Source organism: Flavobacterium sp. (genome assembly GCF_965657075.1).
Classification (GTDB): Bacteria; Bacteroidota; Bacteroidia; order Flavobacteriales; family Flavobacteriaceae; genus Flavobacterium.
In genome coordinates this window covers 1-57,671 of sequence record NZ_CBFHMV010000010.1, presented here as the reverse complement: position 1 = coordinate 57,671, position 57,671 = coordinate 1, and the positions used below count along the sequence as shown (strand labels likewise).

Sequence of the window (57,671 nt, the reverse complement as noted above, 5' to 3'; positions counted from 1 at the left end):
GGTTCTCCGATAAAAGGAAAAATATTTAAAGAGATAATATTGATAAATAACTGTTCGGCTTCGATTGGTTTAATAATTCCATGATTTATAGCATCACTTACTTGAAGTTTAAATTTTTCAATGGAAGGAAAATTTTTTTCAGAGCGAAGCTTTTGAACAAATTCTGGGTTTTTATTTAATTCTTGTACTACAAAATTTGGTAAATAGGGATGTTTGATTACAAACGAGACATAATTTTCAGTAAATTTTCTTATTTTTTCAAATAAATCGCTATCATCATTTAGCACTTTATTTAATTGTGGTGCTAAAAGCGAAAAAGCACTTTTGAAAACAGCTTCAAATAATAATTGTTTGCTCCTATAATAATAATGCAATAATGCTTTATTAATTTTTGCTTTATCTGCTATTTCTTGCATTCTTGCACCTGCCATTCCTTTTTGCTGAAAGATTTCTTTTGCTGCTATTAATATTTCAGTTTCAGTATTTTCAGTTTTAATTTTATCCATATTGTTTAATTATATAGTTTAACTATTTGGTTAACAAATTTACTAAAATAAAATTACTAAAATAGTATTTATGCTTTTTTTAACAAATAATAAAGTCTTAATAGCTTTAAATAGCCTTGATTACTAGAAATTTTTAGTTTGTGACTGAAGATTTTTTCAATATATTATTGTCTAAAATTGAAAATTTATCTTTTAAAATCTTCATATCATCACTAACTTTCCTATCCAATACTTTTGCATAATGTTGTGTAGTTCTTAAATTTTTATGCCCAAGCATTTTGCTCACGCTTTCAATTGGAACGCCATTGGTAAGCGTTACCGTAGTAGCAAAAGTATGTCGAGCAATATGAAAGGTTAATTCTTTTTCAATTTCACAAACTCCAGCTATTTCTTTTAAATACGCATTCATCTTTTGGTTCGATAGGATAGGTAGTAGTTTATACTCGTTATTACATTGTGGATGATTTTCGTATTTATCTATTATCATTTGTGTAACTGGTAGGATTGGAATTTTGGAAGCACTTTCGGTTTTCTGTCTGTGAGTGAATATCCATTTCTCGCCATCGATTCCGTAGCTTATATGTGATTTTGTTAAGTTTTTGACATCTATGTAAGCCAAACCAGTAAAGCAGCTAAAAAGGAATATATCGCGAACTAGTGATAGTCTTTCTGTTTTGAAGTCTTTTCCTATCATAGATTGAATTTCTTCTTCAGTAAGATAAACTCTTTCAACTTCCTTGACTTTTGATTTATAGTTAGCAAATGGGTTTTTATCTAACCAGTCATTGGCCAAACATAGCTTGATAATTTTATTGAAGTTCTTGATGTATTTTACAGCTGTGTTATTCGCACAATTTCTTACGCTTCTTAGCCAAAACTCATAATCGGTTATAAAAGCATGATCAATTTTTGTAATATCGATATCGGAAACATTGTATTTCCACTGCATGAATTCAATAGTATGCTTGAGTGAAGTAGTGTAGCGTTCTAATGTTCCTGGAGCGTATTCTTTTCCAACAAGCTCTTTTATTTTGTTGTTGTGGTCTTTGAAGATAGGGACTAACATTCTTTGTCTTTCTTCAGTACCAAGTAGTTTGCTTTTGAAGTTTTCAATAGATAGAGTCTGGTTCCGATGAATTAGTTCCATTTGTGCATCTAATACTTTTGATTTCATCAAATCAAGGTAGCTATTGATTGAACGTGCTTCTTCTGTAGTACCTTTCATTTTGGATAACTCATTAGACCATTTTGATTTTTCTACAAATTTTTTGGTACTAAATTCTAAACGTTTTCCATCAACTGTTAATCTTACATAAATGGGAAGTAGTCCGTTTGCATTGGCTTTTGTGCTTTTGGCATAAAAGTGAAGAGTGATTTTTGTTTTCATTGTGGTGACCAATTAATTATTACTCAAGTTAAATTTAAATTTTACAACAAACAAGATGTTTGATAAATGAACAAGCTATTGAACAAGTCATTAAACTGCCTATTTGCAATGCTTTCGAGAATTTAGCGAGACCCTAATTTTTGAATTTTATAGGGTCTCGATTTTATCTCGATTAGTATAAGATTGAATGAATAATTTGGTATGTCTGCAAAAGAAAAAACCCTGTAAATCATAAGATTTACAGGGTTTTGATACCATTTAGGATTTTTTCAGCGGAGAAAGAGGAACAAACACCCACTTTATTTATACATAACTCACTTTATTAAAACCTTTGTAAAACCCTATAAAATAAGGGTTTTTGTTGTTTTTGCAGTTAAATAAAATTAAGTAAATTATATAAAAAAATAGTCAATGTGGGGATATTGTGGGGATAATTTTGTATCTTTAAACCATTGAAAAACATAATACTTCCGTACCAATGGCAACAATTAACTACTTAATTAAAGGCGAAAAAAATACAACAAATATTTTATTGCGTTTCAAAAATGGCAGAAAATGTGATTTAACAGCAACAACAGATTTAAAAGTAGAACCTAAAAGATGGAGTGCAGCTAAACAAAAAGTAAAGCTAACTGCTGATGATACTTCTAAAGATGATATTAATAACAAACTTTCAGAGCTTGAAAAATTTATATTTGATGAGTTTAATTCTGATAATAGTAAAGGCGAGTTTATAGATAAGCACTGGTTAAGAAAAAAGATTGCAAAGTTTTTTAATAGACCTGTTGACGAAACCGCTATTGATGAAGTATTTTTTATTCCGTTTATGGAAACTTTTATTAAAAATGCTCCAACAAGGATAATAAAGGGCAAAAATAAGGCGATAGCAAAAGGAACTATCACAAAGTATAATACAACTCAAAGAAAGCTAGAAGAGTACGAGAAACGCTTTAAAACGAAGCTAAAATTTACTGATTTAGATTTGACCTTTTACGATAGGTTTGTAAACTTCTTATCACAAGAACAAAAGATAAATTTAGGTACTATTGGAAATTATATTGGTACATTAAAAACCATTGCCAGAGATGCAAAATTAAAAGGCTTACCGGTACATGCACACATCGAGCATCCTAACTTTTTTGTTCCTAAAATTACAGCTGATAGTATTTATTTGAATGATGATGAAATTAATAAAATATTCAATCACGACTTTAAAGGAGTTGAAAGATTAGAAAACACAAGAGATTTATTTATTATTGGATTACGCACAGGGTTGAGAATATCTGATTTTTTAAGATTGAAAGATACTAATATCAAAAACGGATATATTGAAATTGAAACACAAAAAACAGGGCAAACAGTTACTATTCCACTTCACAAGCAAGTAAAAGCAATTTTGGAAAAAAGAAACGGATTTCCGAGAACTATTTCAGACCAGAAGTTTAACGAGCATGTAAAAGATTTATGCGAGGTTGCAGGTTTTACAGAAAAAGTACAAGGCTCTAAAATCAATAAAGATACAAAGCGTAAAGAAGACGGTGTATATTATAAATGGGAATTAGTTACATCACACATTTGTAGAAGAAGTTTTGCTACAAACTTATATGGCAAACTAGATAATTTAACTATTATGGGAATTACAGGACATCAAACAGAAACCCAATTTTTAAAATACATTAAAATTACTAATACTGAGAAAGCCGAAAAACTAAAAGACTACTGGAACAAGCAAAATGAAGAGCAAGAAATTGAAGAGAAAAAGTTGAAAGTAGTTAAGTAAGATAAATTTTAATATATTTAGACCTTACTTTTTGTACTATGGTTAGAGAATATTTAGATAAATACTGCGAGCTTCTTAATAGACAAATTTGGGAGGGTTTCTCGGCTTATTCAATTTTGGTTGATTTAAAACATTATTTACCACAATTAAAATCAGAAATCCTTTTGAACTGTTTAAATTATGAAACTGATAAGAAAGTAGAGTTTTTGAATTATGTAGCAAATGAAATAAAAACATATACTCAAAAAATCAATTTTGATGAAAAAGACTTAAATAAATGGCTTACAGCTTATAATATAACTTTAGATAAAGTTGTAAATGGCAATATAGGTAAAGAGCCTATTTACATTGCATTAGAGGGTAATAGTAAAAAAAGTGAGGCATTAGATAATGGTTTTGATAATCATGATTTATTTATGATTCAAAATGATTTTATGCAGTATTTCGGAAAATTATTCGCTACAGAAGTAATAAAATTTTGCAATGAAAACAAGCCAATACCAACTCCAATAGTGAAAGAAAGCACCAATATTAATAAGCCATTTAAAGATGAATATCTAAAGGTTTTTTGCAAGGAAATTAGCAATGAAAGAGCAATAAAAGAAACTTGCTTTAGTTTGATTTATGAAACTATTACTCATTACGTGCCATATTTTGAAAATGAAATATTAGAAAATTTATTATTACTAAGTACAGATAAAAAAGATGATTATTTAAATTTTGCTATTGATACTATTAAGAAAACAGAATTTTCGCATTACGATGAAAAAATAATTGAAAAATGGTTGAAAAAATATAATTCTACAGTAGAAGAATTTCCAAATTTCAAAAATGAAGATTTAATACATTGGCTTAAAAGATATTATAATGGATATGCTGATAGTCCAAATGATTATGAATACATTTTTGATATACAATCAGATTTCTATTATTATGCTGCTGGATTAGAAGCTCAAAAAATGATTTCATTTTTAGAAAGTAAAAAAAGTACAGCTTCAAAAAATATTGAAAATCAAACAGAAACAACCGATAAAATAAAATGGATTGGCAAACCTTCCCAACTTGGTTTTATAATCGGAAAACTAACTGAACTTGGATATATTGACGCTCCAAAAAGAATTAATAGAGATATTAATTACACTCAATTTGCTAAACAAGTAAAAAATACTTTTGATGTTGATACAACAGAAAGTACATTATCTAAATACTTAAATTTAGAAAGCGAAAAAGGACAAGAAACCGATAGAAAATTCAACGAAAACGGTTTTAATATACCTAGTATTATTGAAGTAAGCTAACACCGTTCGAGTACCTTTCGGTACGTTTGCTCTACCATACCTGATTTTACTTTGTGCCAACAATAACGATAAAAAAGTTAAAAAAATGGAACAAAGTAAAATGACACAGGTATTTGGAATTACTCCAGAAGAGTTCAAAGAAAGCATCCTTGTAGATGTAAGAGCAGAAATTAAATCTTTAGCTCAAAACTTCCAACCAATCAACCCACCAGAGTACCTAACTCGACTTGAAGTCGCAGAGATACTAAAAGTATCTTTAGTGACACTTTCAGATTGGAATAAAAAGAAAATATTAAATCCTTACAGACTTGGAAATCTTATAAGATATAAGCGTTCCGAGATTGAACAGGCGTTAATCAGTATTAACTCTAAAAAAGTTTAATGATGAACGAACCTTTCAAAAATACTCTAAACAACATCGAAAAACGTTTAGAGGAATTAACGACAATTGTATCAAAAAGACAAGAGAACCTTTTTAATAAGGTAATTATTGATAACGATGAATTTCAAAGACTTTTCAGAATTAGTCCTAATACTGCTGATAATTGGAGAAAACAAGGGTTAATTGCTTACAGTCAAATAAATAATAAGATAGTTTATAAAATTGAAGATATCAATTTGATGCTTGATAAACATTATAGACCTTTCAAAAAATAACTATTTCTAACAAATAATACTTTTCAAAATGAACATCACAAAAGAAAACATTTTGGCAAAGGTTAATAGTTATGATATTTTAAATCACTACTTATTGCCGTACCACAAAGAGAATAGATTAATTGCAGCCAAAAACATCAGTAATCCGTTCTTAGCTGACAAACAAGAAACACCATCATTTAATATATTTCCTGCAATGGGTTCAGGAGAATGGAGATACAAAGACTTTGCAACTGGCGATGATGGTAGTTGTTTTGATTTAGTTATGAAACTTAAAAACCTTTCTTTTCCAGAAGCATTAAGTACAATTAATGCGGATATGAATTTGTTTTTAGATAGTAATACTAATACTTCTACTACAACACAACCAAAACCAATTACACTAGAAAAGGTAATTGATGATTTTGATAAAATGAAACCTGCCAAACGTTTCTCTATAACAAAACGCAACTATAATACTCATGATTGGGCATTTTGGGAAAAATTCAAAATCAATAAAGAAACATTAGATAAATTTAATGTAGTAGCATTAGAGTGTTATTCATCATTCAACAAAGAAGGCAAACCTTATGAGATAAAAGCTTTCGGAGGCAAATTAATGTATGCATATGATAATGGCGATTGGTCTAAAATTTACAAACCATTTGATGAAAAAAAATATAAATTTCAATTTTTAGGAATTAAAGAAGCTAATTATATTTTTGGCTGGAAGCACTTGCCAGTAAAAGACGATTTAGTATTTATAACAGGTGGCGAAAAAGATGTTTTATGTTTGGTTTCGAACGGATTTAATGCAATAACTTTAAATAGTGAAACATCAAACTTACTAGACGAAACGGCACAAGAATTAAAAAAACGCTTTAAAAATGTAGTAGTATTATATGATAATGATGCAACAGGTATAAAACAATCTCAGTTACTTGCATCAAAATATCAAATTCACAGAATGGAACTTCCAAAAATTCCAAATAATGGAAAAGATGTATCAGACTATTTTGCACAAAATGGAACAATAGAAACGTTTAGAATGAAGCTTCAAGAAGCTTTGAATAAACCAATTGCAGAAGCAACTGAAGATGAAAAAGTAATGTATAATGCAGTTGAGTTAATGGAAATGGGTGATGTAGAAACTCGTTACCTTATTGAACCTATATTTCCACAAAAAGGTTCAGCAGTGATTGCAGGAAAACCAGACACAGGAAAAAGCCAATTTGCAAGACAACTTTGTATTCAAGTAGCATTAGGAATTAAGGAATTTATTGGCTTTGAAATAAACCCAATTCACAATAAATCAATTTATATAGCTACTGAAGATAATTTAGAAGCAACACGATTTTTATTAAGTAAGCAAGTTAATGGTTTAGGAGAAAAAGCAAAAGAAAATTTGCGTTTTATGTTTGCCGATACAATGGAACAAGAAGAAATTTTAACTCAACTTGAAAACGCTTTAACCGAAGAACCAGCCGATTTAGTTGTAGTTGATAGTTTTGGCGATATTTTTAAAGGTGGTGATACCAATAATAATATGGCAATGCGAAACACTGTAAAATCTTTTGACAAAATTGCAAAGCAGCACAATTGCTTAATTCTGTTTGTTCATCATATCAATAAGGGAGCATATAGAGTTGCACCAGGACAAGAACACATACAAGGCGGTGCGGGTTTAGTTCAAAAAGTTCGTTTAGCAATTCAATTATCAGAGGGAGAAAACAATATTAGATATTTTACTGTTGTCAAAGGAAATTATTGTCCGAAAGAGTATAAACAAAATTCGTTAGAGCTTAATTTTTCCGAAGAAACATTTTTATTTTCTAATACAGGAAGATTAATACCAACAGCCGATTTAGGAACACAGCCAGACTTCAAACAGAAAGAGGAAAAGTATAATGAATTAGAAGAAATCGCAAATACTATTTTTGGCAACGGTGTGGTATCAACAGGTAATTTTGTGAAACAATATTGTCAAATCACAGGCAAAAGTATTCCTACTGCAAAAAGAGCACATGCAAATCTTATTAAGTTTGATATAATTGAAAAATGTAATGGTGTTTACAGGTTGAAAAATAATAACTCCATAAACAATGAAGATGAAAGCGATAACGATGAGGAATAATTTAATTTTTAGTATCAAGTATCACTGGTATCAAGAGCCTATACATTTTGATATAATGATACTTTGATACCACAATAAATATTCAAAAAACTACACAATAAAACATTTAGTATCAGGTATCAAAGTATCATTTATACTAGTGTTTTGATACCTTGATACTTGATACCACTAACTAAATTGGAATAAATTCTTATTTTATTCCTACATTTAACCCTTTAAATTTAATTTCACAAAATGAGCATCAATATACTACAATACGAAAAAGACGTTTGGAAAACAGCCGATTTACTTATAGCATCTGGAATAAAACAAAGTGACTTCCCAAAATACATGATGCCTTTCTTTGCTCTTTTAATGGTTGAGAGTAGATTAGTAAGAGAAGCCAAAAGATTAAAAGAGGAAATCGGAGATATTGAAATTGAAGATTTTATTGACATGTTCCAATTAGAAGGATTAGGATATAATGATTTTGTGATTAGAAAAAACAAAACACTCAAAGACATTTGTAAAAATGACAAAACTTTTGATGTTGATTTTCACGCTTATTTAAAAGCATTTGACCCAGAAACAAAGTATTTACTAGGAGTTGACAAAGGAACAGAAGAAGAAAAGTTTTTGGATATTTCGGGTATTAGTGGATTGTTAAAAAAGAAAAGAATTTTATTTGAAACAGTACAAGCTTGGAGTGAAATTGATTTAACACCATACAACAATTCCGAGATTACTACTTTAGAAGAACACATTAAAAGAAAATGGGCTGACATTTCAGCAGAAACAGCAGGAGAGCAATATACACCTGATGATATTATTTCTTTAATTACAGATATTATTGCATCTAAAATTGAAGATAATGAGAAGTTTTTAACAATATACGATCCAACGTGTGGCGGAGGAAACTTATTATTTGGGGTTGAAGATAAAATCAAAGAAAACTTTAAGAGACCAACAGCTACATACGGTGAAGACTGGAACGATAGTTTATATGCTTTAGCAAAAATCGAAAGTAGATTTAGAGTTGGTTCTCAAATTGAACACGGAAATACATTAACAGAAATCAAGTTTATAGAAAAGAAATTTGATGTAATTGTAGCAAATCCACCTTATGGTGTTGATTGGAAAGGGTATCAAAAAGATATTGTAAATGATACTACCGAAAGGTTTGTTGCCTTACCTTCAATTTCTGATGGTCAATTTTTATTTACTCAACACATTTTATACCAATTGGCTGATGATGGTTTAGCAGTTGTAGTTCACAATGGTTCAACATTATTTAGCGGTGATGCTGGTAGTGGCGAAAGCGCCATTAGAAAACATTTTCTTGATAATGATTGGGTTGAAGCAATAATTCAAATGCCTACTGATGAATTTTTTAATACAGGTATTTATACTTATTTATGGATATTTAATAAAAATAAACCATCAAATAGAAAAGACAAAGTGATGCTTATTAATGCTGCCAATTTATTTGTGCCTTTAAAGAAAAGTAAAGGTAAAAAGAGAAAGCAAATGAGTGAAGATAATAGAATTGAAATTGTTAAAGCATTTACTGAATTTAAGAACAACGAATATTGCAAAATATTTGATAAATGGCACTTTTATTTCAATAAGCAATCAATAATACTTACTAATGTAGATGTTGATGGTAAATCTGTAGAAATGCCTAATAAAGTTGATAGAAACGGTGATGTTAAAGAAGAAAAAAGCATAAAGCTAGAACCTAAATCAATAGCTATTTTAGACAGCTTTAAAGAAAATGGTATGAAAGCCATTAATGAAATGGTAATCACAAAGTTTGAGAATAAAAACTATTCCAGTTTAGCCAATTATTATGAGGGTTATTTTAAGTCGTTTGTAAACGATTTTGAGTATAAAGATGATGCATTTGTTTTAATTGACAAACAAGGTAATTCATTTCATTATGATAACAATAAAGAAACCATTGTAGTAAAAGATAAAGACCAAAAAGAAAGCTATTTAGGTAATGGTAAAATAGTTATTAAATCTACTTACAAGAAAAAAACAACAACTAAAGAAGAGCATATTTTAGTTACAGCCGAAATAACAAAAGACCTTCAAAAAGACTATGAAATAATTCCTTTCAATCCTATTGAAGAAGAAAACCAAAAGCAAATTGCAGCTTTTATGGCTAAATACATCACCAAACCTTTTGAGTATTTAGATAATACAATTGGCGTAGAAATTAATTTTAACAAAGTATTTTACATTCCAGAAAAATTAAGAGATACAATTAAAATAACTGCCGATTTAAAACAATTAGAATTAGATTTAGCTAACCTTGAAAAAGAATTAGCAATATGATAAAGTATGAAAAATACAAACCTTCAGACATTGATTGGTTAGGGGAAATTCCACAAAATTGGGAACTTAAAAGAGTTAAAGATATTATTAATAAAATTGGAAGTGGTGTCACTCCAAAAGGTGGAAGTGAAGTATATGTTGATGTTGGTGTTCCATTAATAAGAAGCCAAAACGTTTACGACGATGGTTTGAGATTAGATGATGTTTCTTTTATAGATGAAGAAACTAATAATAAAATGAAGAGTTCTCAATTAAAACAGAATGACATTTTAATTAATATTACTGGTGCATCTATTGGAAGAAGTTGCGTAGTTCCTAAAAACATTGAAATAGCAAATATTAATCAACATATTATTTATTTACGTGTTAAAGAAAAATATGTTCCTTTTATTGCATATTATATTAAATCAAATGTAGTAAAAGAATATATAAATTTAATACAAGCTGGTACATCAAAGGAAGCTCTAAATATGGGACAAGCAATAAATATTCCTGTTGTAATCCCTGATTTTAATACACAAAATACCATAGTAAGTTTTATAGAAAATAAAACTCAAGCAATTGATAAAAAAATAAACCTATTAATTCAAAAAGCTAATTGTTATAAAGAGTACCGTAAAAGTATAATCAACAAAGCAGTTTGCAAAGGGTTAAATAAAAATGTAATATTTAAGAACAGTGACATCAATTACATTAATGATATTCCAGAACATTGGAAAATAGAAAGAATAAAAGATTTATTTAATATTGGTAGAGGTCGTGTTATTGGTCAAGAGTTATTAGTAGAGGAAGGTAAATATCCTGTGTATTCCTCTCAAACTGAAAATAATGGTTGTTTAGGTTATATTGAAACATATGACTTTAATAATGATTTATTAACTTGGACAACTGATGGTGCAAATGCAGGAACAGTATTCAGACGTAGTGGTAAATTTAATTGTACAAATGTCTGCGGTACTCTGATACCAAAGAGAAAGAACTTAGATTTAGATTATGTTGTTTATGCTTTGCAAGAAAGCGCTACTCACAATAAAAGGATTGACACTAACGGTGCAAAAATTATGAATAACGAAATGGCAGTTATTAATATTGCTTTTCCACCACTAAAAGAACAAACAGAAATTGCAAAGTATTTAGACATAAAAACGCAAACCACTGATAAAATTGTAGAAAATATTAATACTCAGATTATAACATTAAAAGAGCTTCGTAAAACATTAATTAATGATGTTGTTACAGGTAAAATTAAAGTAACACAAGACTAATATGAATGAGTTAGATTTACAAGATAAATATTTAGTAAACTTTTTTTGTGAGCGTCCAGACGGTTTACAATACAAAGAAGCTAAAGCAAATACTGTTTCAAGTCATTTTTTTATAAATGAAGATTTGAAACAGTTTCTTTCAGAAACTTCATTAAACAAGGACAACTATAAAAAACTTTCTAAAAAGTTTAATAGTGATAAAGAGTTAATGGCAGCTTTTACATTATTTTTAGATGAAAAAGTAAAATCATCTATGAATATGGCTCTGTTTATAAACACTAACAAATCAGTTACGTTTGAAGGGTTAAAGTTTCATTTATTCTATCCTAGTGGTAGCGAAACTCACGAAGATAAATTGTTTGAAGAAAACATATTCTCTATTGTTCAGGAGCTACCTTATACTTTCAAATATCAAGGCAAACAATACTTTTCTTTTCGCCCAGATTTATCATTTTTTCTTAATGGTATATTTTTAGGATATAGTGAGTTAAAAAGTAATTGGAATAATCAAAATGCTAAAAAGAATGGCAGAAAGAAAGTTGCTATGGATTATCAAACAGCAGTACAAGAATATCTAAAAATTGCTGATGGTAATGATCTATCTCAAACCATTAGAAAAGACTTTTTAAAAATATTCGAAAAAGCAATTCATATAACTTCTACAGATATTAATGAAACCTATATTATCAGAAGTATTTCCAATCATTTTGATGAAATAAAAAATACAGTAGTTTCGGGTGAATACGATTTTGACGAATATGAGAAAAAGGTATTTAAAGATTTTAAGCCATATCCTCTAATTAACAAGGATGCTGATAAAAACTTAAAATTTGAAGAGGTTTTCAAAGCGTTGTATGATAAAAAAATGATAGAAAAAGAAATACTCTATTATAACTTTATTGAACGTGAATTAATTAAAAAAGAAGGTAGTAAGACAAAAGAGTACAAGCATAATGATGGTAGATTAATCAGCCCAAGACCTAAACAAAAATTTGGTGCAGATAAGGTTATTGCAAAAATAAATGAGTTTCTAGAACACGAGAACGAACCTGATTACTTCATCAATAAATTAGAAAAAGAATTAAAAGCAAAAGGTATTGGAGAAACCCAAATAAAAGAACTAATTGCAAAAAGGTTAAAATATCAAAACAATAAAAATGTATATTCTTTATTACTTCAATATGCAGCAGGTTTTGGTAAAAGTAATATCATTGGTTGGACAGCATTACAATTAAAAGATTTACGCAAAGATGGAAATTACATCTACGATAAAGTAATGTTAGTTGTTGATAGGTTACAATTGCGAGACCAATTAGACAGTATGTTACACAATATGAACATTCAAAAAGGAATGTTTTTGGAAGCTTCAGACAAGAAAAGTTTTATGACTGCATTAAGTAGTGATAAGAGAGTAATTGTTGTTAATATTCAAAAGTTTGGAGCAATAAAAGAAATACTTGATAATGAAGTAACTTCTAAGTTGTCTAAATTGAGAGTTGCGTTCTTAATTGATGAAATTCACAGAAGTAATAGTGGTTCACAAAACGAAGAAATGATAAGTGTTTTCGATGAATTGCAAAGTGGTTTTGATAATAGCAAAGTTTACACAAATACGGTTCATAAGAAGAATTTAATCATTGGTTTTACCGCTACACCAAGCGATATTACTTTAGCTCGTTTTGGAGAGTTTAACAAATATGCAGAAGCAGAAAAAATTTGGATACCTTTCGATAGTTATACAATGAAAGAAGCCATTGAAGATGGTTTTATTTTAAATCCAATTAGAGGTATAGTTCCTGTTTCTTCTAAAATGCAATTTGAAATACCTGATAATGATTTAGAAGGATTTGAAGATGATTACGGTTATGAAGAAATTCCAGACGATACAGATACCGGCATTGATGAAGAAGGTAAAAAATACGCTATTCGTAAAAAGAAAATATATGCTAATAAGGAAAGAATTGAAGCTATATCAAAATTCATTTCAGAAAGATTAGTAACTACGGTTTATCATAATATTAGAGGAACTGCAAAAGCTATGTTGGCAGTTTCATCAATACCAAATGCAATCAAATACAAAAGATTAATTGATAAGCATTTTAAAGATTTAGTAGAGCAAAAAAAATACGAAAGATTTAAAGAAGCTCCAATTTATATTGTTTATTCAGATAGTCAAGACCAGCCAAGTAGTAATAGTGTTAACGATGGTATAAACGAAAAGCAAGTTTTACAAAATTTTAAATTAGCTAAGAACGGTTTAATAATAGTTGTAGATAAACTTCAAACAGGATTTGATGAACCTAAACTACATACATTATTTTTAGACAAAGAAATTAGAGGTATTAATGCTATTCAAACAATATCAAGAGTTAATAGAACAACAAAATATAAGAACGATTGTAAGATAATTGATTTTTCATATAAAAATGTAAATGTTAAGAATATAAAACAAGCTTTTGAGCATTTCAGTAATGTTGTAGTTTCGGACTTTGACCCATTAGGAGACGAGGAAAGATTAGATATTTATTTGAAAGAACTTAAAGACCACGATTTATTTAAAACGCATTTTAAAGCCTTTCAAGAATACAATACATCTAATGAGGATATAAATATTATTCTAGCTATAGATAATGACTTTACAAGGTTTATAATGTCATCAAAGAAAGAAGCAAAGAAATTAAAGCAAATTATAAATGACTATTTTAAAATATTAAATCTTATAGAATTTGTTATTGAAATAGATAAAAAATATAGCGAAGAATTATTTTTACAGTTTTGGCGAAAGTTCAGCATCATTTATGGACAAATTAACAAAGGCCAAGATGATATTGATGATGTAGAAATATACTTTGATAATAAAATTGGCATTGTTGCACCACAAGATTATAAGATTAAAGAGAAAAGCAAAGTTAAAGGAGTTCCAAACGGTTCAGATGATAATAAATATAAATACAATATTCTAAAAGTTATCGAGAAACGCAATCAAGAGGAAGAAGCAATTGCAGAATTAATTGAAGATTTTGAAAATAAGATTGATGCTTTTTTTACTTTCATCAAAGGTGATGAAATGGGTAAAAGATTAATTGCAAAAATCAAAGACGACGGTTCAGCATTCTCACAAGATGAAATATACACCGACTTCAACAAATTGTATAGAAAATATACTATAATGAATAAGGATTTAGGAGAGTTTTTCAAAAGAGAAACAAAAGATATTTTAAACCAATTATGCGATGATTTCGAAAGAAATTTAAATTAATAATAAATATGATTTTATACAATAACAACTCAAATAAGCTTTTACAAGTAAAAGAGAAACCTTTTAAATTGGAGAGAGAAATTCAAAATATTTTTGAAAATAATCTTCATAGTATAATGGGTTTACAATTAGTAAAATCAGAATTTACAATTAAAAACAAACGTATTGATAGTTTGGCTTTTGACAAACAATCTAACGCTTTCATTATTATAGAATATAAAAGAGATAAGAATTATAGTGTTGTAGATCAAGGTTTGACATATTTAAACCTTATGTTACAAAATAAAGCTGAATTTATTTTAACTTATAATGAAACATTACAGGATACTTTACACAGTAAAGATGTAGATTGGACACAATCAAGAGTAGCTTTTGTTTCTCCTAGTTTCACAGAAAACCAAATATCTGCTAGTGATTTCAAAGATTTCGGCATAGAATTATGGGAAGTAAAACAATTTGAAAATAATATTATTAGTATCAATAGTATTAAGAAAAGTAAGGGAGCTGAAAGTATAAAGCCACTATTAGAAAATAGCGAAAAATTAAAAGAAGTAAAAGAAAATATAAAAGTATATACGGAAGAAGACCATTACAATAATGGTTCAGATGCTACAATAGAATTATATGAAAAGTTCAAAACTGCAATACTTAATTTAGCAGACAGTATTGAAATACTACCTCAAAAATTCTATATTGCTTTTAAAAAAGGTGGTAATATATCTGATATAGAAATACAAAAGAAATCCTTAAAAATATTCATAAATGCCAAAATAGGTACACTTGACGACCCAAAAGGGTTAGCTAAAGACGTTTCTAATATAGGTCATAGAGGAAATGGCGATTTTCAAATACAAATAGAAAACGATAATGATTTAGAATATATTATGAGTTTGATAAAACAAGTAATTAAGTAATATTATGATTGGATATTCTTTATCAGGTAAAATTGAAACCAATAAATCAGGATATCAAAAATTATTAGACTTTTACAACTACGCTAAAAATAATAATAATTGTTGGTTTAATTTAGATATTACAAATCTAGAATGGATTGATGCGAATTTATCTGCAAATCTTTTCTTGTTTTGTCATTTATTGAAAAAGAAAAATAACTTAAAATTTTTTATTGATTATTCTACATTAAAAGGACATTTAGAAGTATTAAATAGAAATGGTTTCGCTTATCACATAGTAGAAAGTAAAGAACATTTTAAACCTTACGACCATAAAGATAGTACAATACCTTTAAAAGCCTTTAAAATTGATGATGTAGATGGTTTTTCTTCATATATAGAAAATACATTATTAAAACATCGTGGTTTAGACCGTGTTAAATATGATGATAAAAGTAGATTAAAAAGTAATTATTTTGAAGTTTTTGATAATGTAGGCATTCATTCAAATACAGAAACTCCAATATTTGCCTGTGGTCAACTTTTCCCAACAAATAATGAATTAAAGTTTACTTTAATTGATTACGGCGATGGTTTTTTAAAGAAAATAGCTGAATATACAAAAGATACAGAAAAAATTAAAATTGCAAGAAGAGCTATTGATTGGGCTGTTAAAGGTAATAGTACAAAGGTAGATGCTAAAGGTGGTAATGGATTAAAAGGTATTATTCTTTATTGTTTAAAAAATGGTGGTTCTTTACATATTATTTCTGATGATTGTTATTGGGAATTTCAAAACAAATCAATTAATTATCATAAATTAGAAAATAATATTAAAGGTGTAACTGTTAATTTAATATTTAAATATCTATAAATAATTGTACATTTGCACACTTTTTGATAAATTTACATTATGAAAAATATTTCTATTATAAATATAATTGGAACTTCCAATGCAATTATACAAGCTTTTGGTATAAATGTATATAATGAAATATTACCTTATGCAACAAGAAATGAAGATGTTATCTTAGACTTTACAGGTATATCTAATGTTACATCTGGTTTCTGTAATGCTTCTATTGGTAAGTTATATGCTGACTTTCCTAGTTATTCTCCTTCTAAAATAAAATTAATGGGCTTATCAGGTAATGAAATTGCAATTGAAAAAGTTCAATCAGCAATAGATTTAGCAACAAAACCTGAATTATCGAAATTAAATAATGAGATAATCTCTGATTTATTTAATTAATAATGTCGTTAATTATAAAGAAAATAAAAGGTTTAGATCCTCAAACCTATAATTTTTATTTTTTAGACGCTAATGTATGGATAGCTTCCTTGAAGAACAATAAATACAATAATGCAGACTTAAAAGAAAAATATTATATTGATTTTTTTGATGCAATTATACAGTTAAATGTTTTAAGTCAAACTCTTCCAAAGAAAAAAATTAATGCTCCAAAAATAGTAATGACTAGCATGTTGTTATCCGAGATAATTAACACTTATTTGAGGAAAATTGCTATGAAACTTTTTTTCAACGATAACAAATATCATGAATTTAAGAAAGAATATCGTGATGAGATATACTCTGATTACGATAAACAGTTAAAACATATAACCACTGATATTTTAGCTTTTAAAGATTATTTACATTTTGTTGATGATGATTTTTCAAATATAGGTTTTGATAACATTTTATGTTCTTTGGATAAAAAAAATGACTTCAATGATTTATATTATTATAAATTATTTAAAGATAAGAATATTGCTATTGTAACTGAAGATAAAGATTTTTGCTACGAGGATATTCCAATAATAACTGATAGTGAACATTTAAAAAGATTAATTATTTAATTTTTTTGAGCGAATGGCTTGGGAGTTATCAGTAATCCATTTTCCTGCTTTACGTTCCAATCTCGCTTTTACAAGCGAGGATTTCCTCTCCAATCAGGGCTATTAGATAATCTTTTTTCTATATTTGTCCTATATGAAAAAACACACAATACTTTTATTTTTTATCTTTTCAGTTTCAACATTATTTAGTCAAACAACTTTAACAGCTAAAGTTGTCGGGATTAAAGACGGTGATACTGTAGTAGTTTTAGACAGTTTAAACAATCAAACTACATTGAGGTTGGCAGAGGTAGATTGTCCAGAAAAAAGCCAACCATTTGGAATAAAAGCAAAACAATTCACATCAGACCAAGTTTATCTTAAAACGATAAAATATGTCGTTACAGATACAGATAGGTACGGCAGAAGTATAGCAATGATATTTTATGACTCAGATAACAAATACTTATCAGCAGAAATAATAAAAGCAGGGATGGGTTGGCATTATAAAAAATATTCTACTTCAAAAGAATTGGCAAATTTTGAAATAAAAGCAAAAAAAGAGAAATTAGGTTTGTGGATAGATAATAATCCTATCGAGCCATATGAATGGAGGAAAAAATAAAGTCTATTATTTTTTTTAAAAGTATTTTTTTTTTATTTTATTAAAACTATTATAAAAACTCCAAATATCGTCTTAATCTTAAAATCTTATTTTTCACCTTTTTTTAGTATGGTCATAAAAAAAATAAAAAGGGATGAAACCCTTTTTATTTTAGAAATATGTCATTATGTTTATCAAAATCATTTTGATTAAATTCTGATGTATTAGCAAATCTTTTATGTCTTTCTAGAGTCTTATAAAAACCCATAAAATTGTTATAATGGCTTTTATAAGATTCGTACAAATCTTCTTCATTTCTTATAATAAAAAAGCCGTCTTTATTTGAACCAATTTTAGTAAACTTTTTTAAAGGCTGTACAATCCAACTTTTAATATTATTATTTGTTAATTCATTCTCTGATATATTTAAATCTCTAAATTTTTGATAAATTTCATTTATTTTTAAAGGGCTTTTTCTATCGTGATTATTTTCATCTAATAAATTAACAAATAGATTTCTTAGTGCGTAAATATCTTTAATATAAGATTGCACATAATCTTTTCTATGACCTTTTCCAATAACACCAATTGTTAAATTCTTTGATATTTCACTTTCTTTTTTGTTTTTTTTCAACAAGTGTTTGTACTCATCTTTATTATCGGTAAATGAATATAATAAATTATTATTAACTAATATATTATTTGTAAAAAGCCACGGATTGTTAGTACCTAATATCTCATGGTAGTTTAAATTATCCATGTAATTACTAATGGTAAAATCAATAGTTTCAATTAGTATTTCATCTTTATAATCAAAAAAAACTCCTAATTTATCAATAATGTCTTTGTATAACTTTTGCTTTAGAATTCGATTCTCTTCTTTTTTTGAGTCATTCAAATTTATTGGATTATTTTGGTATATTGCATCTATACATTCCCAATACAAATTTTTACTAAATTTCAAATCATTATCTTTAAGAACTGTAGAATCAGAACTTTCAGCAGCAAAATCTAAAACAGATGTTATGTGATCATTAATATGATTCTTGTACGATAATTTCTGATAATTATCGGTTAAAATTATATCTTGATATGTATTAAAATTATTCATTTTCTAGTTTCTTTATAACTATTTTTTGATTTGGTATAGTTATGTCTTTTAACTCTGTTTTATAAAATCTATAACTTGTATTAATTCTATTTTCTCTACTTAATTCTTCATGACTATGTAAAATAAAATTATAATCTGTTTTATATAAATCTATTTCATTATAAAAAAATTCATCAAAAGAATCTTTTGAACACCACGGATTTAATGAGCTTCCAACAATATGTATCTCTCCGTTGTCGTTTAATAATTTTCCTGCTCTATCAAAGAATTTTTTTGCGTTACCTAAACCATTAAACCCATAATTGAATGGATTGCACATAATTATTTTATCAAATGTTCTTTCAAAATTATAATCGAAAAAATTACATACATCATCTAAAAAATGATTATCAACTTCATTATAGTCCGCACTTTGTGTAAAATGTATTAAATCGGGTGTAATTAAATCAGTTAAATAGCATTTTGGATATTCTTTTTTTCCAAAATAATTTCTTCCTGCACCAAATTCTATATTCACTATATTTCCATTATTTGGAAAATCATTGTGATGTGATATTTCGTTATCAAATATGTCATATATTGGCATATAGTATATATATTTTTTACAAACTTAATAAAAAATGGTTACATTTATACTTATATAATAATAAATATTAAATAGATGGATGTCAATGGTTTAATAAATAACACATTCTTAAAAAATAATGTAATAGCAAATCATATTGATATTTTAAGAAGTTTAAAAACAGAGGTTCACTGGGATAATTCTATAAAATCCAGAAAGACAGCTAGTTTTGGCTTGCCTTATAACTATTCTAATACTTATTATGATTATATTGAAATGCCTGCTTTTTTAAATGATGCAATAAATCTTGTTTTTAAAATTAATGGTTTTATTCCTAACAATTGTTTGATTAATTATTATTTTGATAATTCTTCTAAAATGGGATATCACTCAGACCAAATAGATCTATTAGAAAATAATACAGGGGTTGTAATAATTTCATTAGGTTCTTCAAGAATTTTAAGATTTAAAAATAAACATGATAAAAGTATAATCTTTGATTTTAATCTAAGTAATAACAGTTATTTCTATATGTCGCAAGAAGTACAAAAAAATTGGTTACATTCTATTTTACAAGATGACAATTCTATTCCTTCAGAAAGATTTAGTTTAACTTTTAGAAAAATTTTAAAATAATTACCTCATTCAACTGCACAAAAATTGCTCCTAGTCCAAGTGTTCCTAGCATCAATTCTTTGCTTGCCTCATTTCGTTAATTTCTTTATCATCATCGACAATATTTTTTTTAATTCAGTAGAAGAAAGGCGTTTTTTCATTTCTGTTGACACACCTTACCATTGCTCCAAAAAGTTTTTGTATGCTCTAGAACGTAAGTATTAACTAGAAAAATATAATGATGAGCAACAAAAACTTTTCCCCAAGCTGTGTTACATAATTGAGTATTATAGTTCATCACAAAGCGAGTTTATTGTTTTTTTGGTTTTTGCAATGAAGCTATAATATCATTTATGTAAAACAGCCGCCACACCCAACGCGCTTGCCAGTGGCTCTAGGACAACATTTTTTGCAGCTCCCATCGCATCACCCAGCTACAAAAAACACCGTCCTTCGCCACTGTCTTTAACAACGTTCGCCATTTCATCGGAAACTTTACGGTTATACTTGCTTTGAAGAATATTCACGGTAACTGTTTTTAGCAACTTTACGGTTAAATCGGTAGTATTTGCATTGTTTTTGTAAGTGTTGTAAAATGCTTATCAACTCTCTTTCTAATATTCACGTTATAGGAATAAGCATTTTTCAACACCCACAAAATCAAGAGAACCCAGCAAGAGTATCATTTTTTTATTTGCCAGAAAATTCCAAATAATTGCTTCAGCGGAAAAGCCGATGCCATACCGTTACTATTAATAAGTGGTATAAGCTTGAAGCATTATCTTTCTTTCAAATCTATGGCATCAACTTTTCCACAAAAGCAATCAGAAACATCCCAATCAGCAAATAAAAAAATGATACACTTGCACGCGCTATTGCACCGGCGCACTAGGTATTATAATGCATTGTTTTTTGAAGATGCTTTCCATTTTCAGTACAACTTTCCTTTTAAATTGAAACTCCTTTTTTCAAAAGACGATTAGGCATCCTCAAAAATCAAATCCAAGAAAGAGTATCAAATTCTCTGGCCGGATGAAAAGCATTTTTATTTTTTGATTTGGTTTTTTCATCCATCCAAAGAATTTGATACCCTTTCCGAAGACGACCATCTTTCAAATCAACTCCCATTACTTCAGATTAAATCCGATTAAACAAGAACATTCCGATTGGATATTCAAAACAAAAAATAAAAAAAAAGAGAGCAAAGATAAGTTCCAGGTATTCAGAAAAAAAAGTTCAAGCCCTACGGGTTTTAAAAAAAATCTCCACCCATAACGGTTCGCATAAACATTCAATTCCAATTTCACGCCCACACTTCCGCTGATGTATCGGGTAGTATTTTTTTTAAAAAACTTTTTTATCTGAAACCTTCCACTTGAACAGACGGCTTTCTTTTTTTCTTTTTTTTCTTTTGAAAAATTTTATAGGTCGAGCGTAGCGAGACACACCTGCATTTCAAGAGAAAATCCGCGAAAAATTGAAAATCTAATCAATTTTTAAAGCCGAATGTTATGCCGAATTTTATCATCAAAACCCACCGAGTTGGAACGATTTACTCAAAACCTCATTTATTCCTACTTAACAAAGGGATGAACAGCGGAAAGCCACAAAAAGAGCCATTTACTAACAGTTTTGTTATCATTTTTCAAAACGAGGAGGACTGCGAAAGCCTTTTTTTCATTGCTTATAGTTTATGGCAAACTAAATTTTGGCATCAACATTTAGTTGGTTCAGTAATTTCTTTTTTACGCCTTAATGACTTTAAAAAACAATTCAATCTTCAAGCTAATTTAATGATAGAAGAACATGAGCAGCATAAAAAAAATGTTGCAGCTCTCAAACTTCTTGAACTAAAGGAAAAGCAATTTCATGAAAATCTTAACTTAATAAGTGATTTACGAAAAGCAATAATTTATAGATATGTAAAATAATAGCATACTAAAGCCAAGCCTTACGACTTGGCTTTTTTAATTAATACCATACTTTAACTAAAAAAGCATTTTTTACTACAATTCTCAACAATCCAACACAATTGAAACTATAAAACAATATAAAAATTAGATGTGCATTATTTTTGTATAGTAAAATTAAATCAATACCAAAGCCGTACCAAGCTCGCAAAATTTAATATTAACCCCTAAATTGTATATAAATGGGAAAAATTGGAAGAGGTATTCTTGGTGGAGTATCAGGTAAGGTAGCCAATGTTGTTGGCTCAAGATGGAAAGGAATTGATTATATTAGAGCTAAACCTCTAAGTGTAGCCAATCCTAGAACTTTGTTACAAGTTAATCAGAGAACAAAGTTTGCTTTGGTATTAAGATTTTTACAGCCTAACTTAAATTTCGTTAAGATTGGTTATAAAAATTATGCAGTAAAGAAATCGCAGTTTAATAGTGCAATGTCGTACATATTAAATAATGCGATTACAGGGGTATCTCCTGATTTTGTTATTGATTATTCATTAGCATTATTATCAAGAGGTAATTTGTCTCCAGCATTAAACCCTGTATTTGATCTAACTACTCCTGGACAGGTTCAGTTTTCATGGGATGATAACTCGACAGATGGTAACGCAAACGCAACTGATAAAGTTATGGTTGTAGCTTACAATCCAATAAAAGGAGAAAGTATCTATTTAACTGAAGGAGCTACAAGAGCAGATTTATCTCAAACTGTAGTTTTACCTAACAGCTACACGGGCGATGAATTACAAATGTTCATTTCGTTTATGAGTGCTGATGAAACTCAATTATCGAATAGTGCTTACATTGGCTCTGGTACGGCTTCATAAAATTAGTAAGCACTTTTTTAAGAACCACCTATAAAAGGGTGGTTTTTTTATGCTTCAAATAAAGTCAATTGTGGGGATAATGTGGGGATATTGAAGAAATAAAAAACCCTAACTCGCTGTAAATCAGCTGTTAGGGTTTCTTTTTCAGCGGAGAAAGAGGGATTCGAACCCCCGGACCTGTTACAGTCAACAGTTTTCAAGACTGCCGCATTCGACCACTCTGCCATTTCTCCAATAAGTCGTGCTCTACTTCCGTAATGCGAGTGCAAATATAATATCATTTTTTATTTTTACAAACCTTTTTTATATTTAAAATGAAAAAAAAAAAAAAATATTTTATATCTATTTAAAAATCATTAAATTATGAATAATAAACTAATAAAAAAAATCATTTTTTAAATAGTCAATTAATCAATACCTTTGAATTAAGCAATTATTACTGTTAATGCAGATAAGTGCATTGAATTAATACAACTCACTTTAACAAATACTCCCAAAATCAAAACGGCTTAAAATAGTACTTACATGAAAAAAATTGTTTTTATTGGAACCATATGGCCTGAACCCAAATCTACTGCTGCTGGAATTCGAATTTTGCAACTGTTAGACCTGTTTCTGAAAAATAATTTTGAAATAACTTTTGCCTCTTTTGCCTCAAAATCTGATTTCTCATTTGATTTAGAATCTTTAGGTATCAAAACGCAACTAATTGAACTCAACAACGCCTCGTTTAATGTTTTCATTAAAGAAGAAAATCCTGAAATTGTGGTTTTCGACCGCTTTATGACGGAAGAACAATTGGGTTGGAGAGTTACTGAAATACTACCAAATTGTATCAAAATTTTAGATACTGAGGACTTACATTTTATAAGAGATGCCAGAAAATCTGCCTTTAAAAAGAATATTCCTTTAAATAAAGAATTGCTTGTCAATGAAATATTTAAAAGAGAAATCGCTGCAATTTATAGATGTGATCTAACGTTAATCATTTCTAAATTTGAATTTGATTTTCTTATGGATGAATTTCATATTCCTAAAGAAATACTGCATTATATTCCAATGTTTTATAAAACTATTAATCAAGAACAATTAAAAAAATATCCAACATTTGAAAACAGAACCCATTTCATATCGATTGGAAATTTCCTTCATCAACCCAATTGGGAAGCCGTTTTGTTGCTAAAAGCTTCTATTTGGTCTAAAATTAAAAAACAACTTCCAGAAAGTGAATTGCATATTTATGGTGCTTATCTTCCTGAAAAAGCCAAACAACTAAATAATATAAAAGAAGGTTTTATTGTTAAAGGGAGAGCCGAAAGCAGTCAAGAAGTATTTACTAAAGCTAGAGTCTTACTTGCTCCGCTTCCATTTGGTGCTGGTATTAAAGGAAAGTTGATTGAATCTATGCAATATGGAACGCCTAACGTAACCACCAATATAGGTGCAGAAGGCATGCAAAATGGTTTACCTTGGAATGGTTTTATTGAAGATGATTTTGAAGACTTTGCAACTAAGGCAATTCAATTATACAGAGATAAATCTATTTGGGAACAGGCACAAATTAATGGAATAACCTTACTAAATTCCAATTTTAATAGTAACGATTATGAAAAGCCTTTAATAACTAAAATAAATGATTTAAAACAAAACTTAACACTTCACAGAAATCATAATTTCATGGGACAAATTTTGAATCATCATACCGTAAAAAGTACTATGTATATGAGTAAATGGATTGAAGAAAAAAATAAAACTAATTAAATAACTAAGTATAACTATCCGTGAATAGCCTCTGAATTGCCATAACTCTTAACTACATCTGCTTCGTAGGATAACCATTCTTCCCAACGTTTTTTAACATCCATTCCTGTTCCTAATTGATGTGCAAAATTTAAGAAAACGGTATAATGATTGGCTTCACTTATCATCAATTCTTTATAAAATTTAGCTAAGAATTCATCTTCAATAGTTTCATGCAATACTTTAAAACGTTCACAACTTCTCGCTTCAATCATGGCAGCAAATAACATTCTGTCTACTATAAAAAACTGCCTGTTTTCACCTTTTTTAATAAATTTCGACAATTGATTGACATAATTATCTTTTCGCTCTCTTCCTAAAACCCAACCTTTAGATTTAATAATTTCATGAACTTGTTCAAAATGATCCATTTCCTCTTGAGCAATCTTTACTAATTCTGAAATAATAGCAGTATGTTCTGGTAAAAGAGTTATTAGGGTAATCGCATTTGAAACCGCTTTTTGTTCGCACCAAGCATGATCAGAAAGTACTTCTTCTAAATTAGATTTTGCAATAGTAGCCCAATGGGGATCAGTGGGAAGTTTTAACTTGAACATGATTTTATTTTTTTACAAAATTAAAGTTTTTGTTTGTAAAAGCATTTATTAACTCACATTAAATTAAAAATAGTTATTTTTGAAGAATCAATTAATATAAAGATGAAAAAAATAGTAGTACTAAGTTTATGCAGCGCATTATTGTTCGGTTGTGCTCCTGGTTCTGGTCTAACAAAGCCAAAAAAAGCAAAAGAAATTAGTGAATACATCAATACCATTAACAAAGAAGATTTAAGTAAACACCTATATATTGTTGCTGGTGACGAAATGGCTGGAAGAGACACAGGTTCTGAAGGACAAAAAAAAGCAGGAGAATATCTTATCAATCACTATAAAAGTTTAGGTATTTCTTATCCTACAGGAGCAAGTAGTTATTATCAACCTATTCCAGGGGAATTTATGACTAAAAAATTTGGAAATAAAGTTGACGATTCTGAAAACATTTGGGCTTTTATTAAAGGAAACGAATTTCCTGACGAAATTGTAGTTATTTCTGCCCATTATGACCATGTGGGTAATAAAAATGACGAAATTTATAATGGTGCCGATGACGACGGATCTGGTACTGTAACACTTTTAGAAATTGCAGAGGCCTTTGCTAAAGCGAGAAAAGAAGGAAATGGTCCAAAACGTTCTGTTTTATTTTTACATGTTACAGCAGAAGAAAAAGGGCTTCATGGTTCAAGATATTATTCTGAAAACCCTATTTTTCCTATGAAAAATACTGTAGTAGATATTAATATTGATATGATTGGAAGGGTTGATCCAGAACATGAAGAGAACCCAAACTATATTTATGTTATTGGTTCTGATAGATTAAGCACCGAATTACATGAAATTAATGAAGCCATGAACACTAAATATGTAGGATTAAATCTAGATTATAAATTTAATGACCGAAATGATCCTCAAAGAATATATTTCCGTTCTGATCATTATAATTTTGCAAAAAATGGAGTGCCATCTATTTTCTTTTTTAATGGAGTTCATGCCGATTATCACCAACCTAGTGATACTCCTGACAAAATTAATTATGAATTAATGACTAAAAGAGCGCAATTGGCTTTTGCAGATGCTTGGGAGATTGCCAACAGAGAAAAAAGAATCATTGCGGATAAAAACGGTGAATAGAAACATACAAAAAAAGCTCCTAATTTCTTAGGAGCTTTTTGCTTTTGGGTGAATGATGGGGCTCGAACCCACGACCCTCGGTACCACAAACCGATGCTCTAACCAACTGAGCTACAATCACCATTTGTTTAACGAGTGCAAATATACTACTGTTTTTCTATTCTACAAACAAAAAAAACATAAATTTATTTCAAATCACTTAAACTATTGATTGCCAAATATCTTTCAACTGTAAATCCTTCAGCAAAATCAACTCCTACTATCCTTCCCATATCTTGGGCTCTATATTTTATAGAATCTAAGAAGTTTTTTGAGGTAATTGGAGTGACTGGTTCTTTAGAATTGGGATCATAAAATTGTGAACTGTATGCCAAAACCGATTCCATTTTCGTTTCCATAAAACCAGAAATATCAACCACAAAATCAGGTTCAATATTTTTCCATTGAATGTAATGATACACTTGTTTAGGTCTCCAGTGCTCTTGTTGAACTCCATCTATAGTAGTTTCAATCTTAATTAATCCAGATAAAAAACAAGCATCACTCACTAATTTACTTCCTTTTGCATGATCTATATGTCTGTCATCAAAAGCATTACACAAAACAATTTCAGGTTTGTATTTCCGTATTATTTTAATGATTTCCATTTGATGTGCTTCATCATTTATAAAAAAACCATCTCTAAAACCTAAATTCTCTCTAACGGAAACCCCTAATACGGCTGCTCCTTTAATGGCTTCTTCATCTCGTATAACAGCCGATCCTCTTGATCCTAGCTCACCACGAGTCAAATCTATAATACCAACTTTTTTACCTAATGAAACTTCTTTAGCTATAGTCCCAGCAGCACCTAGTTCAACATCATCAGGATGTGCTCCAAATGCTAAAATATCTAATTTCATATTATTCATAAAGGGTGTTTTTAATCGTTTTTGATTTATTTACAGTTTCTATAAATTCATTTTCTGGATTACTTTCATAAGTAATACCACAACCTACAAATATTGAAACTGTAGTGTTTTTATATTGCATACAACGCAAATTTACAAACAAATCGTTAGCATCAGCATTTTTTCCTTCAAAGAGGTTCATTTCTCCTAAAAATCCGGTATAAAAACTTCGTTCATAACCTTCATGATTAAAAATAAATTTTTTAGCTATTTCTTTAGGAAAACCGCAAACTGCTGGAGTTGGATGCAATTGTTCTAATACATTTTTAATAGAAAATTCTTTATTTAAAACCGCTTCAATATCTGTTTTCAGATGAACTAAATTTCCAGCTTTTACGGTGTAAGGTTCGGAAATTGTTATTGTATCAGAGACTTCTTCTAAAGTTTCTTTAATAAATTCGGATACAATTTTTTGTTCATCTTTCTCTTTCTCGTGCCAAACCACTTTTTCGGAATCTAATTGCGTTCCTGCCAAAGCCACTGTTTTTAGTACATTGTTTTTTGTTTTAACAAATTGTTCAGGAGAAGCACCAAACCAAAGTCCTAATTTAGGATGATACAAAACATATTTAAAAGCTGATGGATAAAGGTTCAAACTGTTTTTAAAAGTTTTAACAAAATCAAAAGTAGCCAAGGCAAATTCTTCATTTCTGGAAAGTACTACTTTTTTAAATTCATTATTTTTAATGGCTTCTACTCCACTTGCAACCAAATGTTCAAAGTGATTTTGAGCATCATTAACTTCTGAAAATAGATGTTTTTTTCCTGCAATAACTTCATTCGAGTATGTTTCATGAATTATTTCAGCATTTGCAGTTGGAAAATAATATTTTTTTTGGCCGTCAAAAGAAACAAATGCAAATCCTGACTCTTTAAAATCATCAATTTCATGCAACAAATCATCGTTCTGAAAAAGTGCAAAAAGTTCATGAGAATCTGGTTTGCAATACATTACAAAAGGCAATTTATTGGTGTAATGTTGTTGACTTTTATGAAAAATATTCATTATTGTTTACGAGGTAAAATCATGTTGGTTAATTTTGATAAGCATACCAAACGGTCTTGTTCGTCAGTTATTCTAATTTCCCATAAATGAATACTTCTTCCTTTATGAATAATTTTAGCTGTTGCATAAACAATTCCTTCTCTTTTAGCTCTCAAATGATTTGCAGATATTTCAATACCTCTTACTTCCGACTTTTCAGGATTTACAAATAATAATGAAGCGGCACTTCCTACACTTTCTGCCAAAGCAACACTAGCACCACCATGCAACAAGCCCATAGGTTGATGAATTCTCGAATTTACAGGCATTTTAGCAGTTAAAAAATCTTCTCCAGCATCAATGTATTCAATTTCTAAGGTTTCCATTAAAGTATTCTTAGACCAATCATTACATAATTGCAACATTTTATCTTTATCAAACATCTTTTTTTTATTTTCTACAAAATTACTCATTTTTTAAAGTTTTGAAATAATAACTTTTATAATTGATTGTTAAATGAGACTAAAAATGTTTTTTTTACGTTACAAATAAATAGTAGATTGAAAATAATAATTACTTTTACGAAAATAAAGCTTACAAATGCGTTACCTATTAGTTACTTTTTTATTTATTGGAGTTTTTTCACTAACTTCATGTAGAAGCGATTTTGATTTTGAATCTAATGTAGGAAATCTCCGTTTTTCTAAAGATACGGTTTACTTAGACACTGTATTTACCAACATTGGGTCAAGCACTTATACTTTAAAAGTATACAACACAACCAACAAAAATATTGCTATTCCGAGTCTTAAATTAGGACAAGGTGAAGCTTCAAAATACCGTTTAATGGTAGATGGAATACCAGGAAAAGTTTTTAATAATATTGAACTTTTAGCAAAAGACAGTATGTTTGTTTTTGTTGAAACTACGATAGATTATAACGATTACGCCAACTCAGAAACTACATTTTTGTACACTGATCGAATTGAATTTGGAACTACAAATGATTTTCAGAAAGTAGAATTAGTGACTTTAGTTCAAGATGCCGTTTTCATTTATCCCGAAAGAACACCAAACGGAACCAATCAATTTTCTTATGAACAGATTTTGTTGGGTATGGATGAAGAGGGGAATAATGTAACCGTCAACGGCAGTAATTTAAGTCAAAACGATGCTGTAAATGGCAACGAATTGCATTGGACTAATACAAAACCCTATGTAATTTACGGTTATGCGAAAATACCTGAAAATGAAATTTTACAAGTTGATGCTGGTGTGAGAGCTCATTTTCATGCGGAATCTGGTTTGATTGTTTCAGAAAATGCATCTCTACAAATCAATGGAACTCATTCTACAACTGAAAGTTTAGAAAACGAAGTTATTTTTCAAGGAGATCGATTGGAACCTATTTATGAAGACGTGGCAGGACAATGGGGAACTATTTGGTTTTTTCCTGGAAGTAAAAACAATTCCATTAAAAATTTAACCTTAAAAAATGCTACTGTTGGACTTCTAGTTTCAGGAAATGACGGAACAATAAACCCAACAATAGAGATAGAAAATACTCAAATTTATAACTGCAGTAACGTTGGCATTTTGGCTAGAACAGGAAATATAACGGGAAAAAATATGGTGATTAACAATTGTGGTCAGGCTAGTTTTGCAGGAAGTTTTGGAGGAAGTTATGATTTTACCCATTGTACTTTTGCTAATTATTGGCCAGTTCCTAACCAAACTTGTGTTTTACTAAGTAATGAAAATATATCTAACACGACTGAAACCGTTTTACTTAAAGCCGATTTTAAAAATTGCATCATTTATGGAAGTTCCAATTTAGGACTTAGTCTTAAAAAAGAAGGCACAATGTTTAATTATAACTTCACCAATTGTTTGATTAAGTTTATAGATTCGGGCAATCAATTTGCTGGTAATGAATTATACGATTTTGCCAACAATCCTCTTTTTCAAGACTGTATTATAGCAAAAAACAGTTCTCAAAATAAACCCGATTTTTTAGCACCTAATGAAAATCAATTGGTTATTGGAGAAAATTCTATTGCCAAAGGAAATGCTGCGTTTAGTTTTTCAGATTTTAAAGACATCACAAACCTAGATAGAACCAATCCATCCGATATGGGAGCTTATAATTTTGCAGTTTTTGATTAACAATTGCATCTTTTTTTTGTTATAAACTTTATTTTGAATGCTTTTGAAATTATAAGTTTTTAGAATAAATTTGCGTCAAGTACGATAATTCGAGAATTGTCCTTAAAACAACAACACAATGATTCACTTTTTCGGTAACGAAACTACTGCACTTTTTGCCGTACAAACGCAAAACGAACTTTCGACAGAAACTATTTCAAAATTAAATTGGTTATTTGGTAACGCACAGAAAATTGATAAATCCGTACTTGCGGATTTTTTTGTTGGACCACGTGCCACAATGATAACTCCTTGGAGTACAAATGCCGTTGAAATTACTCAAAATATGGGAATTTCAGGAATTGTAAGAATCGAAGAGTTTCAAAAAGTAACAGAAGATTTTAAAGATTTTGATCCAATGCTTTCGCAAAAGTATTCGGATTTAAATCAAGAAATTTTTACTATTAATATAAAACCTGAACCTATTTTAGAAATTGAAGATATTGCTTCTTACAACAAAAAAGAGGGTTTAGCCTTAAGCGATGAAGAAGTAGAATATTTACATCAAGTTGCCCACAAAATCAATAGAAAATTAACCGACTCTGAAATATTTGCTTTCTCACAAGCCAATTCAGAACATTGCCGTCATAAAATTTTCAATGGAACATTTGTTATTGATGGTGAAGAAAAAGAAACTTCATTGTTCAAATTAATTAAGAAAACATCTGCTGAAAATCCAAACGATATTGTTTCAGCATATAAAGATAATGTGGCTTTTCTAAAAGGACCAAAAGTGACTCAGTTTGCACCAAAAAGTGCTGATAAAGCTGATTTTTATGCTGAAAAAGAATTCGATTCTGTAATTTCATTAAAAGCAGAAACACATAATTTCCCAACAACAGTTGAACCTTTCAACGGTGCAGCAACAGGCTCTGGTGGAGAAATTCGCGATAGATTAGCAGGAGGACAAGGTTCTTTGCCATTAGCAGGAACAGCTGTTTACATGACTTCTTATTCTCGTTTAAAAGAAAACAATCTAGGTTTTCAAGAAAGAAAATGGTTATACCAAACACCAATTGACATATTAATAAAAGCTTCAAACGGAGCTTCTGATTTTGGAAATAAATTCGGTCAACCTTTAATCACAGGTTCATTATTAACTTTCGAACACGAAGAAGAAGGTAGAAAATTAGGATACGACAAAGTAATTATGCAAGCTGGTGGAATTGGTTACGGAAAATTAGACCAAGCTATCAAGAAAAAACCAAGTGAAGGTGATAAAATTGTAATTTTAGGTGGTGAAAACTACAGAATTGGAATGGGTGGAGCTGCAGTTTCTTCAGCTGACACTGGAGAATTCAGTTCAGGAATTGAATTAAATGCCATTCAACGTTCTAATCCAGAAATGCAAAAACGTGCCGCAAACGCTATTCGTTGTTTAGTGGAAAGTGACGAAAATCCTATCGTTTCCATTCACGATCATGGTGCGGGTGGGCATTTAAATTGTTTGTCAGAATTAGTAGAAGATACAGGAGGGTTAATTGATTTAGACAAATTACCTGTTGGAGATCCAACGCTTTCTGCCAAAGAAATCATCGGTAACGAATCGCAAGAAAGAATGGGATTGGTTATTGGTCAAAAAGACATGGACATTTTACAACGAATTGCAGACAGAGAACGTTCTCCTATGTATGAAGTTGGTGATGTTACTAACGATCATCGTTTTACTTTTCAATCCAAATCTACTGGTTTAAAACCTATGGATTATGCTTTGGAAGATTTCTTTGGAAGTTCACCAAAAACCATAATGACTGACTCAAAAATTGATAGAAAATATTCAGATTTAGAATACTCTCATGAAAATTTAGAAACCTATTTAAAAGAAGTTTTACAACTTGAAGCTGTTGCCTGTAAAGATTGGCTAACAAACAAAGTTGACCGTTGTGTTGGTGGAAAAGTAGCTAAGCAACAATGTGTTGGACCTTTGCAATTACCCTTAAATAATGTAGGTGTAATGGCTTTAGATTATAATGGAAAAGAAGGAATTGCAACTTCTATTGGGCACTCTCCTATTTCAGCTTTGGTAAATCCTGCTGCTGGAAGTAGAAATGCGATTGCTGAATCTTTATCCAATATTGTTTTTGCACCTTTAAAAGATAATTTAAAATCAGTTTCACTTTCTGCCAATTGGATGTGGGCTTGTAAAAATGAAGGTGAAGATGCTCGATTGTACGAAGCCGTTCAAGCTTGTTCTGATTTTGCTATCGAACTGGGAATCAACATTCCAACAGGAAAAGATTCGCTTTCCATGAAGCAAAAATATCCTAATGAAGAAGTAATTGCTCCGGGAACTGTAATTATTTCAGCTGCAGGAAATTGTAACGATATAACTAAAGTAGTCGAACCAGTTTTACAAAAAGATGGTGGTTCAATTTATTATATTAATTTATCACAAGATGCATTCAAATTAGGTGGAAGTTCATTTGCTCAAACGTTAAATAAAATAGGTAATGATGTTCCTACAATAAAAGACTCAAATTTCTTCAAAAAAGCATTTAACATAGTTCAAGAATTAATAAAAGATAATCAAATTTTAGCTGGTCATGATATTGGAAGTGGTGGTTTAATCACAACCTTATTAGAAATGTGTTTTGCTGATACTAATTTAGGAGCAAAAATTTCATTCGATACTTTTACTGAAAAAGATTTAATTAAAATATTATTTTCTGAAAATATTGGATTAGTGCTTCAAGCTAAAGAAGATGCAACCTTTGAAAAAGCATTTGAAGGCTTAGAAATTTTCAAATTAGGAAATGCTACAACTTCTGGAAATTTAGATTTTGGAAATTGGAAATTAGATATTGACACTTACAGAAGAGATTGGTTTGAAACCTCTTTCTTATTAGACCAAAAACAAACGGCTAATAACAAAGCACAAGAACGTTTTGATAATTTTGATAAACAAGAATTAAAGTATAAGTTTCCATCACAATTTACTGGAAAAAAACCAGAAATTGAAACTTCAAAACCAAGACCAAAAGCTGCTATTATTCGTGAAAAAGGAAGTAATTCTGAAAGAGAAATGGCAAATGCAATGTATTTAGCAGGTTTTGATGTGAAAGATATTCACATGACCGATTTGATTTCTGGAAGAGAAAACCTAGAAGATGTTCAATTTATAGGAGCTGTTGGAGGTTTTTCTAATTCTGATGTATTAGGAAGTGCAAAAGGTTGGGCTGGAGCATTTTTATATAATGAAAAAGCAAATACCGCTTTGAAAAAATTCTTCAAAAGGGAAGACACACTTTCTGTTGGAATTTGTAACGGATGCCAATTGTTTATGGAACTAGAAGTCATCAATCCAGAACACGAAGTTCATGGAAAAATGAAGCATAATGATTCTCATAAACATGAAAGTGGCTTTACTTCTGTAACCATTCAAGAAAATAATTCTGTAATGCTTAAAACCTTAGCAGGAAGCACTCTAGGCGTTTGGATTTCTCATGGTGAAGGAAAATTCAATTTACCTTATTCAGAAAATAAATACAATATCGTTGCCAAATATGCATACGAAGGATATCCAGCCAATCCAAATGGCTCAGATTTCAACACAGCTATGATGTGCGATACTACAGGAAGACATTTAGTAATGATGCCTCACATTGAACGTTCTACTTTCCCCTGGAATTGGGCAAACTATCCAAAAGACAGAAATGATAAAGTTTCTCCTTGGTTAGAAGCTTTTGTGAATGCAAAAAACTGGATTGAGATGAAATAAGCATAAGAAAATCAGATAAATAGTATCTTTTTTAATCATTTTATATTTATTATGCGTGCATAATATTTTAATAATCAAAGTGTTATTAAACAATTCTTTAATTAATCGTTAAAAATTGTAAATTATACATTTTTTTATTAATTTGCATGAATATTAAATAAAATTTTATGAGCAACGTTACACGTTTATTTGATTTTCCCTATTATCAATTAGAAAAATTTGATATTCCGGATGCATTAGTTACCAAATATGGTGATCAGTGGGTTAAAACTTCAACGCAAGAGTATATTTCAAAAGCCAATTCTATTTCCAGAGGATTAATTCGTTTAGGCGTTAAACCTAACGAAAAAATTGGATTAATTACATCCGCTAATAGAACCGAATGGAATATTTGTGATATTGGAATCATGCAAATAGGTGTTCAAACCGTACCAATTTACCCAACTATTGCTGCTGAAGATTACGAATATATATTGAATCATTCCGAATCCGTTGTTTGCTTCGTATCGGATCAAGAAGTTTATGACAAACTAATTTCTGTAAAAGCAAATATTCCTACGCTTAAAGAAATTTATTCTTTCAACGATATTGAAGGTTGTAAAAGTTGGAAAGAAGTTTTGGAACATGGAAAAGACACCATGAATCAAATTGAGGTAGAAACAAGAAAAAGTAGTGTTAACGAAGATGATTTAGCTACTATAATATACACTTCTGGTACTACTGGCAGACCAAAAGGGGTAATGCTTTCGCATAAAAACATTGTCAGCAATGCCAAAAATTCTGCTCCTAGATTTCCTGTACAACCAAGAGAAACTAAAGCACTAAGTTTTTTGCCTGTATGTCATATTTACGAAAGAATGCTTTTGTATTTATATCAATATACTGGAGTTAGCATCTATTTTGCTGAATCAATTGAAAAAGTAAGCGACAATTTAAAAGAAGTACAACCACAAGTAATGACTGCTGTTCCTAGAGTTTTAGAAAAAGTATATGACAAAATTATTGCTAAAGGAACAGAACTTACTGGAATCAAAAAAGGCTTATTCTTTTGGGCTGTAAATCTTGGTTTAAAATATGAACCTTACGGAAAAAATGGTTGGTGGTATGAAAAACAATTAAGCATTGCCAACAAAATAATTTTTAGCAAATGGAGAGAAGCTCTTGGTGGAAACATTCAAGTAATCGCTTGTGGTAGTGCAGCTTTACAACCAAGATTAGCAAGAGTTTTTAATGCTGCAGGAATGAATGTAATGGAAGGTTATGGTTTAACTGAAACTTCTCCAGTGATTTCTGTAAATGATATGAGAAATAATGGTTTCAGAATTGGAACTGTAGGAAAAATTATTGATGAATGTGAAGTAAAAATTGCCGAAGACGGTGAAATACTTTGCAAAGGTCCAAACGTAATGTTAGGCTATTATAAAGATGAAGAAAAAACAAACGAAGTTTTAAAAGAAGGATATTTTCATACAGGAGATATTGGTGAAATTGATGCTGACGGATTCTTAAAAATTACAGATCGTAAAAAAGAAATGTTCAAAACTTCTGGTGGTAAATACATTGCTCCACAAGTCTTAGAAAATTCATTCAAACAATCTCGTTTTATAGAACAAATTATGGTTGTTGGTGATGGTGAAAAAATGCCAGCAGCATTAATTCAACCCAACTTTGAATTCGTAAAAGAATGGGCATCACGAAGAAAATTAAACATTGGCGATTTAAATGCTGAAATTGTTTCTAATCCAGAAGTAATTAAAAGAATACAAGAAGAAGTTAATGAAATCAACGAGCGTTTTGGAAACTGGGAAAAAATCAAACGATTTGAACTTACTCCAGATATTTGGTCCATTGAAGAAGGCCATTTGACTCCAACAATGAAATTAAAAAGAAAAAATATTAAGGAAATTTATATCAATTTATATAATAAAATATATACAAATTAATAATTTAACAATTTATTAATCAAATAATATCAAAAATACTATGCGTGCATAGTATTTTTTTTTATCTTTGAAATTCATAAGATTTATATGAAAGACAAAACAATAGATTATATGCTTCGTGCAACTTGGCAAGCTGTAGCAAGAATGTATAACGAAGAAGCCTCAAAATATGGTGCCACAATGGCAACTGGATTTGCTCTATTGAGTATAGATAAAGATAAAGGAACGCCTTCTACTGCACTAGGACCTAAAATGGGAATGGAAGCAACAAGCCTTACCAGAACATTAAAATCAATGGAAGAAAAAGGATTAATTGTAAGAAAAAAAAATCCAGAAGATGGAAGAGGTGTAATTATTGAACTCACCGAAGCTGGTCAAGAAAAAAGAGCCCTTTCAAAAACTACAGTACTTCAATTTAATGAATCTGTAAAAAGAGTTGTCTCAGAAGAAAAATTAAATCACTTTATGGAAGTTGCTGAAATCATAAATGAATTAATTACTGATAAAAAAATATATTTAGAACAAGAATTACAAAAAAAATAATATTTCACCTATGAAACGTACTATAAAAAAAGTTGCTGTTATTGGATCAGGAATTATGGGAAGTGGTATCGCTTGTCATTTTGCAAATATAGGAGTTGAAGTCTTATTACTAGACATCGTTCCCAGAGAATTAACAGAAGCTGAACAAAAAAAAGGATTAACTTTAGAAAGTAAAGTCGTTAGAAATCGTTTGGTTAATGGCCATTTAACTACAGCGTTAAAATCGAAGCCCTCTCCTATTTATCATCCAAGTTTTGCAAACCGAATTACAACGGGCAACACAACAGACGATATAAAAAAAATTGCCGATGTAGATTGGATTATTGAAGTTGTTGTTGAAAGACTTGATATAAAAAAATTAGTTTTTGAACAAGTTGAAAAATATAGAAAACCCGGAACTTTAATTACTTCAAATACTTCTGGTATTCCAATTCACTTCATGAGTGAAGGAAGAAGCGAAGATTTCCAAAAACACTTCTGTGGAACACATTTCTTCAATCCAGCACGTTACTTAAAATTATTTGAAATCATTCCTGGACCACAAACTTCTCAAGAAGTATTAGACTTCTTAAATGGTTATGGTGAAAAATTCTTAGGAAAAACTTCAGTTATTGCCAAAGATACTCCAGCTTTTATTGGAAATAGAATCGGAATCTTCGGAATTCAAAGTTTATTCCACCAAGTAAAAGAAATGGGATTAACGGTTGAAGAAGTGGATAAATTGACTGGTCCAGTTATTGGTAGACCCAAATCGGCTACTTTCAGAACTGTTGATGTTGTTGGATTAGATACTTTAGTTCATGTTGCCAACGGAATTTATGAAAATTGCCCAAATGACGAAGTTCATGAATTATTTAAACTTCCAGAATTTGTAAACAAAATGATGGAAAACAATTGGCTAGGAAGTAAATCTGGTCAAGGTTTCTACAAAAAAGAGGGTAAAGATATTCTAACTTTAGATTTAGACACTTTAGAATATAGAGCTAATAAAAAAGCTTCATTTGCAACTTTAGAATTAACAAAAACTATCGACAAACCAATTGATAGATTCAAGGTTTTAGTAAAAGGAAAAGACAAAGCAGGTGATTTCTACAGAAAGAATTTCACTTCAATGTTCCAATATGTTTCAAACAGAATTCCAGAAATCACAGAAGATTTATACAAAATCGACGATGCCATGAAAGCAGGTTTCGGTTGGGAAAATGGACCTTTCGAAATTTGGGATGCTATCGGTGTTGAAAAAGGAATCGAATTAATGAAAGCGGAAGGTTATGAACCAGCTGCTTGGGTTAACGAAATGTTAGCCGCTGGAGTTACTTCATTCTACAGTATAAAAGAAGGAGCAACTTACTTCTACTCTACTTCAAACAAAAAAGTAGAAAAAATTCCAGGTCAAGATGCCTTCATCATCTTAAACAACATTCGCGAAAGCAAAAAAGTTTGGAACAACAGCGATTCTATTATCACGGATTTAGGTGATGGAATTATCAACTTAGAATTTACTTCAAAAATGAATTCAATTGGTGCTGGAGTTTTACAAGGAATCAACAAAGCAATTGACATTGCAGAAAAAGAATACAACGGATTAGTAATTGGAAATCAAGGTGCAAATTTCTCTGTAGGAGCAAATATTGGAATGATTTTCATGATGGCTGTGGAGCAAGAATATGACGAATTGAATATGGCTATCAAAATGTTCCAAGACACTATGATGCGTTGTCGTTATTCTGCAATACCAGTTATAGCTGCTCCTCACGGAATGACGCTTGGTGGTGGTTGTGAATTAACTATGCACGCTGATAGAGCTGTTGCTGCTGCTGAAACCTATATTGGTTTAGTAGAATTTGGAGTTGGTGTAATTCCTGGTGGTGGTGGTTCTAAAGAAATGGCTTTGAGAGCTTCAGACCTTTTCCGTAAAAATGATGTGGAATTAAATGTTTTACAAGAATATTTCTTAACTGTTGGAATGGCAAAAGTAGCTACATCAGCTTATGAAGGTTATGACAATGGTGTATTAATTAAAGGTAGAGATATTGTTGTAGTGAACAAAGACCGTCAAATTGCAACAGCGAAACAAGTAGCCATGCAAATGGCTGAACAAGGATATACGCAAGCTCCAAAAAGAAAAGATATCAGAGTTCTTGGAAAACAAGCTTTAGGAATGTTCTTAGTAGGAACTGACAGCATGGAAGCTGGAAAATATATCTCAGAACACGACAAGAAAATTGCCAACAAATTAGCTTATGTAATGGCTGGTGGAGATTTGTCTGAGCCAACAATGGTAACAGAACAATACTTATTAGATCTAGAAAGAGAAGCCTTTTTATCATTAACTGGTGAAAGAAAATCGTTAGAAAGAATTCAACACATGTTAACTAAAGGGAAACCGTTGAGAAATTAATAGTAAGTATTAAGACTAGAGTATTAAGTATTAAGACAAAGAAGATTATGCATAATTTTGAAAAACTTAAAATATGGCAAAAAGCAATGGACATAGCTGTAGAAGTTTATGAGATTTCTTTGCATTTACCTAATGATGAAAAATTTAATTTAATTCATCAAATTAAAAAATGTGCAGTTTCAATACCGTCAAATATAGCTGAAGGTTCAGGTAGAAATCATAACAAAGAGTTTATTCAATTTTTAGGAATAGCCAATGGATCTACTTTTGAATTAATAACTCAATTAATACTTGCTAAAAGATTAAAACTAGTTAATGAAGAAATCATACAACCAATTATAAGTCAATTAGTCGAAGTCTCAAATATGAATTTTTCCTTTCAAAAAACATTAAAAGAAAATATTAAATAACGATTGGCAAGTCTTAATACTTAATACTACAATCTTAATACAAATAAATATGAAAACAGCATATATAGTAAAAGCATACAGAACTGCAGTTGGTAAAGCACCTAAAGGCGTTTTTCGTTTCAAAAGACCAGATGAATTGGCTGCTGAGACAATTGAGCATATGATGAAAGAATTACCAAACTTTGACAAAACTCGTATTGACGACGTCATGGTTGGTAACGCAATGCCTGAAGCCGAACAAGGTTTAAACGTTGCTCGATTAATCTCTTTGATGGGATTAAAAGTAGAAGACGTTCCTGGTGTTACAGTAAACAGATATTGTGCTTCTGGAATTGAAACTATAGGAATGGCAACAGCAAAAATTCAATCAGGAATGGCAGATTGTATCATCGCTGGTGGTGCAGAAAGCATGAGTTATATTCCAATGGGTGGTTACAAGCCAACTCCAGATTATAAAGTTTCAAAAGCAGGTCATGAGGATTATTATTGGGGAATGGGTTTAACGGCAGAAGCTGTAGCCAACCAATTCAAAGTTTCTCGAGAAGATCAGGATGAATTTGCCTATCATTCACATATGAAAGCATTAAAAGCTCAAGCTGAAGGAAGATTTGATGATCAAATTGTTCCAATCACTGTGGAAGAAACTTTCGTGAATGAAAATGGTAAAAAAGAAACACGTTCTTATGTTGTTAAGAAAGACGAAGGACCAAGAGCTGGAACTTCTGTGGCAGCTTTGGCTGGTTTACGTCCTGTATTTGCTGCTGATGGAAGCGTAACAGCTGGAAACTCTTCACAAATGAGTGATGGTGCAGCATTCGTCTTAGTAATGAGCGAAGAAATGGTAAAAGAATTAAATTTAGAACCAATTGCTAGATTAGTAAACTTTGCTTCTGCAGGTGTTGAACCAAGAATTATGGGTATTGGACCAGTTAAAGCAATTCCAAAAGCCTTAAAACAAGCAGGTTTAAAACAATCAGATATTGATTTAATTGAACTTAATGAAGCTTTTGCATCACAATCATTAGCCGTTATTCGCGAATTAGGTTTAAATCCAGATATCGTAAATGTTAATGGTGGAGCAATTGCATTAGGTCACCCACTAGGTTGTACTGGAGCAAAACTTTCGGTTCAACTTTTTGATGAAATGCGCAAACGTGGCAATGCAAAATACGGAATGGTAACCATGTGTGTTGGTACGGGACAAGGTACAGCGGGTATTTATGAGTATTTGAAATAGAAGTTAGAAGAAAGAGGCAAGAGGAAAGATAAAAGACTAATGAAGCATAACTTTAAGAATCTTAAAATTTGGACTTTAGCGATGGAAATTGCTTCAGATGTTCATAATTTATGTTTAGATTTTCCTAAAAATGAAGTTTATGGTTTAATTAGTCAAATGAATAGAGCTGCTGTTTCTATGCCTTCAAATATTGCAGAAGGATCTAATAGAGAAAACACACATTTCAAACATTATTTGAATATTAGTTTAGGTTCTTCATTTGAATTACAAACACAATTATTAATAGCATTACAAAATAAATATATAACTCAAGAAAAAACGATTGAATTAGAAAACAAGATTATTGAATTCCAAAAAATGACTACTGGTTTTATCAGTAAATTGGTTTAATCTTGCTTCTTTCTTCTTTCTTCTTTTCTCTAAAAAAATAAAAAAATGGCAGATATTATCAGAGGAGGACAATTCCTTGTAAAAGAAACAAAATGTGAAGACATCTTCACACCAGAAGATTTCAATGAAGAACAAATCATGATGCGTGATTCGGTTATCGAATTCGTAGACAAAGAACTTTGGCCAAACAAAGAAAGATTTGAAAAGAAAGATTACGCACTTACTGAAGAAGTAATGAAAAAAGCAGGTGAATTAGGTTACCTAAGTATAGCTGTTCCTGAAGCTTATGGAGGAATGGGAATGGGATTTACCAACACCGTATTAGTTTGTGATTATATTTCAGGTGCAACAGGTTCGTTTTCAACAGCTTTTGGTGCTCATACAGGAATTGGAACTATGCCAATTACTCTATATGGAACAGAAGAACAAAAACAAAAATACGTTCCAAAACTAGCTTCTGGTGAGTGGTTTGGAGCTTATTGCTTAACAGAACCAGGTGCAGGTTCAGATGCTAATTCAGGAAAAACTAAAGCAGTTTTATCAGAAGATGGTAAATATTATAGCATTACTGGTGGAAAAATGTGGATTTCAAACGCTGGTTTTTGTCAAGTGTTTATTGTATTTGCTAGAATTGGTGATGATAAAAACATTACGGGTTTCATTGTAGAAAATGATCCTTCAAACGGAATTTCTTTAGGTGATGAAGAACACAAATTAGGTATTCGCTCCTCTTCTACTCGACAAGTTTTCTTTAACGAAACAAAAGTTCCTGTTGAAAATATGTTAGCGGGTCGTGGTGAAGGATTTAAAATTGCCATGAACGCTTTAAATGTTGGTCGAATTAAATTAGCTGCTGCATGTTTAGAAGCGCAACGTAGAACGATTTCTACAGCAATTCAATATGCTAATGAAAGAATGCAGTTTAATGTGCCGATTTCAAGTTTTGGTGCAATTCAATCAAAATTAGCTGAAATTGCTACAAATGCTTATGCTGGAGAAAGTGCTACTTATAGAGCTTCTCATGACATTGAAACTAGAATCAACATTAGAGTTGAAGAAGGAAATTCTCATCAAGAAGCCGAACTAAAAGGAGTTGAAGAATTTGCAATCGAATGTTCTATCTTAAAAGTAGCAGTTTCAGAAGATGTACAAAACTGTACCGATGAAGGAATTCAAATTTTTGGTGGAATGGGATTCTCTGAAGATGCTCCAATGGAAAGCGCTTGGAGAGATGCTCGTATCGCAAGAATATACGAAGGAACTAACGAAATCAACAGAATGCTATCTGTAGGAATGTTGGTTAAGAAAGCCATGAAAGGTCATGTTGACCTATTAGGACCAGCAATGGCTGTTGCAGAAGAATTAATGGGAATTCCTTCTTTTGATGTTCCAGATTATTCTGAATTATTTGCAGAAGAAAAAGAAATGGTTGCCAAATTGAAAAAAGTATTCTTAATGGTTGCTGGTTCTGCAGTTCAAAAATATGGTGCTGAATTAGAATCTCATCAACAATTATTAATGGCTGCTTCAGATATATTAATTGAAATATACATGGCTGAAAGTACTATTCTTAGAACAGAAAAATTAGCTAAAAAAGAAGGTGCTGATAAAGTTCAAGAACAGATTGCAATGGCACAATTGTATTTATACCATGCAGTAGATATCGTAAACCAAAAAGGGAAAGAAGGTATTGTTTCTTTCTCAGAAGGTGATGAACAAAGAATGATGTTAATGGGACTTAAACGTTTTACAAAATATACAAACATGCCAAACGTAATTGGCTTACGTGAAAAAATTGCTGCTAAATTGATTGCGGAAAACAAGTACGCTTTCTAAATAACAGTAAATTTGATTTTAATTTAGTTTGAAAAAAAACCGTTACAAATTGTAACGGTTTTTATTTTATAAAGGCACATCCATATCTATTTTCAGATTAGATTCGTTATCTTCTTTAGTATTTTCTGTTTTATTTGTTTTATTAAACATTAACCCAAACATCATGATAAATGCTGTTAAAACAATTACTTGAATTATCAAGGCATTATTAACCAAAGGGATTGAAAATCCTGCTTCTTGAATCTTTAAAAATAAGATTATCGTAATTAACCCTCTTGGAGCAATAAATAATAAAGGCATTAATGCTACTTTAAAAATCTTTAACTGAATGGCTCTCACCAAATAGATTAATCCAACAATACCTAAGGCTAATTCAAAAGTATTAGGATTCAATACGTCTTCTGTTTTAATTAAAAATCCAAACAATATAAAAAATAACGAACGAATTAAAAATGCAGCTTCAATAGTCAGTTCTTTAAACTTATGAACCTCTTTTTCTAAAGTTCTTGGTTTTAAATACTGAATCCATTTATATTTATCCAACTCATCAAAATTACCCATTACTAAACCAAACAACATAATAAAAAGTAAAGCTGGTAAATGATATACTTCAGAAATTGCAAAAATTAAAACAATTAATAAAACGATAGGTATAAATTTAACATGATGATCTATTCGACTTAATAAAAAAGCTAAAAAAGCTGTAGCAACAAAGGAAATAATTAACATGATTAAAATTTGTAAACCAAAATTTCCTAAAGTTTCAATTTCAATTACCTTGTTTAAAACTAAAAAGTTAAAAAACAAAACTCCTATTATATCTGACAAACTACTTTCATAGATAGCAAACTCTTTATTAAATAGATTTAAATTTCCTACACTAGAAATAGCAATAGCACTACTAATGATACACAATGGAATTGCATTTATCAATCCTTGTTTGTAATCAGCATCTAAAAAATAATAAAAGAAATGTCCAATTACAAAGGCTGTTATAAATAAAGGAACAATAGCTGTTACTAAAGTTTTACCAATAAAAGGTAATTTTCTCTTGTTCATTTGAAGTTCTAATGAACCCTCAAGTACAATCAAAATTAGTCCAAAAGTACCTAAAAAAGGTAATAAAGGATTCAAATCAGGAATCACAATATGCAAAACATCAGTACCTTGTTTCACCAACCAACCCATCAGAATCAATAAAATAACTGAAGGAATTTTGGTTTTGTTGGAGGAAACCGTAAAAGCATAAGCCAATAATAATAAAGCACAAATAGTACTAATAATTACATAATTCATATGAAAAACTTTTTAGCAAGATAAAAATTGTTTTTGAATAATTGGAGACTTCCAACATCATTTATTAAAATATATTTCAACATTTTTTATACAAATTAGACCTATTCTTATTTAACATTTAGTAAATTTACATAGTAACTTTTTATTAAAATTTAAGCTATGTTTTTCTTTAGAACCTTAATTTCATTTTTAAAAGATGATGAATATCGCGACCTACTTTTTACAACAATTTTAATTATTATTACAGGTACTTTTGTCTATCATTATCTTGAAGGTTGGTCGTATATTGATTCTTTATATTTTTCGGTAGTTACTTTAACAACAATTGGTTTTGGTGATTTTGCTCCAAAAACAGATGAAGGAAAATTATTTACCATTTTGTATATTGTAGCTGGCATTGGAATGATTTTGAGTTTTATTAATACAGTCCAACATCATTACACTTACATGAAACATAAAGAACGAAGAGAAATTCTTAAAAATAAAGGTTTGAGGAAGAAAAATGAATAATTATTTCTTATAAAACTTTCTGTATTTAGAGAGTGCAAAAAAGGCAATTACCAAAACTCCTGCAAGAATGTAAACATAATATACAACGCTTTGTTTTTCTCCAGAAGCATAAGAATGCATGCCACTTAAATGAAAATTTACACCAAAGTAAGTCATTAATATAGAAGCAAAAGCCAAAACACTCATGAAATTATAAACCCATAAACCTCTAAGAGCTGGAACAAATCGAGCATGAATTACAAAAGCATAAATCATGATACTGATTAAAGCCCAAGTTTCTTTTGGATCCCAACCCCAATATCTTCCCCAACTTTCATTGGCCCATTGTCCTCCTAAGAAATTTCCAATGGTCAACATCACTAAACCAACAGTTAAAGCTAATTCATTGATGTAAGTAAGTTCTTGAATGCTTAATTTCATTTTTGCTTTATTTTTTTCTGTAGTAAAAATCATTAAGAATAACGAAACCAAGCCAAGCATCATGGCTAAAGTAAATGGTCCATAACTAGCTACAATTACAGCCACGTGAATCATCAACCAGTAAGAATTTAGAACCGGTTGAAGGTTTCCAATAGTAGGATCCATCCAATTCCAGTGTGCTACCATTAAAATCATTGAAACTACAAAAGCTGTAGAAGCAATTGTAAGTTTCGACTTTCTATCAAAAGCTAATCCAAAAAACATAGTTGCCCAAGCGACATAAATCATACTTTCATAAGCATCACTCCAAGGTGCATGACCAGATATATACCAACGCACAATTAATCCAACAGTATGCAATACAAAGAACAAGCCTATCAAAATATGAAAGCCGTTTATCGTATGTGAAATCCATTTTTTTGCATTAAACATTCCTATTATGCTGAAAAAAAGCATCATAATTCCTGCAAACATGTACCAATAATGCAATTTTTTAAAGATGTCGTATTTGTTGTATAAAATTTCTGATTCTATTTTCTTTTCCGACAACATTACTTTTGAACCGTATAGTTTTTGGTACTTGGTTAAACCTGTCAAAAGACTATTTGGAAAAGTATAATCATTAGATTGCGTAGCTTTGTTAACCGCATTTAAATAAAAAGGCAATACATTTTTAATAGTATCCAAAGCTGTTCCTGTTGGTTGATTAACTTCCAAATAAGAAACCCATTTATTGTTTGGGTCATTCGGAATTGGAAATACTTTTAAAATTTGTCCGCCAATAGCAGAGTATAACAAGTTTATTTTTTTATCGGTTTCTATAAAATCTTTTTGAAATTGATTGGGTATGGCTTCTGCATAAGCTTTTTCTAAAAGAGGTTCTAATTTATAATTCCCTTTTGCATCAAAAAAATCGATTAATTTGGCAAATTTAACATCTTTATCAATACCTGCAATTTTTCTGATACTATCATTGCCTCGTTTTAAATATATAATAGGAATTTGATACCAATATTCAGGAAACTGTGTCATAGATAACAATACTTGATCCGAATCCATACCTTCAAAAGTATCGCTTTTTGAAACCTTACGAAGTAATTCTGATGAAAAAGTATTAATAGGCTTCATTCTACCACCAGCATCTTGAATCACAATTTTACCAAAAGCATCTGCTTGTTCTTGTGAAACGTTTTGTTTTTTGATGAACTCTAAAGCCTTTTTAGTATCAGGCATTACTGGTGAGACTTCATTTTCACTGTGATTATGTTGCGAAAAACCAAGCATTGAAAACAGCAAAAATCCTAAGGCCATTAAAGTGGATTTTTTTAATTTTACGTTTTCAAGTTTACGCTTCAAATCAGCAAAACGGGTGTTTTTGTCAAATAAAATAGCCATCAATCCAAAATACAACAAGAAATAACCAAAATAAGTAATCCAAGTTCCCCAAAAATCATGATTTACCGATAAATTAGTTCCTTTTTCATCTGGATCAAATCCCGCTTGAAAGAATCGGTGTCCATCATAATCCAAAATATTATTCATAAATACACTGTCTTTAAACACTTTATTTTCTCTTTTATCTGCAATTTCCAGTTTACTTTTATAGGCTGAATAACTCTTTTCTGTACCTGGATATTTATCAGCAATAAAATCATCTAACTTAATTGAAAAGGGCAATTCATACACTTTACTTCCGTAAAATAAAGTAAAATCTAAATCCCCTACTTTAATATTTTGAGGAACACCTTGTTTCCCTTTGGAACCAATTAAAGTCAGTTCCTCTTGTTTTCCTTGAGCTTTAATAAGTACTGTTACTGCATCATCTGAAGATTTATCTTTAAAATCACCATTGGATTTACTAACCAAATTTCCTTTAATTGCTGGTTCAGGCAATACAAACTGACTTCCACCTAAATTATATAATGAACGAAGCATTAAAGGTTGCACCGAATCTTTAACTACGCCACCTTGAAACTTATCAGCCATTCGCATAAAATTTCCTTCAAAAGGTGCTTGAATAAAGTACTCATTTTCTGTTTTGGTGATGTTTATTGCTCCTTTGGTAAATTTATTGAAAGCAAAAAGGATGTTGTGAATATTTTGAACTTCCCCTTCTTTTAAATAATGATCATGACGCGTTCCTTCTCCGGATTCTACTAATTTGATGTAATAGTTTCCGTTTTCATTGGCTTCAAAAGATTCTGTAGCATTCATTACAAAATCTTTATACTCAATTTCGAAAGGAATTCCATTGAACTCATTTCGTATGGAGAAATTATTATTGGCTAAAAGTAAATTTACTGGAGTCAATAAAACGTCTTTAGAAAATGTTTTACGTTTCATTTCACCTTGATATTCTCCATCAACAAGAGCCGTTAAATAGGTCTTATCCGAATAAAAAACAGAAGAAGTTTCACCTTCTCGAATGGGCATCATTCCTTCATAACTAATATATCTAGTAACAAAAGCACCAATCAAAATAAAAATGAAAGATAAGTGCAACAATAATGTAGCCCATTTTTCTTTTTTATACAATTGGTAACGTTTGATATTTCCAAAGAAATTAATCACGAAAAAAACCATAATTACCTCAAACCACCAAGCATTGTAAATGATTTTTTTAGCTACATCTGTATTGGTAGCGTCTTCAATGAAGGTTCCTGCTGCCATAGCTCCTGCAAAAGCAATAAATAAAAAAGCCATTAAACGTGTAGAAAACAGAATGGAAAATATAGATTTATTCATGATAAGGATAAGTTCAGTAATTTGATTTTTTAATCATTTGCAAAGATAATTAATTGAAAAAAGAAAAGCTTTATAAATTGACTTTATTAATAGATATTTAAGAATTGTATACAATAAAAAATCACTTTAATTAATGAAAACTAAAGTGATTTTAAAAAATACTTCTATCAAACTAAACTTGATTCAGTTTCTAAAGATTCTGAATCAATTTCAGAATGACAAAGATTATAGATACATTTTAAATGAGAAATCAATCTTAAAAAACAAACATAGCTCTTTCACCCATCAATTCATTAACTTCTTCTGCAACTTGTTCTAGGACAGCTTCATCGGTATGATTTACTAAAACTTTATCAATCAAAGCTACAATAGTTTCCATATCTCCCTCTAACAAGCCACGAGTTGTTATTGCTGGTGTTCCTACACGAATTCCAGAAGTTACAAAAGGAGATTTATCATCAAAAGGAACCATATTTTTGTTTACTGTAATTTCTGCTTTTACTAACGCGTTCTCAGCTTCTTTACCCGTAATATTTTTATTTCTTAAGTCTATCAACATCATGTGATTATCCGTTCCACCTGAAATTAGATTATACCCTCTTTTTACAAATGCTTCAGCCATAGCTTTGGCATTTTTTTGTACTTGCATCGTATATCTAAAAAATTCATCTGTTAAAGCTTCACCAAAGGCAACCGCTTTAGCTGCAATAATGTGCATCAATGGACCACCTTGATTACCAGGAAAAACAGCCATATCTAAAATATGAGACATCATTCTTGTTTCTCCTTTTGGTGTTTTTAAACCCCATGGATTTTCAAAATCTTTACCCATCATTATCAATCCACCTCTTGGGCCACGCAATGTTTTGTGTGTTGTGGTTGTAATGATATGGCAATGAGGCACAGGATCGTTCAATAAACCTTTTGCAATTAATCCAGAAGGATGAGAAATATCAGCCAACAATAAAGCGCCAACTGAATCTGCAATAGCTCTAAATCGCTCAAAATCCATATCACGAGAATAAGCAGAAGCCCCTGCAATAATCATTTTAGGTTGCTCTTTTGTAGCTATTTCTTGAATTTTATCATAATCTAATAATCCTGTTTTCTCATCAACTCCATAAAATACAGGATTGTATAATCGTCCTGAGAAATTAACTGGTGAACCGTGTGTTAAATGACCACCATGAGATAAATCGAATCCTAAAATTTTGTCACCTGGTTTTAAACAAGCAAAAAATACAGCTGTATTGGCCTGAGAACCAGAATGAGGTTGCACATTAGCATATTCGGCACCAAATAAAGCCTTGGCTCTATCAATTGCTATTTGCTCTACAATATCAACTACTTCACATCCTCCATAATAACGCTTTCCAGGATAACCTTCGGCATATTTATTGGTCAATACAGAACCCGCAGCTTCCATTACTTGGTCGCTTACAAAGTTTTCTGAAGCAATTAATTCAATTCCGTGAATTTGTCTGTCTTGTTCGTCAAGAATAAGATCAAAAATTTGTTCGTCGCGTTGCATTTGGTTGAATTTTCGTTAAATTTTCTTCAAAATTACAAAAATCGTTTGTTAAATTAATAGTAAAGTTTATATTTGGTTATTAATTTTTCAACAACAAATCAACAATATAATTATGCCAAATATAGCAAACGACCCCAAAAGAAAATCATGGATAGAAGTTCCTGAAAACAGCGACTTCCCGATTCAAAATATTCCTTTTGGAGTTTTTATTACCAAAGAAGACGTGATCACAATTGGAACAAGAATTGGAAATTGTGCCATAGATATGGGTGCTTTACAACAATTGGGTTATTTTGAAGGAATAGATTTAACCGATGACATGTTCATGCAAGATACCTTAAACGACTTTATTTCGGATGGAAAAAAAACTTGGCGATTAGTCAGAAATCGATTAGCTGAAATTTTTGATGAAAACAATCCAAAATTAAGAGACAATCCAAAACAAAGAGATATCGTTATTTTTAAAATGGAAGATATCGAAATGCAATTACCTGTTCAAATTGGAGATTATACTGATTTTTACAGTTCCAAAGAACATGCAACTAACGTAGGCAAAATGTTTCGTGATCCAGAAAATGCTTTGTTACCCAATTGGTTGCACATTCCTGTAGGTTATCATGGTAGAAGTTCAACCATTGTTCCTAGTGGAAGACCTATTAGAAGACCAAACGGACAAACATTCCCTGCAGATGCTACTGAACCGATTTTTGGTCCTTCAAAATTAGTCGATTTTGAATTGGAAATGGCTTTCATAACAACAGATGCCAATTTAATGGGAGAACCAATTCCAGTAGATGAAGCGGAAGATTATATTTTTGGAATGGTCTTGTTTAACGATTGGAGTGCTAGAGATATTCAAAAGTGGGAATATGTGCCCTTAGGCCCTTTTTTAGCTAAAAACTTTGCCTCTACAATTTCGCCTTGGATTGTTACAATGGATGCTTTACAACCTTTTAGAGTGGAAAGTCCAGCACAATCTCCAACTCCAATGAAATACTTGCAACAAAAAGACAAACATACTTTCGACATTCATTTAGAAGTAGCGCTTCAACCTGAAAATGCAGAAGAAACTGTGATTAGTAAATCCAATTTCAAATACATGTATTGGACAATGGCTCAGCAACTGGCTCATCATACCGTTAATGGGTGTAGAGTAAATTCAGGAGACATGATGGGAAGTGGAACAATATCTGGTCCAACACCAGACAGCTACGGCTCTATGTTAGAACTCTCTTGGAGTGGCAAAAATCCAATTAAACTAAATGATGGATCAGAACGAAAATTCATTAATGATAACGACACCGTAATCATGAAAGGTTTTTGTAAAAATGAGGAAGTTAGAATTGGTTTTGGTGAATGTAGTGGAAAATTATTACCTGCATTGGAAATAAAGTAAGATGAAAATTCTGATTTGTTTTCTTTTTTTAAGTTTAAATTGCTTGGGTCAAGAAATGACTGACCTCTTTTTTCGCGGATTGAAAGCAGATGTTAAAACAATGACAGAAATTGGATATTACAAATACCAAGACAACCATATTGAAGAAAGAACCAAAACGGAATATGCTTATAACAAAAAAGGAGGGCAAACATTAGTCAAGTACTACAAGAGTTTTACAGATAACAAACATTATTCTTCATTAATAACAACATTTGATGTTAATGATAACCCAATAAAAAAAGTAGGGTATCAAAATGACACTTTATTGAACAATAAAATTACTTACGAGTACAATAAAGCCAATAAAGTTACATTTGAAAATCATTATTCTAAAAACGGAATGCTTAGTGAAACCTACGGATTTGTTTATGACTCAATAGGAACTCTAAAAGAAAAAATCGTTTATAGTTATGGAAAATATGTGTTAAAAAATGCATATAGTTATGATGCTAAGAACAGATTAATTTTAACCGAAGTTTACAATCAAAAGTTGGATTTAATATCGAAATATGGCATAGTTTATAAAAAAAACCTTATGGTTGAACGCAACAGCTGGTCTATAAACAACCCTAAATACATTAAAAAATCAGTTAATAGCTATAATTCTAAGAACCATCTCATCAAAACTATAGAATATGAAAATGATCATGTTTTGTACGAAATAAATTATCAAACTGATGAAAATGGCAATCAACTTTCTATCACCATCAGTTATCCAAATGGCATTAAAACAGCAACTAAAAAAAAATACGATGCTAACAACAATGTTACAGAAGTAATTGAAATGGTAAACGATGAAGTAAAATCCAACTATTATTATACTTATGAATATGATTCTAAAAATAATTGGATTGAAAAAACGGAATCCGATGCTAAAGATGATCCAAATCCATGGAGAACCAAGCGAATAATTTCTTATTATAATTAAATTAAAAATGCTATTTTGAAAAAAATGGCATTTTCTTTGGTTATAGAATAAATCAATCCAAAATATAATATATTTGCTAAAACCTTTTACTCATGAAATCGCCATTAGCAAAATGTTGGTGCAAACAAACACAAATAGAGTAAAACAATTCCTTATGACTTTTAAAAACAATAAATATCTACATATGAAATCGCCATTAACAACAAGATTGCATAAGCAAACACCAATAAATAAAAAGGCGATACCATATATGACCGCTAACAAATAAATTTTACATATATGAAAAAAATTACTTTTATTTTACTAGCTATAATTATAACTGCTTGTGGGAGTGGAAATGTTGAAAAATTAATTAGCAATGGAAATTATGATGCGGCCATAAACAAATCAATTTCAAAACTAAGAACAAATAAAAACGCCAAAGGAAAACAAGAATACGTTTACTTACTTCAAGAAGCTTACGCAAAAGCTAACGAAAGAGATCTTACACAAATAACTCGTTTGTTAAAAGAAGCCAATGCTTCCAACTTTGAGAGCGTTTATAATTTATACCTCAACTTACAATCCAGACAAGACAAAGTAAGACAAATTTTACCCTTAAAGTTATTAAAAGAAGGTCAAGAGGCCGTTTTTGCAATGAAGGATTACACCGATGAGATTATTTCAAGTAAAAATGGATTATCCAGTTATTTATATGCCAATTCTGTAAAGCTATTAGAATCTAGCAACAAAATAGACATTCGTCAAGCCTATGATGATTTGTTATATTTGGATAAGTTAAATCCAAACTTTAGTGATGTTCGTAAAAAAATAGACGAAGCTCAGTTTAAAGGAACTGATTTTGTTTTCGTATCTACCAAAAATGAAACTAATACTGTAATTCCGGTTCGTTTACAAGATGATTTATTAAATTTTGGAACCTTTGGATTAAATGATAAATGGACCGTATATCACAATAAAAAGCAAAAAAACATCAACTATGATTTTGGAATGTTGGTGAATTTCCGACAAATCAATATTTCTCCTGAACAAATCAAAGAAAAAGAGTTTATTAAAGAAAAACAAGTCAAAGATGGATTAAAAAACCTAGTGGACAACAACGGAAATGTAGTAAAAGACAGTCTTGGAAAAGTTATAAAAGTAGACAATTTTAAAACCATAAGAGTCAATATTTACGAATTTAGACAATTCAAAACCGTGCAAGTTACAGCTAAAGTGGATTATGTTGATTACAGAACGAATCAATTGATTGAATCATTTCCCCTTGCAAGTGAATTTGTTTTTGAAAACATTTACTCCACCTTTAATGGGGATAAAAACGCTTGTGAACCAGAATATTACGAATACTTTGACAGAAGAGCGGTTGCCTTTCCAAGTAATGAACAAATGATTTTTGATAGTGGCGAAGATTTAAAAAACAAGTTAAAAACCATCATTACTGGTAATAAATTCAGGAGATAAATATCTTAAAAACCCCAAAAATAAACAGGTTTGTAAATTGAAAATTCTTCTTGAGTTTTAGTTAACAAACCTGTTTTTTTGTTTCTATCATATACCCAAATAGAATTGGAATCTTGATTTGCAACTAAAACCTTTTTGTCATCATCAGCCAATATAAAATTCCTTGGTGCTGCACCTGTTGCTATAGATTGAATTTTATTCCAACTTCCATCTTCATGCTTTTGAATAACCACTAATACATTATCAGTTCCTCTAACAGAAGCATATAAAAAATTTCCATCAGCACTTAAACGAACTTCTGCAGCCGAACCTTTTGTAGTTGGTGTTTCAGTTAATGAAATGTATTGCAAAAGTTCTAACTTATTGTTTTCGTATTTAGCAATTCCTACTTCATTTGTTAATTCAAACGTAATAAATAGGTATTTTCCCGATTTATCAAATGCAATATGTCTTGGTCCTTTCCCAGGAATGGTAGGATAGGCAAAAGCCTTTTCTGTTTCAACCAAAGAAGTGTCATCTTGATTAAAAGGAACTATTTCAATGGTATCATTTCCTAAATCTGCAATAAATAATTTATTATCGGTAGGATGAAAAACCACAGAATGTACATGAGGATTTCGTTGTCTATCGTTATTAACACTTTTTCCTTCATGCTGAATCAATTGAACCTGCTCTCCTATTTTACCGTTTTCATTTAATGGAAAAACAGTATAGTTTCCACCAGAATAATTTCCAACAACAATAAATTTTTCATTTGGACTCAGGGAAATATAACATGGATCATTTCCAAAAGTAGCAACAGAATTAATCGTTATGAATGTTTTAGTAACACTATCAAAAGCAAATGAAGTAACTCTACCTCCAGTTTTACTTTGAAATTCTTCAACAGCAATTACAATATTTTTAGCTTTATTTGAAATTACAAACGAGGGATTTTTTACATCAGCAACTACTGAATTTAAAGTGATTTCATTCGTTTTTGTATCAAAATTAATATAGTTGATTCCTTGTGAAGGATTTTCAGTGTAGGTTCCCACCAAAAAAGATTGATTTTTAGTTGAACTACAATTCGAAAATAAAAAAGGAAGTATTAGAAAACAGAAATAGTTTTTCATTTGAAAAAATTAAACAAACTGTTTCAAATCATTAGCGTCAATTCCATCATGGGAATCATGATAAACAGCTTTTCCGTTTTTAATTACAAGAATTTGTGGTGATTGATGTTGCACATTATAGCGATGAGCCATTTCATTTGAAATATCTCTGTGATTCAATAAATCCAACAAATACCAATCTATTTTATCTTCTGGATAACTAAACGCTGCATCAAATTGCTTCAAAGCAAAACGACTAATACTACATCTTGTACTGTGTTTAAAAATAACGACAGGTTTTGTTTCAGAAACAGCATCAATTTCATCCAATTGACTCAATGCTGCCAAAGTAAAAAACTTAGCTTCTTGTCCGTTTTCATTAACCTCTTTTCCTCCAAATAATGAATCTAAAAATCCCATTTTAATTTATTTTTTTAAATTATGTCAGCTAATCATTGTTGTATGAACCATAAAAAACAAGTCCAATTAGGTTTTGTTACACAAAAGCACAATAATTACAAGGTACTTTGCAAAGGTAAGGAAAAGTAACGTCGTAGAAATAAAACTTTACAAAAGATATATCTAAATACTCTACCATCCCCTCTTCCCAAGAGGGGTGCCCGAAGGGCGGGGTGTTCTTTTCAAAAAACACTTAATTAAACATAAAAAAACAAGTTCAATACTATTTATTAACTTTATGTCAAATTACCACAGTAACTTCCTTTCTTCCCAAGAGGGGTGCCCGAAGGGCGGGGTGTTCCACCCACTCCACAAATTCTCTCGACTTGAGAAATATTTATTAATTCAACCCGTTGAACCCGGATAGCTCATTGTACTCATTGCCTGTGCGAACGTTTTTGTTTACTTTTTGTCCGATGGCATTGTAAAAATAGTGAATCATAAACTATTTTGGCATGTTTTTAATATCTTCTCTACTAAAACCTGCATTTAATATTAATGTCGTGTCTATTATTCTTAGGTTTTGTTCAACAATAATTACTTCAGGATCATTTGTGTTGTATTTGGCATAATAAAAATTATTCGGTTTAACAATTATTTTGTAAGGTTCAAATAATTTTTTCAAACCACTATTACATGTACTTATTTTTATACCATTTAGATAATAGCTAAAATAGAAATAAGATCTTTTAGGAAGTTTTTGAATGCTATCAAATTTTGTAATTATAATAATTCCTTTTTGTTTTGTTTGCTTTTTAACACGAAAGTCATTTAATGTCAAAATAAATAAAAACATTAAAATAACAAAAACAATATAAATTCCTGGTTTTAAACTTTTATTCATAAACTAATCATTTACTAAATTTGGTGCCGCATTAGATCCTGTATCAACAATACCTTTAAAATACTCACTTACGATTTTACCCTTAACACCCTCACTTTCAAGATAATTGTCAGTTGCCTTTTCAAAACGATTACGCTTTTGTTTGTGTTTGTGGATGCGAAGTCTGGAGACATTCGCAAAGCGACCTATATAATTCGCACAGCTGGGGCAGGTTCGTCAATAACACTTGTTAATAAACGTTTTTTTATTGTTCCTATTAAATTGAATTGTGTTAAATTTTAAATCATTTTTAAAAATTTGTTGAATTTGTTTTTTTTTATCTATCAAAATACTGTCATTTATATTTACATTATATGTAGGTTCAGCATCTGATATATTGATGTTTTTTTTATTAGCTAATTCTATAATTAAAGTATCATTAACAAGTTTATAATTCTTTTTTAATAAATAATAATTGCTATCTATTATACTTGAAATATTAGCTATTAACCTTACTTCTTTAGAAGAGTTGTAATGATTTATATAATTAAAACCATCTTTCATATAAAAACAATCTTCTTTATAGACATAAGTTTGATTTGTTTTACAACTTAAAGTAATAAATAAAATTAAAACGAAAAAAAAATTGATATATAATTTCATACTATTTATTGATTATCCCCAGCTGTCCGAAGTGTTCAATAATAACGGCGGCTTTGCGAATGTCTCCAGACTTCGCAACAATATCACAATCAATATCCCGCTCCCACGCGAATCCTTTGGCTTAGAACGTTCTTGTTTATTTTTTACCTGACTGCATTGTAAAAGTAAAAAATTGAGTTTCCATTTCAAAATAAATTAAAAGCTCACGAAAGAATTTGTGCGGTAGCGTGTGTAGTACCACTTTTTTTTCTAAAAATTGGCTTTTGGTAAGTGTAAGTTACGATTTCAGAGTTCATGTTAATGTTTTTTAACACCCCACCCTTCGGGCACCCCTCTTAAAATGAGGGGAATTTAATTGTGCATCTTGTGCTTTGTAAAATTTATAATTTAATAATATTTAAAATATTATCCCCTTTTACGTAATAAGTACAAAGTACCTACCATCCCCTCTTCCCAAGAGGGGTGCCCAAAGGGCGGGGTGTTACACCTACTCCACAAATTCTCTCGACTTGAGAAATATTTATTAATACAACCCGCTAAAACTCGATAACTAAATGTAATTATTGCCTGAGCGAAAGTTTTTGTTTACTTTTTGTCCAACAGCATTGTAAAAATAGTGAATCATAAACTATTTTGGCATATTTTCAATATCTTCTCTACTAAAACCTGCATTTAATATTAATGTCGTGTCTGTGATTTCTTTGTTAAAATCAACGATTATATCTTCATATTCATCTAAGTATTTTATTTCAAAAAATCTACCAATTTTTTTGGAAAAGCCATCTGGTGCTTCATTTAACAAATCCTTTAGTTTTTTATTACTTTTATGGTATTCAAACGTATAATCTCTTGATTTAGGATATCTTTTAAATTCTACAAACTTTCCAACTCCAACTTTACCATTCTTCTCGATATTATTAAATTTTATTTTAGCATTTATAATGAAAGGAAATATTGCTGAAAAAACAATTCCAACAAATATTAATCCTATTTTATTTTTCTTAATGGAGTTAATTATTTTATTTTTCATCTAAAACTAAATTTGGAGCTGCATTTGAGCCAGTTTCAATTAATAATTTAAAATACGTACCTACTATTTTGCCTTTTGTGCCAGTTCCCAGCTGTCCGAAGTGTTCAATAATAACGGCGGCTTTGCGAATGTCTCCAGACTTCGCAACAATATCACAATCAA

General features: G+C 30.2%; 48 protein-coding genes and 2 tRNA genes (1 of these 50 running past the window's edge). 31 read left to right on the top strand and 19 right to left on the bottom strand.

Annotation, left to right across the window (positions count from 1 at the left end; translation table 11 throughout):
* Both ACTF56_RS07820 and ACTF56_RS07815 read right to left on the bottom strand, forming a co-directional pair.
* Positions 1-506 carry the 5' portion of a TetR/AcrR family transcriptional regulator gene (locus tag ACTF56_RS07820; protein WP_227141569.1) on the bottom strand. The gene continues 106 nt to the left of window position 1, outside the view, so only the first 506 of its 612 coding nucleotides appear in the window; it begins with the start codon at positions 504-506; its stop codon lies off the left edge, out of view.
* Between the two features lie 133 nt (positions 507-639).
* On the bottom strand, positions 640-1,893 hold the full coding sequence (locus tag ACTF56_RS07815; protein WP_227141568.1) for a site-specific integrase: 1,254 nt from the start codon (positions 1,891-1,893) through the stop codon (positions 640-642).
* Positions 1,894-2,371: 478 nt separating this feature from the next.
* Here ACTF56_RS07815 and ACTF56_RS07810 point away from each other — a divergent pair, with 478 nt between their 5' ends.
* The 13 genes from ACTF56_RS07810 (at position 2,372) to ACTF56_RS07750 (ending at position 17,941) form a co-directional block, all read left to right on the top strand.
* On the top strand, positions 2,372-3,673 hold the full coding sequence (locus ACTF56_RS07810; protein ID WP_438966352.1) for a phage integrase SAM-like domain-containing protein: 1,302 nt from the start codon (positions 2,372-2,374) through the stop codon (positions 3,671-3,673).
* 38 nt (positions 3,674-3,711) lie between these two features.
* Complete coding sequence (locus tag ACTF56_RS07805) at positions 3,712-4,971, top strand: hypothetical protein (protein ID WP_438966351.1); 1,260 nt, start codon at positions 3,712-3,714, stop codon at positions 4,969-4,971.
* A gap of 100 nt (positions 4,972-5,071) precedes the next feature.
* Positions 5,072-5,353 carry a helix-turn-helix domain-containing protein gene (locus ACTF56_RS07800; protein ID WP_438966350.1) on the top strand — a complete coding sequence of 94 codons (282 nt, stop codon included), beginning with the start codon at positions 5,072-5,074 and terminating at the stop codon, positions 5,351-5,353.
* Positions 5,353-5,628 carry a helix-turn-helix domain-containing protein gene (locus ACTF56_RS07795; protein ID WP_438966349.1) on the top strand — a complete coding sequence of 92 codons (276 nt, stop codon included), beginning with the start codon at positions 5,353-5,355 and terminating at the stop codon, positions 5,626-5,628. Before ACTF56_RS07800 ends, ACTF56_RS07795 begins: the two co-directional genes overlap by 1 nt.
* A gap of 28 nt (positions 5,629-5,656) precedes the next feature.
* A complete protein-coding gene (locus ACTF56_RS07790; RefSeq protein WP_438966348.1) occupies positions 5,657-7,741 on the top strand; it encodes an AAA family ATPase in 2,085 nt (694 codons plus the stop codon).
* A 234-nt stretch (positions 7,742-7,975) separates the two neighbouring features.
* The gene (locus ACTF56_RS07785; protein WP_438966347.1) at positions 7,976-10,060 is read left to right on the top strand and encodes an HsdM family class I SAM-dependent methyltransferase; all 2,085 of its coding nucleotides are present in this window, start codon (positions 7,976-7,978) and stop codon (positions 10,058-10,060) included.
* A complete protein-coding gene (locus ACTF56_RS07780; protein ID WP_438966346.1) occupies positions 10,057-11,325 on the top strand; it encodes a restriction endonuclease subunit S in 1,269 nt (422 codons plus the stop codon). Before ACTF56_RS07785 ends, ACTF56_RS07780 begins: the two co-directional genes overlap by 4 nt.
* A gap of 1 nt (position 11,326) precedes the next feature.
* Entirely contained in the window at positions 11,327-14,584 is a 3,258-nt protein-coding gene (locus ACTF56_RS07775) for a DEAD/DEAH box helicase family protein (RefSeq protein ID WP_438966345.1), read from the top strand.
* A gap of 8 nt (positions 14,585-14,592) precedes the next feature.
* Positions 14,593-15,498 carry a DUF5655 domain-containing protein gene (locus tag ACTF56_RS07770; protein WP_438966344.1) on the top strand — a complete coding sequence of 302 codons (906 nt, stop codon included), beginning with the start codon at positions 14,593-14,595 and terminating at the stop codon, positions 15,496-15,498.
* 4 nt (positions 15,499-15,502) lie between these two features.
* Positions 15,503-16,351: a hypothetical protein gene (locus tag ACTF56_RS07765; protein ID WP_438966343.1), complete on the top strand. Its 849-nt coding sequence runs from the start codon at positions 15,503-15,505 to the stop codon at positions 16,349-16,351.
* 39 nt (positions 16,352-16,390) lie between these two features.
* Positions 16,391-16,729 (top strand): STAS-like domain-containing protein, encoded by a 339-nt coding sequence (locus ACTF56_RS07760; RefSeq protein ID WP_438966342.1) that lies wholly within the window; start codon positions 16,391-16,393, stop codon positions 16,727-16,729.
* 2 nt (positions 16,730-16,731) lie between these two features.
* Positions 16,732-17,337 (top strand): hypothetical protein, encoded by a 606-nt coding sequence (locus ACTF56_RS07755; RefSeq protein WP_438966341.1) that lies wholly within the window; start codon positions 16,732-16,734, stop codon positions 17,335-17,337.
* Positions 17,338-17,470: 133 nt separating this feature from the next.
* Positions 17,471-17,941 carry a thermonuclease family protein gene (locus ACTF56_RS07750; RefSeq protein WP_438966340.1) on the top strand — a complete coding sequence of 157 codons (471 nt, stop codon included), beginning with the start codon at positions 17,471-17,473 and terminating at the stop codon, positions 17,939-17,941.
* 145 nt (positions 17,942-18,086) lie between these two features.
* On the opposite strand, the gene ACTF56_RS07745 is transcribed toward ACTF56_RS07750, so the two are convergent.
* Positions 18,087-19,031 (bottom strand): hypothetical protein, encoded by a 945-nt coding sequence (locus tag ACTF56_RS07745; RefSeq protein ID WP_438966339.1) that lies wholly within the window; start codon positions 19,029-19,031, stop codon positions 18,087-18,089.
* Entirely contained in the window at positions 19,024-19,617 is a 594-nt protein-coding gene (locus ACTF56_RS07740; RefSeq protein WP_438966338.1) for a class I SAM-dependent methyltransferase, read from the bottom strand. Before ACTF56_RS07740 ends, ACTF56_RS07745 begins: the two co-directional genes overlap by 8 nt.
* Before the next feature lie 75 nt (positions 19,618-19,692).
* Here ACTF56_RS07740 and ACTF56_RS07735 point away from each other — a divergent pair, with 75 nt between their 5' ends.
* Positions 19,693-20,232, top strand: a complete 540-nt coding sequence (locus ACTF56_RS07735; protein ID WP_438966337.1) for an alpha-ketoglutarate-dependent dioxygenase AlkB — start codon at positions 19,693-19,695, stop codon at positions 20,230-20,232.
* A gap of 975 nt (positions 20,233-21,207) precedes the next feature.
* On the opposite strand, the gene ACTF56_RS07730 is transcribed toward ACTF56_RS07735, so the two are convergent.
* Complete coding sequence (locus tag ACTF56_RS07730) at positions 21,208-21,339, bottom strand: hypothetical protein (protein ID WP_438966336.1); 132 nt, start codon at positions 21,337-21,339, stop codon at positions 21,208-21,210.
* 383 nt (positions 21,340-21,722) lie between these two features.
* On the opposite strand from ACTF56_RS07730, the gene ACTF56_RS07725 reads away from it, so the two are divergent.
* Positions 21,723-22,142, top strand: a complete 420-nt coding sequence (locus ACTF56_RS07725; protein WP_438966335.1) for a DUF6943 family protein — start codon at positions 21,723-21,725, stop codon at positions 22,140-22,142.
* A 221-nt stretch (positions 22,143-22,363) separates the two neighbouring features.
* Positions 22,364-23,005: a DUF6266 family protein gene (locus ACTF56_RS07720; protein WP_438966334.1), complete on the top strand. Its 642-nt coding sequence runs from the start codon at positions 22,364-22,366 to the stop codon at positions 23,003-23,005.
* Between the two features lie 148 nt (positions 23,006-23,153).
* On the opposite strand, the gene ACTF56_RS07715 is transcribed toward ACTF56_RS07720, so the two are convergent.
* Positions 23,154-23,238 (bottom strand) — tRNA-Ser (locus ACTF56_RS07715).
* 292 nt (positions 23,239-23,530) lie between these two features.
* Here ACTF56_RS07715 and ACTF56_RS07710 point away from each other — a divergent pair.
* Positions 23,531-24,766 (top strand): glycosyltransferase family 4 protein, encoded by a 1,236-nt coding sequence (locus ACTF56_RS07710; protein WP_438966333.1) that lies wholly within the window; start codon positions 23,531-23,533, stop codon positions 24,764-24,766.
* Positions 24,767-24,780: 14 nt separating this feature from the next.
* Here the strand turns inward: ACTF56_RS07710 and ACTF56_RS07705 are convergent, their stop codons facing one another.
* Positions 24,781-25,362 (bottom strand): tRNA-(ms[2]io[6]A)-hydroxylase, encoded by a 582-nt coding sequence (locus ACTF56_RS07705; protein WP_438966332.1) that lies wholly within the window; start codon positions 25,360-25,362, stop codon positions 24,781-24,783.
* 102 nt (positions 25,363-25,464) lie between these two features.
* Here ACTF56_RS07705 and ACTF56_RS07700 point away from each other — a divergent pair, with 102 nt between their 5' ends.
* Positions 25,465-26,493 carry a M28 family metallopeptidase gene (locus ACTF56_RS07700; RefSeq protein ID WP_438966331.1) on the top strand — a complete coding sequence of 343 codons (1,029 nt, stop codon included), beginning with the start codon at positions 25,465-25,467 and terminating at the stop codon, positions 26,491-26,493.
* Positions 26,494-26,539: 46 nt separating this feature from the next.
* Here ACTF56_RS07700 and ACTF56_RS07695 read toward each other — a convergent pair.
* The 4 genes from ACTF56_RS07695 to ACTF56_RS07680 all read right to left on the bottom strand — a co-directional run bounded on the left by ACTF56_RS07695 (position 26,540) and on the right by ACTF56_RS07680 (position 28,901).
* Positions 26,540-26,615 (bottom strand) — tRNA-His (locus ACTF56_RS07695).
* Between the two features lie 63 nt (positions 26,616-26,678).
* Positions 26,679-27,395: a bacillithiol biosynthesis deacetylase BshB1 gene (bshB1, locus tag ACTF56_RS07690; protein ID WP_438966365.1), complete on the bottom strand. Its 717-nt coding sequence runs from the start codon at positions 27,393-27,395 to the stop codon at positions 26,679-26,681.
* A 1-nt stretch (position 27,396) separates the two neighbouring features.
* Positions 27,397-28,449 (bottom strand): chorismate-binding protein, encoded by a 1,053-nt coding sequence (locus tag ACTF56_RS07685; protein ID WP_438966330.1) that lies wholly within the window; start codon positions 28,447-28,449, stop codon positions 27,397-27,399.
* The gene (locus tag ACTF56_RS07680) at positions 28,449-28,901 is read right to left on the bottom strand and encodes a PaaI family thioesterase (RefSeq protein WP_438966329.1); all 453 of its coding nucleotides are present in this window, start codon (positions 28,899-28,901) and stop codon (positions 28,449-28,451) included. Before ACTF56_RS07680 ends, ACTF56_RS07685 begins: the two co-directional genes overlap by 1 nt.
* Before the next feature lie 127 nt (positions 28,902-29,028).
* On the opposite strand from ACTF56_RS07680, the gene ACTF56_RS07675 reads away from it, so the two are divergent.
* The 9 genes from ACTF56_RS07675 to ACTF56_RS07635 all read left to right on the top strand — a co-directional run bounded on the left by ACTF56_RS07675 (position 29,029) and on the right by ACTF56_RS07635 (position 43,111).
* The gene (locus tag ACTF56_RS07675) at positions 29,029-30,594 is read left to right on the top strand and encodes a hypothetical protein (RefSeq protein ID WP_438966328.1); all 1,566 of its coding nucleotides are present in this window, start codon (positions 29,029-29,031) and stop codon (positions 30,592-30,594) included.
* A 118-nt stretch (positions 30,595-30,712) separates the two neighbouring features.
* The gene (gene purL / locus ACTF56_RS07670; RefSeq protein ID WP_438966327.1) at positions 30,713-34,351 is read left to right on the top strand and encodes a phosphoribosylformylglycinamidine synthase; all 3,639 of its coding nucleotides are present in this window, start codon (positions 30,713-30,715) and stop codon (positions 34,349-34,351) included.
* A 167-nt stretch (positions 34,352-34,518) separates the two neighbouring features.
* The gene (locus ACTF56_RS07665) at positions 34,519-36,294 is read left to right on the top strand and encodes an AMP-dependent synthetase/ligase (RefSeq protein ID WP_438966326.1); all 1,776 of its coding nucleotides are present in this window, start codon (positions 34,519-34,521) and stop codon (positions 36,292-36,294) included.
* An 87-nt stretch (positions 36,295-36,381) separates the two neighbouring features.
* Complete coding sequence (locus ACTF56_RS07660) at positions 36,382-36,837, top strand: MarR family winged helix-turn-helix transcriptional regulator (RefSeq protein ID WP_438966325.1); 456 nt, start codon at positions 36,382-36,384, stop codon at positions 36,835-36,837.
* A 10-nt stretch (positions 36,838-36,847) separates the two neighbouring features.
* Positions 36,848-39,238, top strand: a complete 2,391-nt coding sequence (locus ACTF56_RS07655) for a 3-hydroxyacyl-CoA dehydrogenase NAD-binding domain-containing protein (protein WP_438966324.1) — start codon at positions 36,848-36,850, stop codon at positions 39,236-39,238.
* 47 nt (positions 39,239-39,285) lie between these two features.
* Positions 39,286-39,648 (top strand): four helix bundle protein, encoded by a 363-nt coding sequence (locus tag ACTF56_RS07650; protein ID WP_438966323.1) that lies wholly within the window; start codon positions 39,286-39,288, stop codon positions 39,646-39,648.
* Between the two features lie 49 nt (positions 39,649-39,697).
* On the top strand, positions 39,698-40,885 hold the full coding sequence (locus tag ACTF56_RS07645; RefSeq protein WP_438966322.1) for an acetyl-CoA C-acyltransferase: 1,188 nt from the start codon (positions 39,698-39,700) through the stop codon (positions 40,883-40,885).
* 39 nt (positions 40,886-40,924) lie between these two features.
* Positions 40,925-41,275, top strand: a complete 351-nt coding sequence (locus ACTF56_RS07640) for a four helix bundle protein (protein ID WP_438966321.1) — start codon at positions 40,925-40,927, stop codon at positions 41,273-41,275.
* 45 nt (positions 41,276-41,320) lie between these two features.
* Positions 41,321-43,111: an acyl-CoA dehydrogenase family protein gene (locus ACTF56_RS07635; protein WP_438966320.1), complete on the top strand. Its 1,791-nt coding sequence runs from the start codon at positions 41,321-41,323 to the stop codon at positions 43,109-43,111.
* 66 nt (positions 43,112-43,177) lie between these two features.
* Here the strand turns inward: ACTF56_RS07635 and ACTF56_RS07630 are convergent, their stop codons facing one another.
* The gene (locus ACTF56_RS07630) at positions 43,178-44,407 is read right to left on the bottom strand and encodes a sodium:proton antiporter (protein WP_438966319.1); all 1,230 of its coding nucleotides are present in this window, start codon (positions 44,405-44,407) and stop codon (positions 43,178-43,180) included.
* A 159-nt stretch (positions 44,408-44,566) separates the two neighbouring features.
* Between ACTF56_RS07630 and ACTF56_RS07625 the strand changes: the two genes are divergently transcribed.
* Positions 44,567-44,917: a potassium channel family protein gene (locus ACTF56_RS07625; protein WP_438966318.1), complete on the top strand. Its 351-nt coding sequence runs from the start codon at positions 44,567-44,569 to the stop codon at positions 44,915-44,917.
* On the opposite strand, the gene ccsA is transcribed toward ACTF56_RS07625, so the two are convergent.
* Together ccsA and glyA are read right to left on the bottom strand one after the other, a co-directional pair.
* Positions 44,918-48,082 (bottom strand): cytochrome c biogenesis protein CcsA, encoded by a 3,165-nt coding sequence (gene ccsA / locus ACTF56_RS07620; protein ID WP_438966317.1) that lies wholly within the window; start codon positions 48,080-48,082, stop codon positions 44,918-44,920.
* 256 nt (positions 48,083-48,338) lie between these two features.
* Positions 48,339-49,613, bottom strand: coding sequence for a serine hydroxymethyltransferase (gene glyA / locus ACTF56_RS07615; protein ID WP_438966316.1), 1,275 nt, complete (start codon positions 49,611-49,613; stop codon positions 48,339-48,341).
* A 112-nt stretch (positions 49,614-49,725) separates the two neighbouring features.
* Between glyA and fahA the strand changes: the two genes are divergently transcribed.
* From fahA to ACTF56_RS07600, 3 genes are all read left to right on the top strand, one after another.
* Positions 49,726-51,009 (top strand): fumarylacetoacetase, encoded by a 1,284-nt coding sequence (fahA, locus tag ACTF56_RS07610; RefSeq protein ID WP_438966315.1) that lies wholly within the window; start codon positions 49,726-49,728, stop codon positions 51,007-51,009.
* Between the two features lie 100 nt (positions 51,010-51,109).
* Positions 51,110-51,979: a hypothetical protein gene (locus tag ACTF56_RS07605; RefSeq protein WP_438966314.1), complete on the top strand. Its 870-nt coding sequence runs from the start codon at positions 51,110-51,112 to the stop codon at positions 51,977-51,979.
* Between the two features lie 279 nt (positions 51,980-52,258).
* Complete coding sequence (locus ACTF56_RS07600; RefSeq protein ID WP_438966313.1) at positions 52,259-53,440, top strand: hypothetical protein; 1,182 nt, start codon at positions 52,259-52,261, stop codon at positions 53,438-53,440.
* Positions 53,441-53,445: 5 nt separating this feature from the next.
* On the opposite strand, the gene ACTF56_RS07595 is transcribed toward ACTF56_RS07600, so the two are convergent.
* The 5 genes from ACTF56_RS07595 to ACTF56_RS07575 all read right to left on the bottom strand — a co-directional run bounded on the left by ACTF56_RS07595 (position 53,446) and on the right by ACTF56_RS07575 (position 57,509).
* Positions 53,446-54,477, bottom strand: coding sequence for a lactonase family protein (locus tag ACTF56_RS07595; RefSeq protein ID WP_438966312.1), 1,032 nt, complete (start codon positions 54,475-54,477; stop codon positions 53,446-53,448).
* Positions 54,478-54,564: 87 nt separating this feature from the next.
* Positions 54,565-54,954 (bottom strand): bacillithiol system redox-active protein YtxJ, encoded by a 390-nt coding sequence (gene ytxJ / locus ACTF56_RS07590; RefSeq protein ID WP_438966311.1) that lies wholly within the window; start codon positions 54,952-54,954, stop codon positions 54,565-54,567.
* Between the two features lie 484 nt (positions 54,955-55,438).
* Positions 55,439-55,837: a hypothetical protein gene (locus ACTF56_RS07585; protein WP_438966310.1), complete on the bottom strand. Its 399-nt coding sequence runs from the start codon at positions 55,835-55,837 to the stop codon at positions 55,439-55,441.
* Positions 55,838-56,053: 216 nt separating this feature from the next.
* Complete coding sequence (locus tag ACTF56_RS07580; RefSeq protein WP_438966309.1) at positions 56,054-56,380, bottom strand: hypothetical protein; 327 nt, start codon at positions 56,378-56,380, stop codon at positions 56,054-56,056.
* A 727-nt stretch (positions 56,381-57,107) separates the two neighbouring features.
* A complete protein-coding gene (locus ACTF56_RS07575; protein WP_438966308.1) occupies positions 57,108-57,509 on the bottom strand; it encodes a hypothetical protein in 402 nt (133 codons plus the stop codon).
* Positions 57,510-57,671: the final 162 nt, after the last annotated feature.

Excerpts from the sequence above, each read along its gene's own strand:
- ACTF56_RS07795 (WP_438966349.1), top strand. The coding sequence starts at position 5,353 with ATGATGAACGAACCTTTCAAAAATACTCTAAACAACATCGAAAAACGT.
- ACTF56_RS07585 (WP_438966310.1), bottom strand. The coding sequence starts at position 55,837 with ATGAATAAAAGTTTAAAACCAGGAATTTATATTGTTTTTGTTATTTTA.
- ACTF56_RS07810 (WP_438966352.1), top strand. The coding sequence starts at position 2,372 with ATGGCAACAATTAACTACTTAATTAAAGGCGAAAAAAATACAACAAAT.
- ACTF56_RS07710 (WP_438966333.1), top strand. The coding sequence starts at position 23,531 with ATGAAAAAAATTGTTTTTATTGGAACCATATGGCCTGAACCCAAATCT.
- ACTF56_RS07790 (WP_438966348.1), top strand. The coding sequence starts at position 5,657 with ATGAACATCACAAAAGAAAACATTTTGGCAAAGGTTAATAGTTATGAT.
- ACTF56_RS07745 (WP_438966339.1), bottom strand. The coding sequence starts at position 19,031 with ATGAATAATTTTAATACATATCAAGATATAATTTTAACCGATAATTAT.
- ACTF56_RS07700 (WP_438966331.1), top strand. The coding sequence starts at position 25,465 with ATGAAAAAAATAGTAGTACTAAGTTTATGCAGCGCATTATTGTTCGGT.
- ACTF56_RS07775 (WP_438966345.1), top strand. The coding sequence starts at position 11,327 with ATGAATGAGTTAGATTTACAAGATAAATATTTAGTAAACTTTTTTTGT.
- ACTF56_RS07655 (WP_438966324.1), top strand. The coding sequence starts at position 36,848 with ATGAAACGTACTATAAAAAAAGTTGCTGTTATTGGATCAGGAATTATG.
- ACTF56_RS07665 (WP_438966326.1), top strand. The coding sequence starts at position 34,519 with ATGAGCAACGTTACACGTTTATTTGATTTTCCCTATTATCAATTAGAA.
- ACTF56_RS07600 (WP_438966313.1), top strand. The coding sequence starts at position 52,259 with ATGAAAAAAATTACTTTTATTTTACTAGCTATAATTATAACTGCTTGT.
- ACTF56_RS07770 (WP_438966344.1), top strand. The coding sequence starts at position 14,593 with ATGATTTTATACAATAACAACTCAAATAAGCTTTTACAAGTAAAAGAG.
- ccsA (WP_438966317.1), bottom strand. The coding sequence starts at position 48,082 with ATGAATAAATCTATATTTTCCATTCTGTTTTCTACACGTTTAATGGCT.
- ACTF56_RS07605 (WP_438966314.1), top strand. The coding sequence starts at position 51,110 with ATGACAGAAATTGGATATTACAAATACCAAGACAACCATATTGAAGAA.
- ACTF56_RS07680 (WP_438966329.1), bottom strand. The coding sequence starts at position 28,901 with ATGAGTAATTTTGTAGAAAATAAAAAAAAGATGTTTGATAAAGATAAA.
- ACTF56_RS07575 (WP_438966308.1), bottom strand. The coding sequence starts at position 57,509 with ATGAAAAATAAAATAATTAACTCCATTAAGAAAAATAAAATAGGATTA.
- ACTF56_RS07725 (WP_438966335.1), top strand. The coding sequence starts at position 21,723 with ATGCCGAATTTTATCATCAAAACCCACCGAGTTGGAACGATTTACTCA.
- ACTF56_RS07705 (WP_438966332.1), bottom strand. The coding sequence starts at position 25,362 with ATGTTCAAGTTAAAACTTCCCACTGATCCCCATTGGGCTACTATTGCA.
- ACTF56_RS07650 (WP_438966323.1), top strand. The coding sequence starts at position 39,286 with ATGCATAATTTTGAAAAACTTAAAATATGGCAAAAAGCAATGGACATA.
- ACTF56_RS07765 (WP_438966343.1), top strand. The coding sequence starts at position 15,503 with ATGATTGGATATTCTTTATCAGGTAAAATTGAAACCAATAAATCAGGA.
- ACTF56_RS07805 (WP_438966351.1), top strand. The coding sequence starts at position 3,712 with ATGGTTAGAGAATATTTAGATAAATACTGCGAGCTTCTTAATAGACAA.
- glyA (WP_438966316.1), bottom strand. The coding sequence starts at position 49,613 with ATGCAACGCGACGAACAAATTTTTGATCTTATTCTTGACGAACAAGAC.
- ACTF56_RS07735 (WP_438966337.1), top strand. The coding sequence starts at position 19,693 with ATGGATGTCAATGGTTTAATAAATAACACATTCTTAAAAAATAATGTA.
- fahA (WP_438966315.1), top strand. The coding sequence starts at position 49,726 with ATGCCAAATATAGCAAACGACCCCAAAAGAAAATCATGGATAGAAGTT.
- ACTF56_RS07720 (WP_438966334.1), top strand. The coding sequence starts at position 22,364 with ATGGGAAAAATTGGAAGAGGTATTCTTGGTGGAGTATCAGGTAAGGTA.
- ACTF56_RS07640 (WP_438966321.1), top strand. The coding sequence starts at position 40,925 with ATGAAGCATAACTTTAAGAATCTTAAAATTTGGACTTTAGCGATGGAA.
- ytxJ (WP_438966311.1), bottom strand. The coding sequence starts at position 54,954 with ATGGGATTTTTAGATTCATTATTTGGAGGAAAAGAGGTTAATGAAAAC.
- ACTF56_RS07645 (WP_438966322.1), top strand. The coding sequence starts at position 39,698 with ATGAAAACAGCATATATAGTAAAAGCATACAGAACTGCAGTTGGTAAA.
- ACTF56_RS07630 (WP_438966319.1), bottom strand. The coding sequence starts at position 44,407 with ATGAATTATGTAATTATTAGTACTATTTGTGCTTTATTATTATTGGCT.
- ACTF56_RS07740 (WP_438966338.1), bottom strand. The coding sequence starts at position 19,617 with ATGCCAATATATGACATATTTGATAACGAAATATCACATCACAATGAT.
- ACTF56_RS07800 (WP_438966350.1), top strand. The coding sequence starts at position 5,072 with ATGACACAGGTATTTGGAATTACTCCAGAAGAGTTCAAAGAAAGCATC.
- ACTF56_RS07660 (WP_438966325.1), top strand. The coding sequence starts at position 36,382 with ATGAAAGACAAAACAATAGATTATATGCTTCGTGCAACTTGGCAAGCT.
- ACTF56_RS07685 (WP_438966330.1), bottom strand. The coding sequence starts at position 28,449 with ATGAATATTTTTCATAAAAGTCAACAACATTACACCAATAAATTGCCT.
- ACTF56_RS07750 (WP_438966340.1), top strand. The coding sequence starts at position 17,471 with ATGAAAAAACACACAATACTTTTATTTTTTATCTTTTCAGTTTCAACA.
- ACTF56_RS07785 (WP_438966347.1), top strand. The coding sequence starts at position 7,976 with ATGAGCATCAATATACTACAATACGAAAAAGACGTTTGGAAAACAGCC.
- ACTF56_RS07730 (WP_438966336.1), bottom strand. The coding sequence starts at position 21,339 with ATGGGAGTTGATTTGAAAGATGGTCGTCTTCGGAAAGGGTATCAAATT.
- ACTF56_RS07780 (WP_438966346.1), top strand. The coding sequence starts at position 10,057 with ATGATAAAGTATGAAAAATACAAACCTTCAGACATTGATTGGTTAGGG.
- bshB1 (WP_438966365.1), bottom strand. The coding sequence starts at position 27,395 with ATGAAATTAGATATTTTAGCATTTGGAGCACATCCTGATGATGTTGAA.
- ACTF56_RS07625 (WP_438966318.1), top strand. The coding sequence starts at position 44,567 with ATGTTTTTCTTTAGAACCTTAATTTCATTTTTAAAAGATGATGAATAT.
- ACTF56_RS07815 (WP_227141568.1), bottom strand. The coding sequence starts at position 1,893 with ATGAAAACAAAAATCACTCTTCACTTTTATGCCAAAAGCACAAAAGCC.
- purL (WP_438966327.1), top strand. The coding sequence starts at position 30,713 with ATGATTCACTTTTTCGGTAACGAAACTACTGCACTTTTTGCCGTACAA.
- ACTF56_RS07635 (WP_438966320.1), top strand. The coding sequence starts at position 41,321 with ATGGCAGATATTATCAGAGGAGGACAATTCCTTGTAAAAGAAACAAAA.
- ACTF56_RS07755 (WP_438966341.1), top strand. The coding sequence starts at position 16,732 with ATGTCGTTAATTATAAAGAAAATAAAAGGTTTAGATCCTCAAACCTAT.
- ACTF56_RS07580 (WP_438966309.1), bottom strand. The coding sequence starts at position 56,380 with ATGAAAGATGGTTTTAATTATATAAATCATTACAACTCTTCTAAAGAA.
- ACTF56_RS07760 (WP_438966342.1), top strand. The coding sequence starts at position 16,391 with ATGAAAAATATTTCTATTATAAATATAATTGGAACTTCCAATGCAATT.
- ACTF56_RS07675 (WP_438966328.1), top strand. The coding sequence starts at position 29,029 with ATGCGTTACCTATTAGTTACTTTTTTATTTATTGGAGTTTTTTCACTA.